At 48.0% G+C, this 57,671-nt stretch carries 51 protein-coding genes (1 of these 51 running past the window's edge); 7 read left to right on the forward strand and 44 right to left on the reverse strand.

Features of this window, described 5'->3' with window-relative positions:
• Positions 1–475: 475 nt before the first annotated feature.
• The 12 genes from lysS to pth form a co-directional block, all read right to left on the reverse strand.
• Positions 476–1,966: a lysine--tRNA ligase gene (gene lysS / locus DCM90_RS09280; protein ID WP_109251151.1), complete on the reverse strand. Its 1,491-nt coding sequence runs from the start codon at positions 1,964–1,966 to the stop codon at positions 476–478.
• A gap of 110 nt (positions 1,967–2,076) precedes the next feature.
• On the reverse strand, positions 2,077–3,084 hold the full coding sequence (gene dusB, locus DCM90_RS09285; RefSeq protein WP_109251098.1) for a tRNA dihydrouridine synthase DusB: 1,008 nt from the start codon (positions 3,082–3,084) through the stop codon (positions 2,077–2,079).
• Positions 3,077–3,979: an Hsp33 family molecular chaperone HslO gene (gene hslO / locus DCM90_RS09290; protein ID WP_109251099.1), complete on the reverse strand. Its 903-nt coding sequence runs from the start codon at positions 3,977–3,979 to the stop codon at positions 3,077–3,079. Before hslO ends, dusB begins: the two co-directional genes overlap by 8 nt.
• A gap of 87 nt (positions 3,980–4,066) precedes the next feature.
• A complete protein-coding gene (gene ftsH, locus DCM90_RS09295) occupies positions 4,067–6,256 on the reverse strand; it encodes an ATP-dependent zinc metalloprotease FtsH (protein WP_109251100.1) in 2,190 nt (729 codons plus the stop codon).
• 116 nt (positions 6,257–6,372) lie between these two features.
• Positions 6,373–6,915, reverse strand: a complete 543-nt coding sequence (gene hpt, locus DCM90_RS09300) for a hypoxanthine phosphoribosyltransferase (protein ID WP_109251101.1) — start codon at positions 6,913–6,915, stop codon at positions 6,373–6,375.
• A 1-nt stretch (position 6,916) separates the two neighbouring features.
• Positions 6,917–8,305, reverse strand: coding sequence for a tRNA lysidine(34) synthetase TilS (gene tilS, locus DCM90_RS09305; protein WP_165815266.1), 1,389 nt, complete (start codon positions 8,303–8,305; stop codon positions 6,917–6,919).
• Between the two features lie 218 nt (positions 8,306–8,523).
• Complete coding sequence (locus DCM90_RS09310) at positions 8,524–9,087, reverse strand: S1 domain-containing RNA-binding protein (protein WP_109251103.1); 564 nt, start codon at positions 9,085–9,087, stop codon at positions 8,524–8,526.
• 167 nt (positions 9,088–9,254) lie between these two features.
• Positions 9,255–9,656, reverse strand: a complete 402-nt coding sequence (locus tag DCM90_RS09315; RefSeq protein WP_109251104.1) for an FtsB family cell division protein — start codon at positions 9,654–9,656, stop codon at positions 9,255–9,257.
• Between the two features lie 105 nt (positions 9,657–9,761).
• Entirely contained in the window at positions 9,762–10,028 is a 267-nt protein-coding gene (locus DCM90_RS09320) for an RNA-binding S4 domain-containing protein (RefSeq protein ID WP_109251105.1), read from the reverse strand.
• Positions 10,029–11,612, reverse strand: a complete 1,584-nt coding sequence (locus tag DCM90_RS09325) for a putative polysaccharide biosynthesis protein (RefSeq protein ID WP_109251106.1) — start codon at positions 11,610–11,612, stop codon at positions 10,029–10,031.
• A 16-nt stretch (positions 11,613–11,628) separates the two neighbouring features.
• Positions 11,629–15,159: a transcription-repair coupling factor gene (gene mfd, locus DCM90_RS09330; protein ID WP_109251107.1), complete on the reverse strand. Its 3,531-nt coding sequence runs from the start codon at positions 15,157–15,159 to the stop codon at positions 11,629–11,631.
• Positions 15,160–15,175: 16 nt separating this feature from the next.
• Entirely contained in the window at positions 15,176–15,736 is a 561-nt protein-coding gene (pth, locus tag DCM90_RS09335; RefSeq protein ID WP_109251108.1) for an aminoacyl-tRNA hydrolase, read from the reverse strand.
• Positions 15,737–16,020: 284 nt separating this feature from the next.
• On the opposite strand from pth, the gene DCM90_RS09340 reads away from it, so the two are divergent.
• The 3 genes from DCM90_RS09340 (at position 16,021) to cbpA (ending at position 19,406) form a co-directional block, all read left to right on the forward strand.
• Positions 16,021–16,980, forward strand: a complete 960-nt coding sequence (locus tag DCM90_RS09340; protein ID WP_225366023.1) for an L-lactate dehydrogenase — start codon at positions 16,021–16,023, stop codon at positions 16,978–16,980.
• A 164-nt stretch (positions 16,981–17,144) separates the two neighbouring features.
• On the forward strand, positions 17,145–18,530 hold the full coding sequence (locus tag DCM90_RS09345; protein ID WP_109251110.1) for a L,D-transpeptidase family protein: 1,386 nt from the start codon (positions 17,145–17,147) through the stop codon (positions 18,528–18,530).
• A 231-nt stretch (positions 18,531–18,761) separates the two neighbouring features.
• Positions 18,762–19,406: a cyclic di-AMP binding protein CbpA gene (cbpA, locus tag DCM90_RS09350; RefSeq protein ID WP_109251111.1), complete on the forward strand. Its 645-nt coding sequence runs from the start codon at positions 18,762–18,764 to the stop codon at positions 19,404–19,406.
• 127 nt (positions 19,407–19,533) lie between these two features.
• Here the strand turns inward: cbpA and DCM90_RS09355 are convergent, their stop codons facing one another.
• From DCM90_RS09355 to DCM90_RS09380, 6 genes are all read right to left on the reverse strand, one after another.
• Positions 19,534–19,926 carry a type II toxin-antitoxin system PemK/MazF family toxin gene (locus DCM90_RS09355; protein WP_109251112.1) on the reverse strand — a complete coding sequence of 131 codons (393 nt, stop codon included), beginning with the start codon at positions 19,924–19,926 and terminating at the stop codon, positions 19,534–19,536.
• Between the two features lie 154 nt (positions 19,927–20,080).
• A complete protein-coding gene (gene alr / locus DCM90_RS09360) occupies positions 20,081–21,202 on the reverse strand; it encodes an alanine racemase (RefSeq protein WP_109251113.1) in 1,122 nt (373 codons plus the stop codon).
• Positions 21,195–21,563 (reverse strand): holo-ACP synthase, encoded by a 369-nt coding sequence (gene acpS / locus DCM90_RS09365; RefSeq protein WP_109251114.1) that lies wholly within the window; start codon positions 21,561–21,563, stop codon positions 21,195–21,197. Before acpS ends, alr begins: the two co-directional genes overlap by 8 nt.
• Before the next feature lie 126 nt (positions 21,564–21,689).
• On the reverse strand, positions 21,690–23,240 hold the full coding sequence (gene cshA / locus DCM90_RS09370) for a degradosome RNA helicase CshA (RefSeq protein ID WP_109251115.1): 1,551 nt from the start codon (positions 23,238–23,240) through the stop codon (positions 21,690–21,692).
• Between the two features lie 200 nt (positions 23,241–23,440).
• On the reverse strand, positions 23,441–24,817 hold the full coding sequence (locus DCM90_RS09375) for a UDP-N-acetylmuramoyl-tripeptide--D-alanyl-D-alanine ligase (protein WP_109251116.1): 1,377 nt from the start codon (positions 24,815–24,817) through the stop codon (positions 23,441–23,443).
• A 30-nt stretch (positions 24,818–24,847) separates the two neighbouring features.
• Positions 24,848–25,633 carry a hypothetical protein gene (locus DCM90_RS09380; protein ID WP_109251117.1) on the reverse strand — a complete coding sequence of 262 codons (786 nt, stop codon included), beginning with the start codon at positions 25,631–25,633 and terminating at the stop codon, positions 24,848–24,850.
• Positions 25,634–25,781: 148 nt separating this feature from the next.
• Between DCM90_RS09380 and DCM90_RS09385 the strand changes: the two genes are divergently transcribed.
• A complete protein-coding gene (locus tag DCM90_RS09385) occupies positions 25,782–26,252 on the forward strand; it encodes a low molecular weight protein-tyrosine-phosphatase (RefSeq protein ID WP_109251118.1) in 471 nt (156 codons plus the stop codon).
• Positions 26,253–26,333: 81 nt separating this feature from the next.
• Here the strand turns inward: DCM90_RS09385 and DCM90_RS09390 are convergent, their stop codons facing one another.
• Positions 26,334–27,053: a class A sortase gene (locus tag DCM90_RS09390; protein ID WP_109251119.1), complete on the reverse strand. Its 720-nt coding sequence runs from the start codon at positions 27,051–27,053 to the stop codon at positions 26,334–26,336.
• 135 nt (positions 27,054–27,188) lie between these two features.
• Between DCM90_RS09390 and DCM90_RS09395 the strand changes: the two genes are divergently transcribed.
• A complete protein-coding gene (locus tag DCM90_RS09395) occupies positions 27,189–28,439 on the forward strand; it encodes a multidrug efflux MFS transporter (RefSeq protein ID WP_370738413.1) in 1,251 nt (416 codons plus the stop codon).
• 63 nt (positions 28,440–28,502) lie between these two features.
• On the opposite strand, the gene DCM90_RS09400 is transcribed toward DCM90_RS09395, so the two are convergent.
• The 5 genes from DCM90_RS09400 to DCM90_RS09420 all read right to left on the reverse strand — a co-directional run bounded on the left by DCM90_RS09400 (position 28,503) and on the right by DCM90_RS09420 (position 33,530).
• Entirely contained in the window at positions 28,503–28,745 is a 243-nt protein-coding gene (locus DCM90_RS09400) for a type B 50S ribosomal protein L31 (protein ID WP_109251120.1), read from the reverse strand.
• Between the two features lie 96 nt (positions 28,746–28,841).
• Positions 28,842–30,128 carry a UDP-N-acetylglucosamine 1-carboxyvinyltransferase gene (gene murA, locus DCM90_RS09405; protein ID WP_109251121.1) on the reverse strand — a complete coding sequence of 429 codons (1,287 nt, stop codon included), beginning with the start codon at positions 30,126–30,128 and terminating at the stop codon, positions 28,842–28,844.
• A 484-nt stretch (positions 30,129–30,612) separates the two neighbouring features.
• A complete protein-coding gene (gene pyrG / locus DCM90_RS09410; protein ID WP_109251122.1) occupies positions 30,613–32,229 on the reverse strand; it encodes a CTP synthase in 1,617 nt (538 codons plus the stop codon).
• 164 nt (positions 32,230–32,393) lie between these two features.
• Positions 32,394–33,038, reverse strand: a complete 645-nt coding sequence (rpoE, locus tag DCM90_RS09415; protein ID WP_109251123.1) for a DNA-directed RNA polymerase subunit delta — start codon at positions 33,036–33,038, stop codon at positions 32,394–32,396.
• Between the two features lie 48 nt (positions 33,039–33,086).
• The gene (locus tag DCM90_RS09420; RefSeq protein WP_109251124.1) at positions 33,087–33,530 is read right to left on the reverse strand and encodes a YwiB family protein; all 444 of its coding nucleotides are present in this window, start codon (positions 33,528–33,530) and stop codon (positions 33,087–33,089) included.
• A gap of 181 nt (positions 33,531–33,711) precedes the next feature.
• On the opposite strand from DCM90_RS09420, the gene DCM90_RS09425 reads away from it, so the two are divergent.
• Entirely contained in the window at positions 33,712–35,073 is a 1,362-nt protein-coding gene (locus DCM90_RS09425) for an HD domain-containing protein (RefSeq protein ID WP_109251125.1), read from the forward strand.
• A gap of 4 nt (positions 35,074–35,077) precedes the next feature.
• Complete coding sequence (gene yidA / locus DCM90_RS09430) at positions 35,078–35,890, forward strand: sugar-phosphatase (protein ID WP_109251126.1); 813 nt, start codon at positions 35,078–35,080, stop codon at positions 35,888–35,890.
• A gap of 364 nt (positions 35,891–36,254) precedes the next feature.
• On the opposite strand, the gene DCM90_RS09435 is transcribed toward yidA, so the two are convergent.
• From DCM90_RS09435 to DCM90_RS09530, 20 genes are all read right to left on the reverse strand, one after another.
• A complete protein-coding gene (locus DCM90_RS09435; protein ID WP_109251127.1) occupies positions 36,255–36,611 on the reverse strand; it encodes a DUF3899 domain-containing protein in 357 nt (118 codons plus the stop codon).
• 95 nt (positions 36,612–36,706) lie between these two features.
• Positions 36,707–37,687, reverse strand: a complete 981-nt coding sequence (locus tag DCM90_RS09440; protein WP_109251128.1) for a ribose-phosphate diphosphokinase — start codon at positions 37,685–37,687, stop codon at positions 36,707–36,709.
• Positions 37,688–37,777: 90 nt separating this feature from the next.
• Positions 37,778–39,157, reverse strand: a complete 1,380-nt coding sequence (gene glmU / locus DCM90_RS09445) for a bifunctional UDP-N-acetylglucosamine diphosphorylase/glucosamine-1-phosphate N-acetyltransferase GlmU (RefSeq protein WP_109251129.1) — start codon at positions 39,155–39,157, stop codon at positions 37,778–37,780.
• A gap of 3 nt (positions 39,158–39,160) precedes the next feature.
• Positions 39,161–40,012, reverse strand: a complete 852-nt coding sequence (gene purR / locus DCM90_RS09450) for a pur operon repressor (RefSeq protein ID WP_109251130.1) — start codon at positions 40,010–40,012, stop codon at positions 39,161–39,163.
• Positions 40,013–40,180: 168 nt separating this feature from the next.
• Positions 40,181–40,972, reverse strand: coding sequence for a metal ABC transporter permease (locus DCM90_RS09455; protein WP_109251131.1), 792 nt, complete (start codon positions 40,970–40,972; stop codon positions 40,181–40,183).
• A complete protein-coding gene (locus DCM90_RS09460) occupies positions 40,965–41,660 on the reverse strand; it encodes a metal ABC transporter ATP-binding protein (RefSeq protein ID WP_109251132.1) in 696 nt (231 codons plus the stop codon). Before DCM90_RS09460 ends, DCM90_RS09455 begins: the two co-directional genes overlap by 8 nt.
• The gene (locus DCM90_RS09465) at positions 41,660–42,583 is read right to left on the reverse strand and encodes a metal ABC transporter solute-binding protein, Zn/Mn family (protein WP_165815267.1); all 924 of its coding nucleotides are present in this window, start codon (positions 42,581–42,583) and stop codon (positions 41,660–41,662) included. Before DCM90_RS09465 ends, DCM90_RS09460 begins: the two co-directional genes overlap by 1 nt.
• Before the next feature lie 89 nt (positions 42,584–42,672).
• Positions 42,673–43,629: an alpha/beta hydrolase gene (locus tag DCM90_RS09470; protein ID WP_109251134.1), complete on the reverse strand. Its 957-nt coding sequence runs from the start codon at positions 43,627–43,629 to the stop codon at positions 42,673–42,675.
• A gap of 13 nt (positions 43,630–43,642) precedes the next feature.
• Positions 43,643–44,497: a 4-(cytidine 5'-diphospho)-2-C-methyl-D-erythritol kinase gene (ispE, locus tag DCM90_RS09475; RefSeq protein ID WP_109251135.1), complete on the reverse strand. Its 855-nt coding sequence runs from the start codon at positions 44,495–44,497 to the stop codon at positions 43,643–43,645.
• Between the two features lie 145 nt (positions 44,498–44,642).
• The gene (locus tag DCM90_RS09480; RefSeq protein WP_109251136.1) at positions 44,643–47,429 is read right to left on the reverse strand and encodes a cation-translocating P-type ATPase; all 2,787 of its coding nucleotides are present in this window, start codon (positions 47,427–47,429) and stop codon (positions 44,643–44,645) included.
• A 133-nt stretch (positions 47,430–47,562) separates the two neighbouring features.
• A complete protein-coding gene (locus DCM90_RS09485; RefSeq protein ID WP_225366025.1) occupies positions 47,563–49,521 on the reverse strand; it encodes an acyltransferase family protein in 1,959 nt (652 codons plus the stop codon).
• A 172-nt stretch (positions 49,522–49,693) separates the two neighbouring features.
• A complete protein-coding gene (locus DCM90_RS09490; RefSeq protein WP_109251137.1) occupies positions 49,694–49,948 on the reverse strand; it encodes a Veg family protein in 255 nt (84 codons plus the stop codon).
• A 135-nt stretch (positions 49,949–50,083) separates the two neighbouring features.
• Positions 50,084–50,971 (reverse strand): 16S rRNA (adenine(1518)-N(6)/adenine(1519)-N(6))-dimethyltransferase RsmA, encoded by an 888-nt coding sequence (gene rsmA, locus DCM90_RS09495; RefSeq protein WP_109251138.1) that lies wholly within the window; start codon positions 50,969–50,971, stop codon positions 50,084–50,086.
• 1 nt (position 50,972) lies between these two features.
• Complete coding sequence (gene rnmV / locus DCM90_RS09500) at positions 50,973–51,533, reverse strand: ribonuclease M5 (protein WP_109251139.1); 561 nt, start codon at positions 51,531–51,533, stop codon at positions 50,973–50,975.
• A complete protein-coding gene (locus DCM90_RS09505; protein ID WP_109251140.1) occupies positions 51,520–52,302 on the reverse strand; it encodes a TatD family hydrolase in 783 nt (260 codons plus the stop codon). The genes rnmV and DCM90_RS09505 overlap by 14 nt, the downstream gene beginning before the upstream one ends.
• 83 nt (positions 52,303–52,385) lie before the next feature.
• Positions 52,386–54,452 carry a methionine--tRNA ligase gene (gene metG / locus DCM90_RS09510; RefSeq protein ID WP_109251141.1) on the reverse strand — a complete coding sequence of 689 codons (2,067 nt, stop codon included), beginning with the start codon at positions 54,450–54,452 and terminating at the stop codon, positions 52,386–52,388.
• 121 nt (positions 54,453–54,573) lie between these two features.
• Positions 54,574–55,419 carry a DUF72 domain-containing protein gene (locus tag DCM90_RS09515; RefSeq protein ID WP_109251142.1) on the reverse strand — a complete coding sequence of 282 codons (846 nt, stop codon included), beginning with the start codon at positions 55,417–55,419 and terminating at the stop codon, positions 54,574–54,576.
• A gap of 16 nt (positions 55,420–55,435) precedes the next feature.
• Complete coding sequence (locus DCM90_RS09520) at positions 55,436–56,134, reverse strand: NAD-dependent protein deacylase (protein WP_109251143.1); 699 nt, start codon at positions 56,132–56,134, stop codon at positions 55,436–55,438.
• 19 nt (positions 56,135–56,153) lie between these two features.
• A complete protein-coding gene (locus DCM90_RS09525; RefSeq protein WP_109251144.1) occupies positions 56,154–57,119 on the reverse strand; it encodes an IpaB/EvcA family protein in 966 nt (321 codons plus the stop codon).
• Between the two features lie 10 nt (positions 57,120–57,129).
• Positions 57,130–57,671, reverse strand: partial view of a hydroxymethylglutaryl-CoA reductase, degradative gene (locus tag DCM90_RS09530; protein WP_225366026.1) — the 3' portion only. 709 nt of this gene lie beyond the right edge of the window; the window shows 542 of its 1,251 coding nt (coding positions 710–1,251); the start codon falls outside the window, past its right edge — the gene reads right to left on this strand; the stop codon is at positions 57,130–57,132.

Consider the following 57,671-nt stretch of genomic DNA (forward strand, 5'->3'; position numbering starts at 1 on the left):
GGATCAAACTCTCATCTTAAAAATGATGCTTGAATAGCTCATCGATTGTTGTTACTTTAAAGCGAATTGACTTCGCAATTATTCATTTGGAATCAAGTAAACTTGATTCGCCCTACACAATAATTGGTTTGTCGAAACAATGTTCAGTTTTCAAAGGTCTACCTTGTCGTTAGCGGTTTAACCACTTCGTGACAACTTTTAAAGTATATCATGTCGTCAACTAGATGTCAACAACTTTTTTATTTGTTTGATTTAGAAAGCGGTCATTCGTTTTCCGTCTCAAGCAACGTTTATTAATATACCAAGATCTTGCTACCCCGTCAATAACTTTCTGCAATTTTATTCAAAAAAATTCAAATCAGTTTGTAAATCTTATCCTCATGCCTCCTCATTCCCTGTTTGTTTATGCAAAAAAAGGGACCAATACAAGGCAATGTCGTTATCATCCACCTGCATTAGTCCCCAATTTAATTGGTTACTCTGGGTTATTAGTATTATCTTCTGGACGCATTGTTGGGAATAAAATGACATCCCGAATCGATGGGGCATCCGTTAATAACATGACCAACCGATCAATTCCCATCCCAAGACCACCTGTTGGCGGCATACCGTATTCCAACGCCTCTAAGAAGTCTTCATCAAGCGTCTGAGCTTCATCGTTTCCTTCTTGGCGTTCGGCCATTTGGGCTTCAAACCGTTGACGCTGATCAACGGGATCATTTAATTCCGTAAAGGCATTCCCGTATTCTTCGCCAATAATGTAAAGTTCAAATCGATCAGTAAACCGAGGATCGTCATCGTTTTTCTTAGCCAATGGCGAAATTTCCAGGGGATGGCCGTACACAAACGTCGGTTGAACCAACTGATCCTGGACAAGATCCTCAAAGAAAGCGTTGATAATATGGCCAACCTTCCACCATGATTCATAGTGAACGCCATGTTCATCCGCCAGCTTTTTAGCATCGGCGTCACTCATCGCTGGCCAAAAATCAACTCCGGTATATTCCTTGACTAAATCAACCATGTGGGCCCGCTTAAAGGGTTGACCTAGGTCAACGTCCGTTCCCTGGTAAGTGATTTTACCGTCCTCGCTAACTGCACTTGCAGCTGCTCGAACAATCCCTTCAGTTTCATCCATTACATCATGGAAGTCAAAGTAAGCCACGTAGGACTCAAGCTCGGTAAATTCTGGGTTATGGTGGGGGTCCATGCCTTCATTTCTAAAGACCCGCCCAATTTCATAAACTTTTTCCATGCCACCAACGATTAACCGCTTCAAGTGGAGTTCTAGGGCAATTCGCAGGTATAAGTCAATATCAAGCGCATTATGGTGGGTAATAAATGGCCGGGCACTTGCTCCCCCCGCTTCATTATGAAGGACAGGGGTTTCTACTTCCGTGAATCCCTTACCATCTAAGAAACTGCGGATTGCGGTGATAATTCGGCTCCGCTTTTGAAACCGTTCAAAGCTTTCCGGATTCGAAATTAAGTCGAGGTACCGCTGACGGTAAATCTGTTCCTTATTTTGTAGGCCGTGGTACTTATCAGGCAGTGGCCGTAACGCCTTACTTAAGAAGGTAAACTGGGATGCTCGAACGGTCAGTTCCCCCATATCAGTCTTAATCACGTCACCAGTAATCCCGATGAAATCACCAATATCACTGTGTTTAAAGACGTCGTAAGGCTCATCGCCCAGGATATCCTTTCGAACGTAAATCTGCATCCGGCCGGTCCGATCCTGCAAGTCAGCAAAGGTTACCTTACCCTTACCCCGCTTTGCCACAATTCGACCAGCGATGGTCACCTGCTTGCCTAAATCGTTTAATTCATCTTTATCCATCTTGCCAAATTCATCGCGAATTTGCTGATTTAAATAAGTCCGCTGAAACCGGTGACCAAATGGATCAATCCCACGTTCCCGCAAGGTGTCCATTTTTTCGCGACGGACCTTCATCTGGTCGTTCATATCGCTCTCGTTTCGTTTAGCCACTCTGAACCCTCCAATTTATTCTTGTCTACCCATTATTGTGACAATGAACTTCCATAATTTCAAGTCCATTTCACAAATATTCTGTTTTAATCCCGCACTTCATTTCGTTCGTGCATTTTAACCAGAAACTCATCAAAGATGGTTAACATTTCCGGCAGGGTTTCGGCATTCACTAGTTTAGCCCGCGTGCGGGCGGAATGTGAAATTCCCTTTAGGTAGTAGGTTACCTGGGGACGAAACTGAATAATCCCCTCGTGCTCGCCCTTCGTCTCAACCATTCTTTGCAGATGCTCCCTAGCCAACTGAATCTTATCATCCACACTAGGTTCAGGCAACAATTCACCCGTTTCTAAATAGTGAATGGTTCGCGTTAGGAGCCAAGGATTACCCATTACCCCACGTCCGATCATCGCTGCGTCGGCGCCAACTTCGTCCAGCATTCGCTTAGCCTGTTCTGGCGTCCGGATATCTCCGTTACCCATAAACGGAATACGGAGCTGACCGGCAACTTCGCTTAGAATTTGCCAATCAGCCTGACCACTATACCGTTGCTTTCGGGTGCGCCCGTGCATGGCAACGGCACTAGCACCAGCCTTTTCTGCAGCCAAGGCATTTTCAACGGCGTAAACGTGTTGGTCATCCCATCCCGTTCGCATCTTGACCGTGACGGGTTTTTCAACCGCATCCACAACGTATGACACCATCTCATAAATCTTAGCTGGATCTAGCAGCCATTTCGCCCCCGCCTCCGTATTCGTTACCTTGTTGACGGGGCACCCCATGTTAATATCAATAATATCCGCTTGCGTTTGCTGGTCCACAAATTGGGCCGCCTGAACGAGCGTTTCCTTAGTCGCACCATAAATCTGAATGCTCATTGGGTGCTCTTCTTCTGACACTTCCATCATTCGCAACGTTTTTTGATTTCGGTACATAATTCCCTTATCGGAAATCATCTCGCAGGTCACTAAACCCGCGCCGAACCGTTTACAAATAATTCGAAACGCCTCATTGGTCACTCCCGCCATCGGGGCGACCACTACCCGGTTAGAAATCTCAACGTTGCCAATGGCCCACGTGCCGGTCTTAGTCATTTGAATCTTCCTGACTAGTTGCCGTTTTCAAAATCTCTTTTAAATCGGCCTCGCTAAACTGATATCGGTTGCCACAAAACCGGCAAACCGCTTCAGCACCATGGTCTTCATCAATCATCGCTTGAAGTTCAGCGGGTGCAACGGACGCGAGGTCCTTAGCGAACTGATCCTTTGAACAATCACACTTGAAAGCCACCGGCATTTTTTGCAGAATTTGGACGTCCTCCGTATTAAAAAGCAGGTCCAGAATTTCTTCGGGGGCCTGGCCCTCTAAAAGGAGTTCAGACACCCGAGGGACAGCCTTCAGCCGGGTTTCAAGCCGGGCAATTGCGTCCTCTGATGCACCAGGCATGACCTGAATCATAAATCCGCCCGCGACTTTGACCGTGTTGTCGGGTTCCACAAACACAGACACACCTACCGCTCCGTTAATCTGTTCTGATTGGGCCATGTAGTACGTGAAATCGTCCCCGATTTCGCCCGAAACCAATTGGGTAGTCCCCGTGTAGGGGTCCCCCAGACCTTGATCCTTCGTTACCTGCATAAAACCGTCCTGTCCCACGGCCTTACCAACGTCAATCTTATGTTTTTCATTTAACGGCAAGCTAACGTGAGGGTTTTGAATGTACCCCTTAACCGTTCCGTTAGCATTGCCATCAACTACAATTCCGCCAACGGGTCCACCTCCGTTAATCTTTACCGTCATCTTTTCGTTGCCCTTTAACTGCGCTGAAGCCAGAAGCAATGTCGCTACCAAACTACGTCCAAGAGCTGCTGTGGCAGCACTCCAGGTATCATGTCGTTGCTGCGCCTCAGCAACCGTCTCCGTGGCGTCTACGACGTAGGCCCGAAACATTCCATCATCAATTAAACTTTTAACCAAGTAATCAGCCATTACGTTCTCCTTAATCCTTAATATCTTTCCCCGATTTTACCCATAAAAAAACGTGAGTGCAAGAAACCACTCACGCCTTTTTATTGATTAACGAGGATTATCCGACGAATCGGAAGCGGCAGAGGATTCGGAAGAAGCTGCTGAACTCGCTTCAGCTTCGCTAGCTGCTGATTTAGCTTGAGAGTCGCTCTCAAGGTCAGCGTTAGGGAACTCGCTATCTTCGGAATCATATCCCTTATCATCCTGTTTCATTGTCTTTTCGTTCTGTTCCAGACGTTCCTTTTCACGGCGTTCCAATTCCTTCTTCGATTCCTCGAAGGTTGAAGCACCTGCACCAGGGAAGTCTTCATCAGAAGTTTTAGCTGGCATCTTACCCGTATTCCATAAACTTAGGATCTGTTTTTCATCCAAAGTTTCGTAACGGAGTAAGGCTTCCGCAATGAGCTTATGCTTGTCACGGTTGCTTTCAATGATTTCCTTAGCCTTATCATGGGCCTCAGACGTAATTCGACGAACTTCATCATCAATGGTTGAAGCAGTCTTTTCGGAGTAGGCGGTCCCGCCGTTATACATTGCGGTTGCCCCTTCGTTCGGTTGACCAGAACTATTTTCTAGTGCCACCGTCCCGATTCGATCACTCATTCCGTACTGGGTAACCATTGACCGGGCAATCTGAGTCGCCTGTTCAAAGTCGTTGGAAGCCCCGGATGAAATTTGGTCAAAGACAACTTCTTCAGCTGCCCGACCACCCATCATTCCGGCGATTTGTTCCATGGCATCCTTCTTAGACATTAGGTTTTGATCTTCCTTAGGCAGCACAATGGCGTAACCGCCAGCTCGGCCACGGGGGACGATCGTTACCTTATGAACCACGCGCGCATCGTTAAGCACTAAGCCGACAACCGTATGCCCAGCTTCGTGGTAAGCCACCGTTTCACGTTCCTTAGGACTGATAACCTTATTTCGTTTAGCGGGACCCGCAATAACCCGATCTTCGGCTTCATCAACGTCTAAGGCGTCAATCGCCGTCTTATTCCGCCGCGCAGCCAACAAAGCGGCTTCGTTCAGAAGGTTTTCCAAATCAGCACCCACAAATCCTGGGGTTTGTTTAGCTAATTCCTTCAGATCAACGTCGGGAGCTAACGGCTTGTTCTTGGCGTGAACCTTTAGGATGGCTTCACGACCCCGAACATCTGGCCGACCAACGAGGATCTTCCGGTCAAACCGGCCTGGCCGAAGTAAGGCGGGATCTAAAACGTCTGAACGGTTAGTTGCGGCCATCACAATTACGCCTTCGTTACCCGTGAACCCATCCATTTCAACCAGTAACTGGTTTAAGGTTTGTTCACGTTCATCATGTCCGCCACCCATACCGGCGCCACGCTTTCGACCAACGGCGTCGATTTCATCAATAAAGATAATGGATGGAGCGGCCTTCTTAGCTTGTTCGAATAAATCACGAACCCGAGAAGCACCAACCCCGACAAACATTTCGACAAAGTCTGATCCAGAGATGGAGAAGAATGGAACACCAGCTTCACCAGCAACGGCCTTAGCCAGTAAGGTTTTACCGGTACCAGGAGGGCCCTCTAAGAGCACCCCAGATGGTATCCGGGCACCTAATGAGAGGAACTTGCGTGGGTTCTTTAAGAACTCAACCACTTCAACTAGTTCCTGCTTTTCTTCCTCTTCGCCAGCAACGTCAGAGAAACGAACTTTATTTTCTTTGCTATCCGCAGGCTTAGCCTTCGTCTTGCCAAAGTTCATCACCCGGCCATTGCCACCGCCACCTTGTCCGGCACGACCCATCATCAAGTAGAAGAAGAAGAAAAAGAGGATTAGCGGAGCAACGTAGACCAGGAAGTTAACCCAGAATCCGCTTGACTCCTCCTGCTTCGTATTCATCTTGACGTTGTGCTTTTCTGCCGCACTATCGATTTGTTCGATCGTTGAGTTATTCGTCAACACCGAAGTCGTAAACGATGTTACAGCAGAACTGCTAGTCGATCCCGTTAAGTTGAAAGTAGAATTTGTGTTATTGCGCTTTTGGGCTTCCCGATACTCCCCTGTGATTTTATAGACGCCACCACTGGGTTGAATTGAGAAGTCTTTGATCTTGTTAGCCTTTAAATCCTTTACGAATTCACTAGATTGGATTTCTTGGGATTGTGAGCTGGTATTGTTGCCATTAAATAGGTAAATGACCCCAATGATCAATAAAAAGATCACAATGTAAAATAGACTGTTTCTGAATAGTCCATTTCGGCGATTATTCATTACGTGCCTCCTCACTCACAGTTCCCGATTATTTTTGTTAGGAACCTAAATTTGATAGGGCTTTAAGCCCTTCATTGACAACACAAATATTATCACACTTGTGTTTTATTGACTAATTATTTATCTAGGTAAACGGACGGTTTCAGGATTCCAATGTACGGCAGATTTCGGTACTGCCCCTGATAATCCAGTCCATACCCGACCAGAAACTCATTGGGAACTTCAAAACCAACGTAATCCGCCTTAGCTTCAACCACTCGGCCACTGGGCTTATCCAGCAGCGTACAAACTGAAATGCTATTTGCGCCCCGGTCCTTTAGGAGATCAATTAGGTAGGCTAATGTCCGCCCCGTATCGATGATATCTTCGACCAGCACAATATCGCGTCCCTGAACATCTGAGCTTAGGTCTGTCACCAGCTCAACCTGTCCGGATGACTCCGTGCCCCCGTTATAGCTAGAAACATCCACAAAATCAATCGTTGAGTAGACGGGCATTTCTCGGATCACATCCGCCATAAACAACACGGCACCCTTTAAGACACAAACCATCATGGGATTCTTATCCCGGTAATCGTCCGCTAACTGCTTGCCTAATCGCGATGCCGCCTCGTGAATATCATCCACGCTGTATAAGATCTTTTCAATGTCGTTGTTCATGTTAATCCCCCTTCGGATAATGTTGACGCAAAACTAAATAGTATGGTTGACTCCCAGTTTGCCGCTGATCCGCTGCATTCTGGGTCGCCCGACGAAAATGAATCACTTGAAGAATGGTCCCATCATGGGTTGAAACAACGTTAACGCTATTTCGTTGACTCTGTGGCACCTTATCATTGACCATTAGTCGAGCCACGGCCTGATGATGACCGTTAGCGAGCCGGTATTTATCCCCTGGTTGCCAAGGTCTGACCCCCACTGGAAACGCAGAGGGGGTTAACCACACCTGTTGAACATCCCCCGTATTCGGTTGACTCGTCATCAACCCAACCTCTTCAAATTTCGATAGCCGATACCAATGATTCAATTTTAACATAAAATCGGGCGATGATTGTTCTGATTTTACGTCCGGTTTTACCTTTTCTGCTCCAAATTGATCGTATTCTCGAAAAAAGCGCCACCCATGGCCTAAGTCGATGGTTCCCTGGGTTCGGTACTGATTGGTGATCAACCGTTGAATGGCTGCCACCTGACTAGTTTGAACGGATAATTCGGGATTTAACTGTTTTAGGATTGCCTGAATCACCAGTCGTTGCTGCGCATCCGTACACCCAGAAAGAACCACCACCGAACCCACCAAGGGATGAGCACTAGTTAAAATTATGGCCAGTAGCCGCTCAATCTGTAGGTTAGCGACCTCCAAAAGATCCGTTAGCTGACCGGCATAATCTTCAACGTGAGCTAAAAACTGGGGATTCTCCACTTTTAACCGGGGAATTACCTGTTGTCTCATCCGATTTCTCGTCATTTCCTGGCTCTGATTGGTTGCATCTTCAAACCAGGTTAGGCCCTGATTCATCGCGTAGTCCCGGAGATCCGCCTTGCTAAAGGATAATAAGGGCCGAATCAGCTCACCCGAGCCAAACGATTGAACGGGTAAAATCCCCCGCAATTGAGCAATTTCACCACCCCGGACCCACTTCATCAGGATCGTCTCCGCCTGATCATCCGCGTGGTGCGCCGTGGCAACCCAATCAGCCTGGACGTCTTCCATGACTCCGCCATACTGTTGATACCGAAAATGACGGGCAGCCGCCTCAATCCCCGACTTAGGGTGCACCTCGGGGGCCCAGTCACGAATAATTAATTGAAAATGCTGGCGGACGCTCAGAGCTTTTAGTGCGGTGGCCTCCTGATCGCTAGCTGCTCGTAAGTGATGATGAATATGTACCGCACTAATTTGCGGGCGTTCATCCTCGGGGAGTGTTAAAAACAGGTGGAGCAGCACCATGGAATCAACCCCACCAGAGAGTGCAATCAGGACACGTTTATTTGGGTTGGTCCACCCCATTTCTCGGGCGTGGATCAAAAATTTTCCTTGTAAGTTCACCATTAACCTCCGACATTATTTACCAGGTTCTTAAACTGACTATTCGAGAGGATGAAAACAGCCCTAGCTAACGACAACTAAATAAAAAAGAGGCTGACCAAGTCCGATCAAATTACAATCGAACCGGGTTATCCTCCTTTTTGACATGGTCTGCACGTCGTCCGTCCCAGCCTCATCATTGCAATCGGTTGCCGTAGCCACGCACTTGCAAGTCCTAATTAGCTACGTCGACCGCCACGGCCGCCACGTTTGCCCTCGGTATTCTTTTTTAGCGTTGATAAACGCGATTCGCTGTCCTTAAGGAAACCTGACATCAGGTCGTCAAAACTTTCTTTATGGTTTGAGGACCGACTATTTGAGAAATGACCCCGACTTCCACCATTGCTGTGATTATTGGTGCTATGGTGGTTATCGCGGTGATTGCTAGCCCCCTGATGGGAATCACGGTCACCACTGTGGTGATAATTACTGTGGCCGTTACTGCTATGACCGCCTTCATTATGATCACTATGGTAATGACTTGGTTTGTGTTCAGAATGTGCCGGTTTATCGGAATCCTCCCGCATCGTTAAGCCAATTTTACCATCGTCGCCAATCGTTAATACTTTAACTGTAACGGTATCCCCAACGGATAAGACATCGTGAATATCTTTAATGTACTGATCAGAAATTTGGCTAATGTGGACTAAGCCGGTTTTGTGATCACCTAAGTCTACAAATGCACCAAAATTGGTAATACCCGTTACTTTGCCTGAAACTTTCGCTCCAACCTCGATTGCCATAAAAAAGTTGTTCCTCCTTAAAATATGTAACGCTAGTATACCACAAGAAAATTAATTCCGACTACCTAAAAGTTTTCGGGCTCGCATGGAGGCACCCGTGATTCCGGTAACCAAAAACGCCCCTCAGACTTTCGGTTGAAAGTCTGAGGGGCATCATAAAGCCATCGTTATTTTGAAACCACGTCGGAGGATCGGTCACTTGGTAGACTGTACACGGTCTCACCCGACTTTGTATAGTAATATTTTGACCGAATCAACTTTGCTAAATAGTCATCATCGTTCAGGTCCTTAATTTGCCCCTTTAAATCGGCATTAGTTTTCCGTTCATCGGCTAATTTAACCTTGGTCGTCTTAACTTGCTGCTGGACGTGATGGTAACTGGCGTTAGTACGAACTAACTGAATGGTAAAAAATAGGGCGGCCACGGCAAATACCGCAAGGATCTTTAAGGCCCGGCGCCGACGTCGGGTCATTAAAGCCTGCCGTTTACGCTGTTCCATAACTTGATCGGCTACGTGTCGAGTATAGTCATTATTTAACTGCTCAATTTGTCCCGGTTTCTTATCCATTCCGCCTAGTCCCTTCACCCAATACTTGTTACTAACAAGTTGAGTATATCAAGTAACTGAAACAGCGTCTAGCGCCTCGAATCAAATTTAACCCAATTGAAATAGTTAATCGGCCTTTGGGGCGTAATCCTCACTCACAATGGTGTACATTTTATCAGCATCGTCCTTCTTCGTTGTCTCCAAAAGCTGGTCAACTTTAAGCGTCAAGACTTTATTGCCAAATTTAATAACCAGGGTATCGTTAGTCGCCACGTTACTGGATGACTTTGCGACCCGACCGTTAATGGTAATCCGGCCCTGGTCCGCAATTTCCTTCGCAACGCTGCGCCGTTTAATAATTCGTGACACCTTTAAAAACTTATCTAATCGCATTTATTTGCCTACTTTCTTTAATCGCTGGCCCAGACGAACCAGATGATCGCCTAGGGGAAGCGTTAACCACTCTCGAATTGTCAGTAAATTTAATCGATTGGCCCCCATTAAGAACAGGGCCGCCCCAATTGGGACCATGATGCCAAGGATCAGCGCGGACGCCAACCGGGGAAAACCAGGCGCAAGAACCTGATAAAAAACCAGGACGCCCAACCGGACACCAATTCCCATCCCGCCACAAATCAGGGTTAACTTCCAGCCAAACCCGTTTTGCCATACCGCTGCTCTGTACCGGCGATCGGAACCGAACCAAATGACACCCAGAATAACGAGTAAGCTAGCGACCGTCATCCAGCTTGCACCAACAATGCCAAAGGTTCGGACGGCCCATGCATTTCCCGCTGCCTTAACCAGCAGGCCACAGCATAGGCCAATCAAGGTTAGCCGAAACTGATTTAAGCTCTGCAGCACACTATTATAGGTGGTAATCAGGGCAGAAAGCAAAATACTTAAAACGTAAACGGCTAAAACGGAATCCCCCTCACCGTTGCTAAACAGCATGGTATTGATTTGCGGCATGAGCACAACCATTCCCGTCGTTGCGGCTGCGGATAACGTTAAGCTTACCCGAAGAAGCGTCGTTGAGACCCTCACAAAGGTCTGAACGTGATGCTGATGGTAAGCCTGCGCCAAAGCGGGAAGCAGGGAAGCCGAAAACGAGGTGGCAATCACTAACCCTAGCTGAACTAAGGGTTGGCCCCGATCATAAATCCCCTTTTGAGCCTTTGCGGCCGCATCCGGTAAGCCGTTAGCAACCAAGCCTGTCTTAACGGTAAAGGAATCAACCAGTTGAAGCAGCACCATCATCGCAGAAAACAAGCAGATAATGCCGCCTTCCACTAATAATCGTTTACCGAGGGTATACCAATCGACTCGTCCCTGGTAGGGCTGCCGCAGGACCCGAAAAAAGCGCCAAAGGGTGATCGATGCTGCGGCCGCGGCAATCGCGGCACTACTCATTGCCATGGCTCCCATAACATACGGTGACCAATGCATCCGGGTTGCCAAAACAGCCACCCCTAAAATAATGACCACCCGGACTACCTGTTCAACCAACTGCGACACCGCCGTTGGAACCATGTTAAACTGCCCCTGATAATAGCCCCGTGCGACCGACAGAAACGGCATAAATAAAAACATCCAGGCCACACTCATAATAATCGGGGCTAACGCTGTATCCCCCATTTCACGTGCGATTCCGTTGGCTCCAAAGTACAAGGCTAAAAAAACGGCCACGGAAAAGATTTCCAGTTGCAATAGAGCCTGATGAACAATTTGATGGCGCTCGTTATCATCCTTAGCCTCGGCAATTAACTTAGAGATCAGCACCGGCAAACCGTTCAAAGCAAAGGTCATCCCAATTCCATAAATGGGATAAATCTGTTGGTAAACGTAAAACCCGGTATTCCCAACCATATTTTGAAAGGGCACCCGGTAAACTGCACTTAAAACTTTGGCAAACAGGGCGGCCACGGATAAAATCATGGCTCCCCGCATGACCGTTCGGACGCTATTTTTTTGCACCGTTGTCACCCCTACCCTATTGATTGGCTTTCTTCTGGGGCTGGATGACCTGGCTCATGGCATCCGTAAACTTGGTTAGCTGGTTCAGCCAAGTGGCTTCCGTCATGTTGGGCTGAATAACCAATTTAATCTGCATCTTGGATTCCACCACTCCGACCGTCGCCTTAAGGTTGGTATCGGATAAAGCTTTAAATACCGCCTTAGTCTCTAGCTGGGCCGTCCCCTGCTTACTGAGGGTGACGTAAATAATATCATCGACCCGCCTGATTTTTTCCATTAGAGCTCGATCAGCCGACATCTTTAACCGACTAATGCTCAGTAGGTTGGTGACCGCACCCGGGTACTCGCCAAACCGATCAATCAAGTCATCTTGAAGTTCGGTGTATACCTCGGCACTATCCATCTGGCGAATCCGTTTATATAATTCGATCTTTTGCTGTTCATCCGTAATATAATCCGCGGGCAGGTACGCTTCAACGTTTAATTCAACGGTCGTATCCGTCTTCGGCTGGGCCTTCTTCCCCTGCTTCTTAGCAACGGCTTCACTCAGCATCTGGGTGTATAAATCATACCCCACGGAATCAATGAATCCGTGCTGCTGCTTGCCTAACAGGTTCCCCGCTCCCCGAATGGAGAGGTCCCGCATAGCAATTTTAAAACCGGACCCCAGTTCGGTAAAGTCCTTAATGGCCTCTAACCGCTTTTCACTCACTTCCGTCAGAACCTTATTCGGCTGGTACATGAAGTAAGCGTAGGCCACCCGGTTTGAACGGCCAATTCGGCCCCGCAGCTGATAGAGCTGTGAAAGTCCCATTCGGTCAGCATTTTCCACAAACAGTGTGTTGACGTTGCCGATATCAATCCCGGTTTCAATAATGGTTGTGGTTACCAACACATCGTAGTCCCCGTCTAAAAAGTCAACGAGCACTGACTCAAGCTGATTTTCCGTCATTTTACCGTGGATGTAAGCCACCCGGGCTTCTGGAACGAGCATTTCAATCTGCTTAACCGTATTTTCAATGTCATCTACCCGGTTATGCAGGTAAAAGACCTGGCCGCCCCGTTGCAGTTCCCGCCGAATGCCATCTTGAATGGCCCCGGCGTTCGTTTCCATGACGTAAGTCTGAATGGGGAACCGGTTTGCGGGTGGCGTTTCAATGACGGATAAGTCCCTGACCCCAAGCATTGACATATGCAGCGTCCGGGGGATTGGGGTGGCCGTCATCGTTAGGACGTCAACGGAGGCCTTTAACCGCTTTAACCGCTCCTTGTGCTTCACTCCAAAGCGTTGTTCTTCATCCACTAACACCAGACCTAAGTTCCCAAACTTCACGTCTTCGGATAAAATCCGGTGGGTCCCAACGACGATGTCCAAACTGCCGTCCGTTAGTTCGGCAACCGTTTCCTTCATCTGCTTATTGGTCCGAAAACGGGAAAGCATCCCCACGGTTACCGGAAAATCGGCAAACCGGCTAATCATGGTGTCGTAGTGCTGCTGAGCTAAAATTGTGGTAGGAACCAAGAAGGCCACTTGCTTGCCCGCTTCAACCGCTTTAAACGCAGCCCGGAGTGCCACTTCCGTTTTTCCGTAGCCAACGTCGCCCACTAACAGCCGGTCCATGGGCCGGGGCTGTTCCATATCGTGCTTAACCTCTTCAATACTGCGGAGCTGATCGGGAGTCGGCTGATACGGAAAGGCCGCCTCAAAATCGCGTTGAAGATCGTCATCTTTCGGGAAGGCGAACCCCTTTTCCGCCGATCGTTTCGCATAGAGTTCAATTAAATCATCGGCAATATCCTCAATTTTGGCGGCGACCCGACTCTTCGTCTTCGCCCATTCCGTTCCGCCTAACTTATTGATGTGGGGAGTCTTATCCTCAGCTGAAACATACTTTTGAATCATATTGAGCTGGGTGACCGGGATAAATAGTTGAGCGTTATCCTGATAGTCAATGGTCATGTAGTCCTGGTGGACCCCATCAACTTCCAGGGTTTTCATCCCCATAAACTTCCCGATCCCGTGGTTAACGTGAACCACGTAGTCCCCCGGTTTTAGGTCGGTATAGCTCTTCAGCCGTTCCGCATTGTCCATATTTTGATTACGTCGCGGCCGCCGTTTAGTGACCTGCTGAAACATTTCTGCTTCGGTCAGAACCACCAGGTTAGCATCGGCCAATTCAAACCCGACGTTTAACCGTGCGGGAACCACCTGGACTTCGCCCGGCTGAATGTTTTCGGGTTTCGTCACAATTGCGTTAATGCCAAAATCCGTCAGGGTTTGGTCGACCTTAGTGAGGCGATCTTCATCCGCAATCATGACCGTCACCGTCTGCTTTTGTTTGTGCCACCGATCCATCTCAGTTTTCAAGACGGGCATTTGCCCAAAAAACTGTTGCATGGCCCGCGAGCGAATGTTGTGCAGGCCGTCTAACCGCAAGTTGCCCAGGCCCTTTTGAAACAGAGCCAACAAAAGCTGGGCATGCTGATCTTGGTTAATCAGCTGGCGGAAGTCATGTCCGTACGCTTGATCGGCTAACAGCCTATGGTGGGCTAACTGATCGGTTACCCAGTTTGCTTCATCCTCCTTCAGCTGCCGTTCCGAATCCTGCAGCCGACTGAAATCATCAAACATAGCAATCCCTTCGGCGGGCAGGTAATCGAGCAGGCTCGCATGGTTCGGGTAAATGAGATCCCCAAACTCCATTAGGGTTGGATCAACCGATCCTTTCTTCAAGTCGTCAATCAAAGGGGACAGGATATTCGCCAGTTCGGTACTTGCCTCGTCATCCACTAAGCGGTTTTGTTCCCGCTTGAGGGCTGTTGCCAAGGCTTTCGCCCCTGCTTCACGTTCGTCAGGGGTCAACACAAAGTCCGTTGCCGGTAAAACCGTGACTTCTTCAATGTTTTCCACGCTGCGTTGGGAGGCCGGATCAAAGTACCGTAATGAATCCACTTCGGTATCAAAAAAGTCTAACCGAATGGGATAATCTTGATCCAACGGATAAATATCGACAATGGATCCCCGAATGGCGAAATCGCCGGGTGCGGCAACCAGTTTTTGGTGCACATACCCCATTTGAAACAGCTGATTTTGTAATTGGTCTAAGGCAATATCATCCCCGACCTTCACGTGAAAGTGGGCCTGCTGGAAATGATCTGGGTCCGGCAAGTAGCGGCGCACGCCAGATAGCGAGGTGACGATAATTAGCGGCCGTCCTTCCTGAAGCGCGGTTAAAGCGGCTACCCGCTGGCCCCGGTAAGCGGGGGAACTGGTGGCCACCTCAGCGGCAATCAATTCTTCAACCGGAAATTCATAGAGCTGATTCTCCGGTAAAATATTACTCAAATCCTCAGTTAACTGACTCGCATGAAATAATGTATCCGTGACAAACACCATCGGCTGATTTAAATCATGTACTAGACTCGCCATAAATAACGTCCGTGACGAACCGTTTAGGCCCGTTATCAGCTGGCGTTTTTTTGGGGCGATATCCTCACGAATTTCACCGTAAACGGGCATCTGTGTTACAAACTCTTCTAATTCCATTTTTGCCCCCTAAGCTTTAGTTATACTTATTTTCCAACTCGGTCATACTCATGCCGCCCACCCAGTTATTTAGGGCGTGCACTGCCTGCTGACTTGCGGCCTGAAAGTCTGGAATATCATCGGGTGAAAACTTACTGAGAACGTAATCGACCACGCTCTGATGGTTCTTTGGCCGGCCGGTTCCAACCTTAATGCGGTTAAATTCCTTCGTCGATAGGTGAGAGATGAGACTTTTTATCCCGTTATGCCCCCCTGCCGAACCTTTATCACGCAATCTAACTCGGCCGACGGGTAAGTCCATGTCATCGTAAACGATAATTAGATCATCAATATCCACGTTAAAGTATTCCATGAGTGGGTGCACTGCCCGGCCGGATTCATTCATGAACGTCGTGGGTTCAACCACCATCACCTTTTCACCTTCAACCATTCCGGTACCGTAGTGGGCTTCCATTTTTCGGGTGTCCAGTTTAATTCCGTGTTCCTTCGCAAACTCCTCAACCACAATGAACCCCGTATTATGCCGTGTTCCGTGGTACTGGGGCCCAATGTTTCCTAATCCAACAATCATTTTCATTTTTTATTTAACTCCCATTCAGACAGACAAAAATGCCGGCCGGGATTTCCCACCCGGTTTCCGGCTTAATAAGCAAAAATAACCGCTTAGACTGCGGTAGATTGGGAATAGTATATCATATTCCCCCGGACCTTTCACTTATGAACCGTTTCCATATTGCTCACCGGCTAACGCTTTTTAGAAAACGCTTTTTTAATCAAATTTCAAACCCTTTACTGACAGTCTCCGCGTCACCATGCTATACTGGACTCGTAAATAGTTTTTTTCACGAAAGGATGATAGATATGACTGCAACACACACTAAAGTTGTTTTAGTCGGTGATGGTGCCGTTGGTTCATCATACGCATTTGCCATGATGCAACAAGGAATCGCCGAAGAATTCGTAATTGTTGACGTTGTTAAGGATAAAATTGAAGGTGACGCTTTAGATCTTGAGGATGCTGAAGCCTTTACCGCCCCTAAGAACGTTTACGCAGGTACATACGCAGATGCCAAAGACGCTGACGTCGTTGTCATCACAGCCGGTGCCCCACAAAAGCCAGGTGAAACTCGGCTTGACCTTGTGAACAAGAACTTAAACATCTTAAGCACGATTGTGCCACCAATCGTTGACGCTGGTTTTGACGGGATCTTCCTTGTCGCTGCTAACCCAGTTGACGTCTTAACTTACGGAACTTGGAAGATGTCCGGCTTCCCTAAGAACAAGGTGATTGGTTCAGGGACTTCCCTAGATACCGCCCGTCTTCGTGTGGCTTTAGGTAAGGAATTCAAGATCGACCCACGTGACGTTAACGCCTACATCATGGGTGAACACGGTGACTCAGAATTCGCCGCATTCGACGAAGCTAACGTTGCCGGTAAGCCAGTTCGCGATATCGCCGCTGACTTAGGGATCAACGCCGACGACCTTGATAAGGTTGAAGACGACGTTCGTAACAAAGCTTACGAAATCATCAACAAGAAGGGTGCAACTTACTACGGTGTTGCCACTTCACTGATGCGGATTACTAAGGCGATCTTACGTGACGAAAACGCCGTATTACCAATCAGTGCTTCACTCGATGGCGAATACGGTTTGAACGACATCTTTATCGGTACTCCAGCCGTTGTTAACGCTAACGGTTTAGCCAAGGTAGTTGAATTACCACTTTCAGCTAGCGAAATGGATAAGATGAAGAAGTCAGCTGATACCCTCCGTAAGGTAACTTCAGATGGTTTAGCTAACCTCGAAAACAACAAGTAAATCAATCTTTGGTTGATGATTAAAGGATTCGCCCACTCCGGCGGATCCTTTTTTATTTCCCTTTTCAAGTGAAACATACGTTTGTTTTTCATGTTGTCAAAACTAGTCATTAGCGGTATCCTTGAACGGTGTTATTGGCAGTCAAAATGAAATGAGGCAACCCTATGAAAACATCGCGATCCATTAGAATTGGCCTTTTAGCGCTAATTCTTCTCGCTGGTGGTGTCTACGCTGGTAAGGCCATGGCCTATCAGCATTCAAAAACCTTCTTTAAGAATACCGTCATTGCCGGTGTAAACGTCGGCGGTCAAACTGCGCAGGCAGCGACGCAATCCGTCAACCGGGCGATAGCTAACCGGCAGTATACCATTCAGGAGAACGGTCAGTCCCTAGCCCGTTTTTCAGCTAGGAAGGCGGGCTTAAAGTTAGACGTTACCACTACTAATCAGCTGTTGGCGAACCAAAATGCTTGGGCTTGGCCGGCACATCTGACCGCTAAAGCGGCGGGAAATGACAACCAACTAACGTTAGATAACCACGTCACCAACCGGATTACCCGTCAAATTGTTCAGACCACTAATCAAAGTCCGAACCGGACCGCCGCAGTGAATGCCACCCTAGTTTATCACAAGGGTCACTATCAGATTCGACCCGCTAAAAACGGCACTCGCTTAGACGAAACCGCCGTGCAGAATAGTATCCAGCGGGCGGTAGCAAATGGTCAAACCACAATCAATGTTGATCACGACTACGTTCGACCAGCCGTTACCAGTAACTCTAAGACCTTAAAACAACTGAAACAAAAGGCAGAAAAGATCACCAACGCGACCTATACGTACAAAATCGAACAGCATCGAGTCACCATTCCCCAACAGACGGTTGCCAGCTGGTTAACAACGTCCGGTAAAAAATTAACGGTGAATCAAGCGGCCGTCCAGACTTACCTCACATCATTAAATAATAAATATGCGACAAACACTAAGACGAGAACCTTTAAGTCAACCACCCACGGGACCGTTACCGTAAAGGCCGGCCTTTACGGGTGGCACATTCCCATTATTTCTGAAGCTCAGGCTCTGACACCGATTCTTTTAAAGGGCCAGTCAACGGTCCGAAAGCCCTTAATCACGGGCTCAGGCTACCACGCTGACGGAACGGACATTGGCAACTCCTACGTGGAGGTGAGCCTTGCTTCTCAGCATATGTGGGTCTATAAGGACGGCAAACAGGTGGTTTCAACCGATGTTGTGACGGGCCTGCCTAAAAATGACCATTCCACTCCCACTGGGGTTTGGGTAGTCTGGTCCAAACAATCACCGTCCATCTTAAAGGGAAAGAACGATAACGGTAGTAATTATTCCAGTAAGGTCCAATATTGGATGCCCGTGGATGACACAGGCGTTGGAATCCATGATTCGTCTTGGCAGCCCAAATACGGCGGTGATTGGTATCTTACCCACGGGTCACATGGCTGTGTTAACACTCCCCCATCCGTCATGGGCAAGGTTTACCAAAACGTAGCGGTGGGCACTCCCGTTATTATTTTCTAATAAATTACTCATTTCCGGTTAAGCGGCTAAAACCTTCTGGCAGCTAGACGGATAAACAGGGAGCGGCGTTGGATTCAGATGAATCTAGTGCCGCTCCCTATTTAGTTATCACGGCTAAATTTCTACCACTCGGTTTTTAATCGAAGTCAATCTATTTTCCCGTTCCCCGATAATGTGTGGTATGATGAGAACTATATTATTAGAAAATTCTCATTTTAGGAGGCTGACGCCATGTTATTAAAATCCCTAGTGAAACCAAAGGAACGGTTAACGACCGTCCGAGAGGATGTCACCCTTGAAGAAGCCCTAAAAGTCCTAGAAGATTCCGGATACCGCTGTATTCCCATTGTTGATGAAACGGGAAAAATCTTCCGTGGCAACATTTATAAAATGCATATTTACCGCCATAAATCTCGGGGTGGCGATATGTCATTACCCGTGACCACCCTACTCAAAAACGCCACTAAGTTTATTTCGGTTGACGCCGCCTTCTTCAACGTTTTTTTCTCCATTAAGGACCTCCCCTACATTGCCGTTCTAAACACCAATAACGATTTTTACGGGATTTTGACACATACACGCTTATTAGACATGTTATCCCAATCGTGGAACGTTAACATCGGGAGCTATGTCATTACCGTTGTGTCAGCGGATGAACGGGGCGATCTTGCTACGATGGCCAAGGTCATTACTAAGTACACGTCAATTGCGAGCGTGATCAGCCTGGATACCCAGGAAGGTGACCTAGTCCACCGGATTATGTTTACCCTCCCCGCCGAGGTTGATAAGGCTCGGTTAGATCGAATTGTAAAGGCCTTAGAGCGTAAACATTTCCGGGTCCCTGAAATTGAAGATTTAAAGAGTGAACACGTCTAATGACCCGAAAAAGAAACCGTCCCATAACCCGCTAAGGGGTTTTAGGACGGTTTCTTTTGTTGAAGTCTAAAAATCAATTGATTAATAACGGGTGTTTTACCCGCTACCCGACTGATAGCTGACTCTCTTAATTATGTATAGACTTCTGTTGCGAATGTGCCGATTTTTTGGCCAAGCCAAGGCTCGTTTCAAGGGCTGCATCAACCTTCGACATCACGGTTGGTCCGAGATGGGTGACCCAATCCTTCAACCGTTGTTTATCGATTGTTCGGACCTGTTCACAAAGAATAATTGAGTCGCGCTCGATCCCCGTCTTTTCAGCAGTAATAACTATGTGCGTAGGCATCTTAGTTTTCGTCATTCTTGCTGTAATTGCCGCTACAATTACCGTTGGGCTATAGTGGTTTCCGACGTTGTTTTGAACGATGAGAACGGGACGCGTCCCGCCCTGTTCTGAACCAATGACTGGCGATAAGTCAGCAAAAAATATGTCACCGCGTTTGATTTCTGCGGAACTCACTGGCTTTCATCCCCTTATCCAGGTTTTAATTGAAATTGAATTAACACCCGAACGGACGTCGATTAATCTGTTAATTCATTCCTAAAATTAAGTGTAACACGAAAGTAAGACAGACGGTTAATTTGTCATCTAATTCACTGAAGTAAACCCCTTGTTAATTTTGGTAAACCCGGGGAACCCGCGCCGTAAAGCCACAGGCAATTTCGTAGTGAATCGTTTCACAGTACGTTGCCACGTCCTGCATCGTAATGGTTTGATTCCCATCTGAACCGATTAAGGTCACGGGGGTACCCGGTTCGTACGCCTTCGGTAACCGAATCATGAGTTGATCCATGCAAATCCGGCCCACAATTTCACACCGCTGACCATCGACTAAAACGTCAAAGCCCTGCAGCCGACGTTCATAACCATCCGCATAGCCAATTGGAACCGTTCCAATCCACTCCGGCTGACTGGTCGTGTAGGTGGCACCGTATCCAATACTTCGTCCTGCTTCAACGTACTTTGAAAAGGTCAGCTGACTGACTAACCCCATAGCGGGTTCTAGTTCGTAGGGCGGTTGAATGGCGCCCCCAGACGGATTTAACCCGTAGCCAGCCACACCAAACCGAATTAAATTGCCGTTGCAAGCGGCGTGCCATAAGCTAGTAGCCGAGTTCGAGACATGAACATACCTCGGGCGATGGGATAATTGGGCCATGAACCCTTCCCAGCGCTGATACTGCGTTTTAAAGTAGGTGTCATCAGGATCATCGGCCGTTGCAAAGTGGGTAAAGATCCCCTCAAAATTGAATTGCTGTTCATGTTCGTCAAGGTAATCGACGGCCGTCCTTAACTCAGCGGGCGTTTGAAACCCAATTCGGCCCATTCCGGTATCAAGCCCAAAGTGGACGTTTAACCGCCCTAATTGAGCTGTTTGAAGGTAGGTCATTGCCGCCGTCAGCCATTCGGTCGATCCCACCGTTGCTGAGATGTTTCGTTGGGCCATCAACGGGGCGTATTCAGGGGTGGTAATTCCCAGTACTAAAATGGGTTGGGTAAATCCGGCATCCCGTAACTCCAACGCCTCATCCAAAACGGCAACGCAAAATCCGGTGGCCCCTGCTTCCAGTGCCGCTCTAGCGACTTGAGTTGCCCCGTGCCCATAACCGTTAGCTTTAACAACCATCCATAGTTCACTATGGTCGTCCAACCGTTTGACTTCATGGTTAATATTATGCCGAATTGCCCGTTGATCGACGGTTAATACCGTTGGTCGATGCTTTCCACTAATCATTACCGTTCCCCTTTTCTAAAATGACCTGGGTCATCACCATGGTCGCCGTATGTGAAATCGAAATAAACGCTGCCCCGTCAAACGGATGGCGGTTAAAATATGGCCGCCCCGCCTGATCATCTAAAATTTCCAAGTCTTGAAAACCAACGGCTCGACCAATCCCGGTTCCCATCGCTTTACTGAACGATTCCTTGGCTGACCACCGGCCACCAATAAATTCAACGGCCCGGGAACCCGACATTGTTTGGTAAATCGCAACTTCTGCCGGTGTCAACACCTTGGTCAAGAATACCGGTTGGGCTTCAACGGCGTGTGCCACCCGGTCTAAATCCGTGATATCAATACCCGTTCCGTAGATCATTGGCGGCTCCCTTCGATTCTTTAATAGTTTAATTTTACCAGATCTTTCCCCCTAGCGACAGAAAAGTCCGTACGAAAAACGGGAAATCCTCAGGCATGTTCCTGAAGATTTCCCGTTTTGATTAAGTTACTTTTCGTGAATGGTAAAATTACGCTTGCCCTTACCATGTGAGCCCTTGTTATCCCGGTAGTTGGAGTGGTTGCTTCCGTTAGAGGAATGACCACCGCCATTTCCCTTCCGGTCGTAACGTCGACTACCATTACCGTGGCCCCGGTAGTTGCCGTTACCATTGCTGCGACGGTGGCTGTCATGACCGCCACGGTAACCCCCGCGCTTGTTGCCACCGCCACCACCATGACGAGGTAATGGCCGTTCCGGTGTAATCTTAACGGGCGCCTGGTTATCGTCACCAGTCATCTCGTTTAAGAGTGCGGCAACTAAATCCTCAGCATCGTATTCCTGAAGGAGTGCTTCCGCTGTTGGCGCATACTTTTCGGTATCCGTCCGTTGAACTAAGTCGCTGATTTCCTTCTTAGCGGCCGTTAATTGACCCGTCAAAGCTTCTTCAGCCGAAGGTGGCTTTAATGGTAACATCCGCACCTTAGTCAGCTTTTCAATTTCACGAAGGTAGCCCATTTCGTTTGGGGTTACAAACGTCAGGGAGACCCCATGCTTTCCGGCCCGGCCCGTCCGGCCAACCCGGTGAACGTAACTGTCTGGATCAGATGGAATATCAAAGTTATAAACGTGGGTAACGTTGTTAATATCGATTCCCCGGGCTGCCACATCCGTCGCAACCAGAATATCCAGGTCACCCTTCTTAAACTGGCTCATGATTTGACTCCGCCGTTTCTGAGTCAAATCACCGTGAATTCCAGCCGCGTTGTATCCCCGAATTTGTAATCCATGGGAAACTTCGTCTACCCGACGCTTTGTCCGGGTAAAGACGATCGCTAAGTCCGGCGTTTGAACGTCTAAGAACCGCGTCATCGTATCAAACTTTTCGTAATCCTTTGATCGAACGTAGTACTGGTCGATTAAGTCCGTCGTTAATTCCTTCGCCTTAATCTTGATGTGGTGAGGGTCGTTCATAAACTGTACCCCAACCCGCTTAATTTCAGGTGGCATCGTTGCGGAGAATAACAGCGTCTGCCGCACTTCTGGTAATTCCTTAATGATGGCTTCAATGTCATCTAAGAATCCCATGTTAAGCATTTCATCGGCTTCATCTAACACCAACGTCTTAACGTGGTCTAGCTTTAGCGTGTGCCGTCGAATGTGGTCTAATACCCGGCCTGGAGTTCCCACAACAATTTGCGGGTGCTTCTTCAGGGAACTAATTTGGCGCCGAATATCGGCTCCCCCATAGACGACTTGAACCCGAGCATGTTCATTTCGCCCAAGCTTGTACATTTCCTCTTGAGTCTGGATGGCTAATTCCCGGGTTGGGGAAATCACCAGAGCCTGAACTTCTGGGTTATTAAAATCAATATTTTGTAAGATTGGCAGCGAAAAGGCAGCGGTCTTACCCGTTCCTGTTTGCGCTTGACCAATGACATCTTTACCTTCGAGAACCAACGGAATCGTTTCCTGCTGAATCGGGGTTGGTTCCTCATAGCCGTTATCTGTAACGGCCTTCAAAAGGGCATCTGATAAGCCCAAATCACTAAACTTCAATTAATTTCCTCCTAAGGCGGTAGTTGTCCAACCAATAACACCACCTACTGCTCAGAAAAAATCCGTTTTCTTTGACACGCAGTAACTTTGGCTATTAGCGTATTTATTGTCTCAAATTTAAAAAATTGTAACTAGGCAACTATACACCGATTGCCCTAAATAAGCAACTCTCTTCTAGTTGTTCTTGCTTATAATTATAATTATTTTTTTGCTTCTAGTGCAGCTAAGACTTTTTCTAAGTGAATCCCATGGCTGCCCTTTAAAAGGAGCTGGTCATCAGCGGTAATTTGTTCAGCCACGTCTGTTGTCAGCTGGTCCAGTTGATCAGCCGCGTACCACCGCAAATTATCCGCTGAATAACGGGATGTTAGCGTGCCCTGCAGTGCCTTCATGTGATCCCCAACCAAGTAAACGGTTGAAATCGTCTGGGGATCCAGGTACTCGGCCAGCGCAGCGTGCATGTCATCCGCCTGGTCACCCAGCTCCAACATATCCCCTAAAACAACGATATGGCGTCCCTGAACGGGCGTTTGAGCAAATGCCGACAGAACTTCCTTCACTGCGGTTGGGTTGGAATTGTAGACGTCACTCAAAATCATTTCACCCTGATCACCCCGAATCCATTCCGTCCGGTTCTCGGTTAACGAGACGTTAGCCAGCCCGCGCTTGGCATTTTCGGGGCGAATTTGGTAGATATCGGCAACTAGCAGTGCAGCGAGCGCATTATTGACGTTATATTCCCCCATCATCGGAATTGTATAGGTTAAGTCAGACCGGTTGGTTTTAAAACTAATTTGGTGGTCGGTGGCTTCGACTTCGAGTGCGTACAAGTCGTCATCCGTTTGCCGGCCAAAGGTTGCTTGACGTTCCGAAACGCTTTCCGCCCGGTCACGCAAAAGGGGTTCATCACCATCGTACACAAAAATTCCGTCGTCGCTTAGGCCGTGCGTAATCTCCAGTTTGGCATCCGCAATTCGGTCCCGGGTCCCAAAAAATTCAATGTGGGCTTCCCCAATCATGGTAATAATGGCAATGTCGGGCGTAACCAGTTTGCTCAAGAAGTCTAACTGGCCCGGCCGATCCATCCCCATCTCCACCACTAGAATTTCCGTGTTGGGCTCCATGGTTAAAATCGTGATGGGAACCCCAATGTTGTTGTTAAAGTTGGCGTAGGTCTTAGTGACGTTAAACTGAGTGGCTAAAACGGCGGCAACCATATCCTTGGTGGTCGTCTTTCCGTTGGAACCCGTTACCGCCACCACCCGGGGATTGATTTTATTTAAGTAGTACCGGGCCAGATCTTGCAAAGCTGCGAGTGTGTCATCCACTACTAAAATGGGAAAATCAGTGGGTTGGTTAACGTGGTCGGCGGCCCATAACGAAGCAACTGCCCCCGCCTTTCTGGCGTTATTCAGGTAGTCGTGACCATCGTTTTCGCCAAGTAACGGGATAAATAATGCACCGGGCGTTAACTTTCGGCTGTCGAACTGCACACTCGTCACTTCAATTGACTCCCATTGACTAATGTCGTTCTTGGCCCCAACCGCATTCGCAATTTCTGAAAGTTGCATCTTCATGTATTAAAAACTCCTATTCAACAGCTCTGGTTATAGTAATCGATTAACATCTGTAAAAACGTCCTCAGCAATCACATCTAATTTCCAAGCTCGGGTGATCTGATTATAGTTAAGGTTCGCAATTAACTTAGCTCCCGAATAAACATCTTCTTGGGTGTGCCATGAGGTTTCCCGTTCTGGATTCGGCACCATTAATACGGGAATTTGATACTCATGGTTGCGCTCCAGCATCCGGTCAAAGGCAATAATAATGCCGTCCGAAAACACCCGGGTCAGCTGCAAAATAATGGGGTCCGGAACATCCGCAACCGCAAGCGGCCGGCCAAAGCGCCACCGTGAATTATGAATGGTTCGCAGGTGACGCTTAATGCTGACGTCTAGCACGTGATTAAAGTAGGAGAGGTGCCGGAAATAAACCTTTAAAAAGCCGTCATGCAGCGACAAATAGACGTATTCGTTCTGCAGCTTAGCGTAAAACGGGGTCCGAATATGCGAATCCATGTGCGCAATATACAAGAGTTCCGCGATTTCATCCGGCATCAAAAAGGTTAAGTCATCCGAACCCGAATAGTCAATCCACTTGGGCATCACGTTTTGTCTGCCAATTAAAAAGGCCCGGACTTGAGGTTGGCCTTCCACCGTCTCAAATCGGGTATGCGGATCCATCGCGTTACTCTCCCGGTGATCCCCACGTAAAAGAACCACCCGATCCGGGACGGTTGGAATACCGTTTAAAAAATCAGCCGGACTGATCCCAAACGAAAAAATCATATTTGAAATTGGTTCTAAATTAATGTAAATAAAATTATCACGCATGACCCCGCACACTCTTCCCTTAGATTCCATTCATTATTGTACTACGATTGCTACGTTCAGCCTACGTAAAAACACATTAATTTTAATTTACTTTTAGGTAACCGGATTGATACACTATGACTAATAAATTCAATAGGGAGGGACCGAAATGGAACACGTTTTATTTGTCTGCCTAGGTAATATTTGCCGGTCACCCATGGCAGAAGCCATGTTTAAACAAATGGTGGCGGATAGGCACTTAACCGATCAAATTCAAGTCGAGTCAAGGGCCACCAGTACCGAGGAGGAAGGTAATCCACCCCATCCGGGTGCGCAAAAAACCATGCGCAGCCACGGTTTAGACCCAAGCGGAATGGTTTCACAACCTATCACTGCCGCTGACTTTGACTGGGCGGACGTGATCATTACGATGGATCAATCCAACCTGCGCAACCTAAACCGATTGGCACCTACTCGAGCCGATCAAGAAAAGGTGCATTTAGCGTTAGAGACGGTGCCCGGGTTTGCCGGCCAAGAAATTCCTGATCCCTGGTACTCCCACCGGTTTGAAGATACCTACCAATCCCTCAACGCCGCGTTACCGGGATGGTTAGACCGGGTAACCCAAGCGGATCAGTAAGTTTGCTAAGCAGCAAAAAATAGAGAGAATTACTAGCTCCGGTTGAAGAGATAATCGGGCTTGGTAATTCTCTCTATTTACTTATTCATCGGCTTCGGTATATCGGTTATTGAACTTAGCCGCGAATTCCTTTTTCACCTGGCTGGGGGCGTTCTTGTACGCCATCTTTCGAACGTAGCTCCCCCGAATCATTAACCGGTTTGCTCCCGTCGCATCACAGGTAATCAGGGTGATCATCGGTTTTTTCGTTTGATCGACCACCTGCACATCCGTGGCCGGAATAAACTTGCGGACCGTCATTTTATATTCGTAAACGTTATGCTGGTCCGAAAGGTAAATGGTCTGACCCACCCGGGCCTTCCAGTAAAGTGGACTAAAAAGGATCGTTTTAGACGTCATATGGTGCCCAGCTAACGCATAATTGCCCGTCCCCATTTGTTGGTTGGACCGCATAGTTCCCGCAGCTAATGCCAATGTATCGTTAGAAACTCCCTGGCCAATGGGGAGGTGGACGTCATCATCCGGAATCAAGAGTTCCCCAACAATTGCCAGGTGGTTCGAGTTCCACCTGGCCTTAGCCACGGTGGAAAAGTCCAAGGACTTAACCGCCTTAAAATCATAGTCTGCGGGCTGCTGATGTCCTTGCTTCACACTGGCCTGAGTTACCTTAGGCTGGTAAGACGTAATCATCCAGTCCTTAATCTGTTCGTTAAAGATTAATCCTAGCGATATGAGGATGACTAGGCCCAACCCAATCTGTGTCAGAAGTCGTCGAACCCGATGCGTTTTTTTCTGCGCCATAGCTGTGCTCCCTTTGTCGTTACCCACTGAAAGTGGTATGCTTAATTTTATATTTACATCGATTTGTTTGAAATCGGCATTTAATCCTGTGCTTATTTTAAACCATAAAATCTGAATAAGAAAGAAGATTGATTAATCTTGGATGATGTGTCCGGAAAACCGCACACCCCCAAAACGCCGCTGTGGAAGCGAAATCTCATCATTCTTTGGTTTGGCACCTTTATGGCCAGCGTCGGTTTTAGCGAGGTCATGCCCTTTCTGTCGTTATACGTTGCCACCCTGGGCCATTTTTCCCGCGGGGAGCTAAGTATTTACAGTGGGGTGACTTTTGCTGCCACCTACCTCGTTGCTGGAATTGTATCCCCAATGTGGGGCAGTCTGGCTGACCGCCTAGGCCGAAAACCAATGCTTCTCCGGGCCTCCCTGGGAATGGCGCTCGTCATGGGCTGCATGGGACTCGTCAGTAACGTTTGGGAATTAATTGTGCTGCGGCTCATTCAAGGCATTTTTTCGGGGTACATTGGGAATGCCAATACCCTAATTGCAACGCAGGCCCCTAAGGAAAACAGTGGACGGGCCTTAGGAACGTTAGCAACTGGTAGTGTGAGCGGATCATTATTAGGTCCTCTGCTTGGCGGGGTGCTCGCCCAATTCTTCGGTTACCGGCCGACCTTTTTTATTACGGGCGTGCTGCTTCTCTCCGCCTTTGTTTTGACCCTGATTTTCGTTAAGGAAGATTTCGAACCCGTGACCAAGGAGGAGACTAACAGTCCAAAGGAAGTGGTTGCCTCCTTAAAGCACCCCCGGCTGGTGTTCGCCCTTTTCTTTACCACCTTAATTATTCAGGCCTCTAACACCTCAATTTCCCCCATTATCTCACTATACGTTAAACAGATTATGCACGGTTCCAATGCCGTCAGCTTATTTGCCGGGATTGTTTCTTCGGTGCCGGGGATTGCCACTATTTTAGCTGCACCACGCCTTGGTGAACTAGGAGATCGTGTCGGCACCGAACTTGTGCTGACGTTCGGATTCGTCTTTGCGATCCTCATTTACATCCCCATGGCGTTTGTCACAAACGTTTGGCAGCTAATTGGGCTTCGGTTTCTTATCGGGGTATCGAACGCCTCGATGCTGCCATCGGTTCAGACCCTGCTGTCTAAAAATAGTCCAACCGAGGTCACCGGCCGGGTATTTTCCTGGAACCAATCCTTCCAGTACCTGGGGATGGTTGTGGGTCCCGTCATCGGTTCGCTTGTGTCGGGAGCCTTCAACTACCAAATGGTCTTTATTTCAACGTCCGTCTTGGTTGCCATTAACTTCCTGTGGGTTTGGAATAATACCCGCTCCCTCAGAAAAAAGCACCTTGATCAGCTCCACAGATAATAAAGTAATAAAGAGCCGTCATCAACATGCTGTTGATGACGGCTCTTTACGTTAGATCTTAACTTACTTAAGACCGTACTTCTTGTTGAACTTGTCAACGGCTCCGTCGGCCTTCATGAACTTCTGCTTACCAGTGTAGAATGGGTGAGAGTCAGAAGTAACTTCGACACGAATTAATGGATAAGTCTTACCGTCGATTTCGACAGTTTCGTCAGAAGTTGCAGTTGATCCAGAGATAAATTGCTTACCTGTACTGGAATCTTGGAAGACAACTTCATGGTAATCTGGGTGAATTCCCTGTTGCATGATGTATACGCTCCTTTTGCCCTGAACCTTTCCGATTCAGAGATTGATTTTTCGTCAACTCGCAAATTATAACATTAAACGAGCTAGCCGACAAGACTAGTCTTGTTCTTCAACAATTGAGGGTTCCTCTTCGGTAATCTCAATATCAGCGTTTAAAGCCGTGAGTTTATCAACAATCCGGTCATAACCCCGTAAAATGTTTTCGGCGTGGTGGATTCGGGTTTCACCCTTTGCCATCAGTCCGGTAATCATTAATGCGGCACCGGCCCGAATTTCACCCGCGTCAACGTCCATTCCGTGCAATTCATCACTCGGGTCAACGATGATCATTCCGTCTTCGGACCGAATATTGCCCCCCATCTTTTGCAGTTGGGGAACATGCTTGAGCCGTTTGGGATAAATCGTATCGATAATGGTACTCGTATCAACCGCTTTAAACATTAGTGGCGTAATTGGCTGCTGTAAATCCGTTGCAAAACCGGGGAATGGCATTGTCTTCACCTGAATCCCCCTGAGGTTTTCTGAGTGAGGGACATAGATACTGTCCTCATTCACGACCAGATCAACCCCCATTTCCAATAACTTAGCGGTAAAGGATTCCAAGTGCTCAGGAATGATATTATGAATCATAATCCCGTCTCCCGCTGCAGCAGCTAACGCTAGGTAGGTTCCCGCTTCAATGCGATCGGGAATGATCGTGTGGGTGTTGGTAGCGTTGAGTGACGCCACTCCTTCAATACGGATGACATCCGTTCCGGCACCCCGGATGTGGGCGCCCATATTGTTCAGGAAAGTGGCCATATCGATAATTTCAGGTTCCTTAGCGGCATTTTCAATTACCGTCGTCCCAACCGCTTTAACGGCTGCGAGGATGGTGTTAATGGTTGCACCAACGGAAACCACATCTAAAAAGATCGTGGTTCCCCGGAGACCATTCGGTGCCACCATGGTGACGGTACCACTGTTTTCTTCAACCTCGGCACCGAGCGCCCGAAACGCCTTGATGTGTTGATCAATGGGGCGCGGACCAATGTTATCGCCGCCGGGGAAACTCACCGTGGCCCGGTTAAACCGGCCGAGCAAGGCCCCCATAAAGTAATATGAGGCTCGTAAACTTTTAATGGCTCGACTTGGTAGGGGCCCCTCTTGAATTTGAGTGGGGTCAATCATTAATACCCCGTCCCCAAATGTTGAGTGGACGTTCATCGAATTCAAAATGGTCATTAAGTTATGCACATCCAGAATGTCCGGGACCATGTCAAAGCGCACGGGGGTATCCGCCAGAATTGCGGCGGGGATTAAGGCTACAGTACTATTTTTAGCTCCGCCAATGGTGACCTCACCTGTAAGGCGCCGACCACCGCGGATATTCATTTTCTTCATTGTGACGAGTTCCTCACTTATTTAATCATGCGGTACCATGTATTTCGTACAGTCAAGCTTAATAATAATTAAATGACAGCAAAAACACAACACTTTCACGTCATTTCCTTCTAATTGTAACATTTACCACTGGGCTTAAGGAAACTTTAAAAATAACTTCCGTACTGTTATCTCATAATCGAACGGTAACGTCCACGAAAAACACCTTAATAGTAAACTTCTATGTAAAGAAAGGGGGCTGTACTATAAGTCCGCTTCGCTCAGAAAACACAAATCTGCTGCCTGACACGAAGCCCAACATCCAAAGTACGGATGACTTCGCACCAGTAGTGACGTGACATTAGTCAAGCCAAATCAAAATAAGGATCCTCCCAAAACACGAACAAAGAACGTTCGTATTACGGGAGGATCCTTATTTTGCCAGGCTTAAACGACTAATGTCACAGCCTCTCATGTTACCCGTTACTGGATAATCAAATTCATTTTACGCATTCTTTTCGTCATGAACGTCGTTAGCCGCTGCTACAAAGGCCCGGAAAAGTCCTTCGGGCCGGTTTGGCCGTGACAGGAATTCTGGGTGGTATTGGGAAGCCACGAAGAATTTCTTGTTTGGAATTTCAATGACTTCAACTAACCGATCGTCAGGTGAAGTACCGGCAAAAACCAGGCCCTTATCCTTCATTTCCTGACGGTATTGGTTGTTAAATTCATAACGGTGCCGGTGACGTTCTTGGATTAACTCTTGGTTATCGTAAGCCGCTGCCGTAACGGATCCTGGAACCAACTTAGCCGGATAGAGACCCAGTCGTTGAGTGCCACCCATATCATTAACGCCCTCTTGATCCGCCATCAAATCAATAATCTTATGGTCTGTCGTTGGATCCATTTCGCTTGAGTTGGCGTCGGCGTAGCCTAAGACATCACGGGCAAATTCAACGGCTGCCATTTGCATCCCTAAGCAGATTCCGAGGAACGGAACGTCGTTTTCTCTGGCGTACTTAATGGCTTGAATCATGCCTTCGATACCACGATCCCCAAATCCACCGGGAACGATGATACCGTCTTGATCCTTTAACATATCCGAAACGTTTTCCGGAGTAATCTTTTCTGAATCCACCATCGTTAGGTTGATATCAGCATCCACCGGATAACCCGCGTGTTTCAGCGCTTCAGCAACGGAAATGTAGGCATCGTGAAGTGCCACGTATTTCCCAACGAGAGCGATGTTAATGGTCTTCTTCAAGTTCTTAACGTGTTCAACCATTTCGGACCACTTTGTCATGTCTGCCTTAGGTGCTTCAACGTGTAAGTCGTCTAGCACGATTTGGTCCATGTTTTGGGCCTGCAGCATTAACGGAACATCATAGATAGAATCAACATCTCTGGATTCAATTACTGCTTCTGGTTTAACGTCACAGAAGCCGGCAATCTTCTTGCGGGCGCTATCGGTCAACGGTACCTCGGTTCTAACAACCAAGAGGTTTGGTTGAATTCCCAAGCCCCGAAGTTCCCGAACACTGTGTTGCGTTGGCTTCGTCTTTTGCTCGCCGGCCGCCCGGAGGTAAGGAATCAACGTAGTATGAATGTAGACGACGTTGTCTTCACCAACATCCGCCTTCATTTGCCGAATGGCTTCAAGGAATGGTTGTGATTCAATATCACCCACCGTTCCCCCAATTTCCGTAATCACAATATCGGCGCCGAGCGTCTTCCCTGCCCGTTCAATCTTCTCTTTAATCATGCCAGTAATGTGTGGAATCACTTGAACGGTTGCGCCAAGATAGTCTCCGCGCCGTTCCTTTTCTAACACTTCAGAATAAATCTTCCCCGTTGTCACGTTGGAGTACTTATTTAAGTTGTTATCAATAAAACGTTCGTAATGGCCTAAATCCAAATCGGTTTCAGTCCCATCATCCGTCACGAATACTTCACCATGTTGATAGGGACTCATCGTTCCGGGATCAACGTTAATGTAGGGATCAAATTTTTGAATGGTAACGTTTAGGCCCCGGTTTTTTAATAGCCGACCCAACGAGGCTGCTACGATTCCTTTACCTAATGATGACACAACGCCGCCAGTCACAAAAATATATTTGGTCATGTGATAACTCCTTAAATTTTTTATATTTGGGGATGAACCATGAAAAAAGCTCCCTATTCATTGGAATAGGGAGCTTGGTTATCATCAGTGTGATTGTCTTTACGTACCCGTAAAGAGCCCAAAAAAGATAATACCCGAAATTTATTGATGCGTCAAGTTAAAAATTAATTTTCTTCATCGTCGAGATGATCATCATCAGGATCAAGTTCAGAAAGCTGCCCTTCGATTCCATCTGGTAAATCGTCGTCTTCTTCGTCATCCGCACTCTGTTGGGCGTCGATGTCTTCAAGATCATGTTGGTACTTGCCTAGGTCTGCTTCGTGATCTTCCGCAACCCCTTGATCATCAACGTAGGTTTCGTCCGCTGTGTCATCTTCGGTGTTGTCGTTATCTTCTTCATCGACTAACTCCTGATCTTCTGGATCATCGTCATCGTAGTCAATAACATCATCATCGTCACTTGCATCATCCAAGAAGGCGTTCACTTTCTTACGCTTCTTGCGTTTAGGCATATCCTCTTCTTCGTCCATGTGGACAGTTGCTTCATCAATGGATTCGTACGGATACCAAGTCCGTAAGCCCCAAAGGTTATCACCCAGAGAAATGAAACTTCCATCGATATTTAAGTCCGTGTAGAATTGCGAGAGCCGATCCCGGATTTCTCCGTCGCTTGTTCCCATGTACTGTTGCACTTGGTTAACAAGGTCAGCAAATGGCATGACATCTCCCTTGTTAGACAAAATGGCATGAGCAACTTCGATCATTGATAATTCATTTTTGTTCTGGCCTTCAAAGACTTTTAATTCCAAACTGGTGCACGTCCTTTCCACAGTCTAAGCAATAGATATCATACTCGCTTAAGCCGTAAATTGCAATCGAATCTTGTAATCTCCCACTAATTCACCGTTAGCGTATAGATTGTAATCAATTTTGACGTTACCACCAAATGGCCGGTCCCGAAAACTTACGTCTAATAACGGGGTGACCGTTTCGACAGGAATTGAACCAAACGGGGTTTGATACTGGGCCCGAATTCGTTTGCCCGCTTTAAACAGTAAGCGCAGCCGGTTCTCCGCCGAACGTGTTAACTGCACATCACCATTAGCCGATAACTTCATCGTTACCGGTACCGGTTGGTAATCAGATTCTGGATCCTGTTCAACGTACCGAATGTAAATCGTTTGGCCCATCTGAACTAGCCGCCCCTGCACATCTAATTTATAGCTGGTGATGTCGTCATCCTGTTTAATCTCCGTTTGCAAGTGAATGGCAATTGGTGTTCCCGCTTTTTGTTCGTCCACGTTGACACTTCCTCTCAAGGTATTCATTACCCCCATTATAATCTATTCTGGGGTCTAGAGCTAAGAATTGACCAACCCTGATCTCGAATTTAGCTTTTGCTTGAATTCCTGTATAATGGAACTATTATACAGGACGACGTTTCCATTCTGACGTGACCTCGTCGACTTAGGAGGGTAATACTTGTCATACGCTAACGAACGACTTCCACGGGAAAAGGTTTTCCGTGACCCAGTCCATAACTATATTTACGTTGAGAATCAGGTTATTTTAGACCTCATTAACACCCGGGAATTCCAACGTCTGCGTCGCATCAAACAGCTCGGCACCACTTCCTTCACCTTTCATGGGGCTGAACATACGCGGTTCGGCCACTCATTAGGGGTTTACGAAGTGGCCCGGGAGATTTGCGATCATTTCCAGCGCAACTACCCGACAAAGGCCGCGGGAGACGGGCTCTGGGATGATTCGGAACGGTTGGTGGCTCTTTGTGCGGCCCTGCTTCATGACATTGGCCACGGCCCTTACTCCCACACGTTTGAACATATTTTCCAAACCAATCACGAGGCCATTACGGTGGAAATTCTGACGTCCGAGGAAACCGAAGTGAACCGCGTTCTGCGTTCCGTCAGTCCAGAATTTCCGGAAAAAGTGGCCAGCGTCATCCAAAAAACCTACGCTAATAAGCAGGTGGTGCAGATGATCTCCAGTCAGTTGGATGCTGATCGAATGGACTACCTCCTCCGGGATGCCTACTATACTGGCGTTAAATACGGAACCTTTGATTTACAGCGGGTACTGCGGTCCATGAAGCCCTACCAAGACGGGATTGCCTTTGATATTAGCGGTAAACATGCGGTTGAAGACTTCATTGTCAGTCGGTTTCAAATGTACCAACAGGTTTACTTCCACCCCGTTTCTCGTTCAATGGAGGTCATTTTAGATCACTTGCTGCAGCGGGCTAAGGAAATTTATGAAGCCGGCAACGGTGACGAAGATTTCGTGCCCACCCTCCTAATTCCCTTTTTTGAGCATCGGTTCAGCCTAGAGGACTACCTCAACTTAGATGACGGGGTCTTTGGGACCTACTTTATTAACTGGCGAACGGCGAACGACCAAATATTAGCCGACCTCTCCCACCGTTTCCTCGACCGCAAGCCCCTAAAGAGTGTTGAATTTGACTCTGAAACGGCCACCTTGATTCCCCACTTACGGGCACTCATCAGCGACGCCGGTTATGACAGCCATGCGTACACCGCCATTAATAATAGCTATGACCTGCCCTATGATGACGCCTACGACCCCAAGATGAAGAAGCCCCTGACTCAGATTGAACTCATGCGTTCCGATGGCAGCCTCGTTGAACTCTCCCAGGAATCAGCGATCGTGAACGCCATTAGCGGGAAACTCTCGGGTGACCAGCGGTTCTTCTTCCCGAAGGAAATGCTCATTCCGGAAGATGGCGGCATTAACCTCTTCCAAGATATATTTAACGACTTCGGCCGTTACATTCACAATAACCAACTCACCATTCCAAAGGAGTAAAATCATGAGTATTAAATTAATTGCAATTGATATCGATGGGACCTTATTGAATCCGGATCACGAACTCACTAGCGCCACCAAGGCTGCCATCCAATCGGCTATGAGTCGAGGAATTAAAGTGGTGCTCTGTACAGGGCGCCCCCTATCCGGTGCCAACCCCTACCTAGATGAATTAGGAATCAGCGGTGATGATAATTACGTCATCACGTTTAACGGTGCCATGGCCCAAACGGTTTCGGGCAACGTTCTCGTTAACCACCAGCTTACCTTAGATGATTATATTGACCTTGAGGCACTATCCCGCAAACTGAACAGCCACTTTCACACGGAAACGGCCGACTATATCTATACGGCCAACCGGGACATCAGCGGATATTCGATTGCTGAAAGCTACCTAGTTCGCATGTTAATTAAGTACCGGACGGTAAACGAAATGTCCGATCAGCTGAAAATTTCCAAGTGTATGTTCGTTGATGACCCCACCGTTATTAGCCGAGTAAACACTCAAATTCCCGAAAGCTACCGGGAAAAGTACTACGTTGTTCAAAGTGAACCGTACTTTATTGAGGTCATGAACAAAAAGGCCAGCAAGGGCAACACACTAAGCGAGCTCGTAGACAAACTCGGTTTGACCGCCGATGACGTTATGGCTATTGGGGACCAGGGCAACGACTTAACCATGATCCAGTATGCTGGAACCGGGGTTGCCATGGGCAATGGCATCGCCGAAGACAAGCAGGCCGCTCAATTTGTGACCAAGACTAACGCCGAAGATGGCGTCGCCTACGCCATTAATCAGGTCTTGGCTAAGAATTAATCAATTAGATCTTTGGGCCATAAAAAAGGAAGTTAGGACATTAGGCCCGCTTCGCTTAAAAATGTGACTCTTGCAACATGATCCGAAAGCATCCTTGACAGGATGCTTTCGGATCAGTAGTTACGGAACAGGGTGTGGAGATTCTCGCTTACTTTTGAGGATTAACGGAGCTCATAAAAAATACTGGGTTTTAGTATTATTTGTGAGCTTGGTTAACCGCAAAAAAGTTGAGAAGTGGAACCCGACTAAAAACAGACCACAACCAAATAGGGCAGAGGACCAAATCCGATCAAAATACAATCGAACCTGGTCCTCTGCCCTATTTGGCATGGCCTGAACGTCTTATGTTCCTGCCTCTTAAGTTTTACACCGTTAAAAAAATTCCTAAAATAATGAGGACGCCCCCGTTGATTAAACAGAACCGGGCGTACTGATTTACCACGATTGGCCCGTTTTTCACGCTGCCAACGGACCGGACATCAATCTTTTGGGGTTTGTCATCCGTTTGACCGCCCCGCTTGTTAAACCGCCGCCAGCCAGCTAATAAATGGCCCCGTTCAATAATAAAAAAGGCGGCCAACGCTAGGAAAGCTAGACCAATCATAAAAAAGGCGTTGGCCACGGTGATGACCGACGTTCCAAACGGAATAAACAACACGCCCACCAAAATAATGAGAATGGCGGTTGCAAACGCCCAGCTAATATCCCCCATTAATTTCATTTCTTCACCCACCTTACAACTAACGGCCACTAACCTTACTGATCATCACCAGTACCGTTAGTGACCGTTGTTTTTAGCAGTCCTAAATCACTTGTTTACTTGCTTTCCACGTGGAACCGGTTGTGGAATAACGGACTTAACGGCTTATTTTCGTTAATCCGTTTGATCGCCGTCCCAATTAATGGGGCGACCGAAATTTGGACAATCTTATCGATCTTTTTGCTTTCTGGAAGTTGAATGGAATCCGTCACCACAATCTCCTTTAGCGGAGAATTTTCTAGTCGCTCAATGGCGGGACCTGATAATACCGGGTGGGTTGCACAAGCATAAACGTCGGACGCACCTGCGTCAATTAGGGCCTGTGATCCTAACGTTAAGGTTCCAGCGGTATCAATCATATCATCAATCATGATGCATCGCTTACCCTTAACATCACCGATAATGTTCATAATTTCTGCCACGTTAGCCTTAGGCCGCCGTTTGTCAATAATGGCAATGGGGGTCTTCAGGAACTCAGCCATGGCCCGGGCCCGGGTAACGCCACCGTGATCAGGTGAAACCACAACGGCATTTTCGTCCAGGTGATTATTTAAAAAGTAATCAGCGAGTAACGGGGCGCCCATCATATGGTCAACCGGAACGTCAAAGAAGCCTTGAATCTGGGCTGCGTGAAGATCCAGCGCAATCACCCGGCTAATGCCAGCCGTCTCTAGCATGTCCGCAACCAGCTTAGCGGTAATGGGTTCGCGGGACCGTTGCTTTCTGTCCTGACGCGCATAACCGTAGTACGGAATGACCACGTTAATGGTTGCAGCGCTCGCACGGCGCAAAGCATCCACCATGATCAATAATTCCATTAAATTATCGTTTACGGGAGCTGAGGTTGATTGGATGACATAAACGTTATCGCCCCGGATGCTTTCTTCGATGTTAATCCGAATTTCTCCGTCACTAAACCGATCAACCGCGAGCTTTCCTAAATCAACTCCGACAACCTTGGCAATCTTTTCAGCCAGAGGTCGGTTAGAGTTCAAGGCAAAAATCTTTAACTTTGGATCAAAATATTGTTCAGCCATAAAATCCTCCAGTGGCAAGTTATCTGCAAAATTTTTCTACACCACATTTTATGCCAGATAATTGCAAAATACAAGCCGTCATCAAGACGTTTATTCTTCACCCGAGTACGGCAGCTTCTTGTAGTAGCCGGATTTATTGGTCTGGCGGGCCCGGGCAATGGCCATATCAAACTGGTTAACGTCATCCGTAATGGTTGATCCGGCAGCAATAAAGGAATGATCAGCGACTGTGATTGGGGCAATTAAGTTGGCGTTTGACCCGATAAAGGAGTCATCGCCCACCGTTGTTTCGTGCTTGTGTTTTCCATCGTAGTTGGCAAAGATAACGCCGCAACCAACGTTAATATTCTTACCCAGCTTAGCGTTACCCACGTAAGTTAAGTGGCCCACTTTGGTCCCTTCGCCAATGGTGGCCGACTTCACTTCCACGAAGTTGCCGAGGTGAACTTTCGGCCCGATCTTAGCGTCAGGTCGCAGGTGACTATAAGGACCAATGTTGCTTTCGTCAAACATTTCGGATTTTTCAACCAGGGAGGACGTGACGGTAACGCCATCGTGGATAACGGAATCCCGAACCTCAGCGTTCGACCCAATGAAGCAGTCACTGCCGATAACCGTCGTCCCCTTTAGATAAACCCCGGGTTCAAGAATTGTATCGTTACCAATTTGAACGTCAACGTCAATGTAGGTCCGTTCTGGGTCCACCATTGAGACCCCATTTTTCATGTGGGTTTCGTTAATTCGCTTCTGCATAATGCGCGTAGCCTTAGCGAGCGCAATTCGGTCGTTGACCCCCATGGACTCCTCAAAGTTGGCCATGGTATAAGCACCAACCGTTTGTCCCTGCCGTTTCAATACTTCGATGGCGTCCGTCAGGTAATATTCCCCCTGCGCATTATCGTTATTAATTTGATGGAGGGCCTCAAATAATTGCCGGTTATCAAACGCGTAAACCCCCGTGTTAATTTCCTGGATGGCCTGTTCCTGTTCAGTGGCGTCCTTTTGTTCCACAATCTTTTCCACCATTCCCAGGTCGTTTCTGACAATTCGACCGTATCCCGTAGGATCTGGGGCAACGGAGGACAATACCGTAGCCGCTGCATTTTGAGCCCGGTGGTAGGCTAATAGTTTGTCAAAGGTTTCCGACTGAAAGAGGGGTGTATCCCCACTCACAATCAGAGTGGTTCCGTCCAGGTCGCCTAGGAGCGGTTCTGCCCTTAGTACGGCATCTCCGGTCCCCAGCTGTTCATCTTGAACGACGTACTGAGTCCGATCGCCTAACTCCCGTTCGACCGCTTCGGCACCGTAACCCACAACCGTTACGATGTTATCCATGGCCGTCTTTTCCACCTGGGTTAAAACGTGATCGGCCATCGTCCTGCCACACACCTGATGAAGAACCTTATACACTTTAGATTTCATCCGGGTACCCTTACCCGCAGCTAAAATAATTGTATTTCGTGTACTCATTGCTTATTTCTCCTTGCCCTTTACGGTTAGATTTTGATCACCAAAAATTTGGTCGAGATAGTTCCCTGGTTGAACGTCAATCTGTTTGTTCGCAGTATCAACGTGGAGGAGTGAGGTGTAACGGTTAATCAGTCGTTCCCCCGAGTAAGCCCCCTCCGCAAATACGGAGACGCCGACTAGCTGGGAATCAAACTCATCCACCAGCGACCGCATCCCGCTAATGGTTCCGCCACCCTTCATGTAGTCATCCACAATCAGGATCCGTGAGTTAGGGGCAATGCTTCGTTTGGATAACGCCATCCGTTCAATTCGTTCCGTGGAAGCGGAGACGTAGTTAACACTCACCGTTGAGCCCTCCGTAATTTGCGCGTTATGCCGGGCAATTACGAACGGGACCCCCAGGTAAAAGGCCACGCTTTGGGCAATTGGAACTCCCTTCGTGGCCACCGTCATGACCACATCAATCGGATCATTCAAATACTGGGTGGCCATAATCCGCCCAATTTCGTTAAGAATTCGGGGCTGTCCAAGCACATCTGACATGTAGACATAGCCCCCGGGCAAATACCGGTCCTCTTCACTCAGGTCCGTACACATCTGGTTCACAAACTGTTCGGCATTTTCCCGCAGAATGTAGGGAATAAATCGAGTCCCGCCGGCTGCTCCCGGTACCGTCTCTAAAATTCCGGTCCCCCGGTTCTGAAAGGTCCGTTTTAGAATGGTTAAATCTTCACTAATGGAAGACTTGGCTGAGTCATACCGCTTGGTAAAGTACGACAGGGAAATCAGCTGATGGGGACGCTCTAATAAGTATCTCGTCATGTCGACGAGTCGGTCACTTCTTCTTGTCTTCAACCTAGTCCACCTCATTTTTTAAAGTCGTTTACGCTACATTTTACCATACCCGCTCGGTTTAATGTTCGGATTTTACGCTAAGAATTTCAGAAACCAAAAACCACCCCGCGGAGAACCTGAATTCAACCTGAATCCAGGATCCCACCGGGGTGGCCATCATCCATATGCCTATTTTTTAAACCGTTCAATCAGGAGGGCACAAAAGTAAAACCCGGCTTCAATCGCCGCAATGAAGAAACTAACCGGCCAATTCGTCACGTAACCAAGGTATAACCCACCCCAAACGCCAATTAAGGCGAGAAAAACGGCAATTGTCATCATGCCCACCACCGAGTGAGAAAAGTACTTGGCCGCCGAAGCGGGTAGCGTGAGGAGAATAAAAATCAGGAGGGACCCCACGACCTGGGCCGCTACACTGACACTAAACGCTAGAATTACTAGAAATACGATAGAAATAACGTTGGTCCATAAACCATGGACGGACGCGCCCACTGGATCAAAGGAATCAAACGTTAAGAACCGGTACATAACAAAAATGACGGCTAAGACAGCCACTGACAGCCAAATTAATTGATGAACCGCCGCCGCATCAATGCCAATGACGCTCCCGAATAAAATGTTGGTGGCGTAACTGGCATTTTTGTTAGACAGGGAAATAAATAAAATTCCCAACCCGATAAATAACGCGGAAATTGCGGAAATTGACGACTCCCGCCGAGAAGTTTTTGCACTGAGCTGCCCCACTAGAACGGAGCTAACCGTTGTAAACAACAGCATCCCACCCAGGGCGCTCCACCCCGCAAATAAGCCGAACGCCGCCCCAGCAAACCCAATTTCTGACAGGGTATGGGTCAGAAAGGACATGTTTCGGGCAATGACGAAGACCCCGACAATCCCACAAATAATGGCAATAATCGTACTAGCTAAGTACGCATTCTGCATAAAAACGTAGCTAAACATGGTCCGACCTCCAAACCTGTTGGTCACTTAAATCTTGAATTCTGCCACTTTCCGTCCCTCCCTTGGACATCATGAGGTAGCGGTTCGAATACCGTCTCGCCATGGGAATGTCGTGGGTGACAAAGAGGACGGTTAACCCCGACGTTTCGTTTAATCGTTTCACCAGATCCAGTAATTCTGTCTTGGTGACGGGGTCCAGACTGGCGGTTGATTCATCCAAAATAAGAAGATCCGGTTTCTCAACTAGCGCCTGAGCTAAGTAGGCCTTCTGCTTTTCACCGCCGGAAGCTTCCCCCAACGGCCGGTGTTCGATCTGGGTCAGACCCGTTTGCTGAATGATCGCATTGGTTGTGAGCCGTTCGTTTCTAGACAGCCAGGGAAGCCGAAACCCGGGGAAGTTTAATTCGATAAAGTTGCGAATGGACAACGGGTATTCCGGGTCAATGTTGCGAAACTGGGGGACGTACCCCACCGTAACTTCCCGCCGACTGGGATAGTAAACAACCCGCCCGCTGGTTGGCTTCAGCTGGTGCAAAATGGTCCGCATCAAAGTGGTTTTTCCAACCCCGTTGGGTCCTAAAATACTTAAGAAGTCCCCCCGGTTAACCGTTAAGTTCAGGTCAGAAAAAACGGGGTGACCCGGAAAACTGACCGTTAAATGATCTAGGGCAATTATTGGTTCCGTCATTAATGTGCTCCCCCCTGCTGTTGTATCTTTTGAATTTGCCGGTACATTCCCAGCATCCACGTTTCGTAAGTCTTTCCCTTTGGCAACGTCTCGGTCACCCGGAGCACCGGTGTCTTCGACCGGTTAGCCAACTGGACTAACTGGGTGACTGAGGCCCCCGTATTTTGAGTATTATTAACAAAAAATTGAATTTGATGGGTTGAGATCAGTCCCCGAACCTGCTTAATATCAGCGGGTGTGGGGTCGGCCCCCTCTTCAATGGCCTTTTCGTAGTGGGGATCGACAATTTGATAGCCCAGTGCCGTCAAAGCGTAATTGGCTACCGGTTCACTGGTGGCAATCCTTTGATTGGCCGCCTTCGCCCTCAGGGATTTTTGCAGCGTCGTCACGGGGGTCAGCTTCGCTAAGTAGGCGTTCCCCTGGCGCCTAAAGGCCGCAGCGTGTTGGGGATCCAGTTGGCTATACTGCTTAACCAACTGGTTCACTAACTTGGGCATCATCTCAGGGGCATACCAAATATGGGGGTTATCACCCGTATGGTGACCGAGCAGCGAACCAACGGTAATCACGTCGTCTTCTGGTTTATCATTGGCTTTTACCAGCCGGTTCATCCAGCTATCATATCCGAGCCCATTTTGTACAATCACGTTGGCCTTGGCAACCGTCTTCGCGGATTGCGTATCCGGTTCGTAACTATCGGGATCAACGGAGGGACTATTGATAATACTCGTCACATCTCCGTACGGTCCCACCACCGCCTTGGCTGCCTCCCCATAAAAGTCTAGGGAGGTCGCAACGTGAATTTTCTTACCATTGGTAACGGTTGGCGCCGCCTGTTGACACCCGGTTAAAACCGCGCCTAAAAAAATGACCGTGAGCACAACGGCTGAAACGGTCAAAAAGTGTAATTGACGTTTTCTCATTCCCCATTCAGTCCAATCTCTCATTCTCAGTAAACGGTAATAGTTACCATTTACAGTATACGGAATTTTGAAAACGTGTCAATCGTAAATTAAATTTTTTTATCTAAAACATCATCGTACACGTACGGTGCCAAAAAATCGGAGACTAATTCTTGGTACCGCGCGGGGTTCCGTGCGTAGGTCATCACGTGGGCCGCTTCGGGGTCAACGTATAACCGTTTGGGGGTCTTGAGGGCATTATAAAGGGTGTAAACATTCTCAACGGGCACGGTCTGATCCTTTTCCCCATGAATAAGGAGGGTTGGCAATTTAGATTGTGACGCCAACTCATCAATTGCGCTCGTCTTCATCCAATAACCTGCATCTAACCGGTTAATTTGTTCAATCATCGGCATGAGCGGCATTACCGGCACGTGATACTTATGCCAAAGCCGAAAGTTGCCCTCCTCCCGCACATTTGCGTAGCCAGAATCTTCAATCACGGCCTTAACGTTTTGGGGGAGCGTTTCCCCGCTAACGGCCATGACCGTGGCGGCTCCCATACTAATCCCCAAGAGAACAATTTGGGCGTCTTGAACCTGTTGAATCACTTGGTCAATCCAAGCCAGGTAATCCTGCCGGTCAAGCCATCCGTAACCAATCGTGGTTCCTTCGCTGTCGCCGTGAGCCCGGGCGTCCGGCATTAACACGTTATAGCCGAGGTCCTGAAACATCCGGGCGTAGGGAATCATTTGTTCCCTGGAATGTCCTAATCCGTGAGCGAGAATAACCGTTCGACTGGTCGATACCGGTGCTGATATGTAGGTTGCCCGCAACGTTAGACCATCGTTTGATTGGACGTGCCACTCTGCCAGTGACTGCTTTAAATACCACGCATTATTTGCCTGGCTATTTTCAGCAATGGATAGCTGCCGATTTTTCTGGTGGCTGCGGCTGTAGCTCTTCGTTGCTAAATGGTAGGCGGCTAAGGCACTTACCACTAAAGTTCCCGTGGCCGCCGCAGCGGTAATTCCCGCCACTTTGAGTGCTTTCCGAATTGATTTCATTAATTGATCCTCCTTAACTGAGGGGGCGAACGAGGTAAACCTCGTGGCAAAAACCCCGAATACTGTTGACCATTCGTTGGGCCCGTGACTGCTTATCGCAGACGGCAAACAGTGTGGGGCCCGTTCCGCTCATTTGGGCCGCACTCGCCCCAAAATTCAACATCTTAGTTTTGATATGACTAATCTCCGGGAATCGATTCGCGGTAATGGGCTCTAACGCATTCCCCATGGTTGCAAAAACTTGGGGTAAATCCTGATCCCGAATTCCGGTTAAAAGGCCCGCAATATCTGGATGCTCCAACGTTTGGTAATCCACCCGTCTTAAAATCCCGGGAGTGGAGACCGAAATTTTGGGCTTGGCTAAGACAATCCACATCGGGGGTAACTTAGGTAGCGGCGTAATAATTTCTCCCCTACCCTGGACGTGGGCAATGCAGCCGTATACGCAGTATGGGACATCCGAATCAATTTCCAACCCGATCACGGCTAACTCCGCTAGACTCAAGCCTAACTGCCAAAGGTTATTAAGCCCCCGGAGAACGGCCGCAGCATCCGATGAGCCCCCGCCTAATCCAGCCGCTACGGGAACCCGTTTTTGAATCCGGATGGTTACCCCCTCATGAATATGAAACCGGGTTTGCAGGACTCGGGCCGCCTGGTAGGCTAAATTTCGCTGGTCGTTCGGTAAAAAACCACTGTCCGTAAACACCCGGATCCGCGGATGTTTGGGTTCGGTTGCGATTTCGACGTAATCGGCTAAATCAACCGAAGTCATGACCATATTCCATTCTAACGTGCCATCTCGATGATGGTAAGGGGTATCAAGCCCAAGGTTAATCTTTGCTGGTGCTTTCTCGACGACTTTCATGAGTTCACCTGACTTCATGCTGATATTTTTTTTATTATACTATGAAATCAGCATGAGTTGGAACCCTTTCCACGTAAATGGATCTCACTGAGGGACTGAAAAACAACCCGTTGTCGTTCTGATTCCGGGTTGTTTCATTCCGTTTTTACTTCACCGCTGCCGGACTTTTCCCCTCCCGGCTCAAATGGCGACGAACCATAAACTTACGTAGTTCCTCAACTAAAAAGACGGGAATTGGAATTGTGGCTAGAACTACCCAGTCTAGCGTCGTTAATCCGGTGGTGTTAAAAATGCCCTGCAGAATCGGAACATAAATAATGAGTGCCAGCAAACAGACCTCGAAAATAATTCCAAAGTTAATTCGATGGTTACTGAATAATCCAATTTTAAACACCGAAACCAGCTTGGTCCGGCAATTTTCGGCCATGGCAATCTGACAGAAAACGATGGCGGCTAGGGTCATTGTCGTTGCTTGGAGGTAAACCGATCCCGATGAAGCCAAGGCTTGGTGAGGCCACCCTCCGTATCGGTAGTTCACAAGGAAGTAGGCGGCCGTCGAAATAACGGAAGAAATCAAGCCGTACCAGGCAAACGCCTTCAAGATAATTCGTCGGTTCAGCAAGTGGGCGTTTCTTGGGCGGGGCGGTTGATCCATAATTCCCGGCTCGCTCTTTTCCGATCCGAGACCTAGTGCCGGCATCATGTCCGTCCCAAGGTCCACCGTTAAAATCTGCATCACGGTTAACGGAAGTGGAATTAAGCCACCCGAAAAGAGGTAGAGAATGGAAGGGACCGCTTCGGGAACGTTACTATTTAAAATATACAGAAGAAATTTTTGAATGTCCGCGTAAACCGTCCGGCCTTCTTGAATGGCAGCCACGATGGACGCAAAGTTGTCATCCGTTAAAATCATGTCGGCAGCTTCCTTTGCAACATCCGTGCCAGTTTGGCCCATGGCAATCCCGATATCAGCCTGTTTGAGGGCCGGGGCATCGTTAACACCGTCACCAGTTGATGCGACAATCTCCCCGTTTGCTTTATTGGCCTTCACAATGCGGTACTTTTGTTCAGGCGCAACCCGGGCAAATAAGACGTCACCCTTGACCGCTGTTTCTAAGTCCGAGTCACTCATCTGGGCCAGCTCGTCGCCCGTAATAATCCGGACATTTTCCCCGTTAATGCCAATCTTCACCGCCACACTTTTGGCCGTAGTTGGCCCATCCCCGGTAACCATAATGATCCGAATGTCCGCAGTATGACAACGTTTAACGGCTTCATATACTTCCGGCCTGGGTGGATCGGACATGACAGTCAGACCAATAAAGGTCAGGTGATGTTCCAGTTGATCGGCGGTCTGATTTAAATCCTCGGAATCAGTTACTGACCGATATGCTACCGCTAGGGACCTTAATCCCTGGGTCGCAAAAGCCTGGTTAGCCTGCTCAATCTGGGTTTTATCCTGATCCGTCATGGGACGAACCCGCCCCTGAACTAGAATGGTATCACAGAGTGCTAGGATGCCATCCAAAGCCCCCTTAGTGTACAGCGTTTTTGTCCCGTCAGTGGCCTGGTTGACCGTGGACATTCGTTTCCGGTTGGAATCAAAGCCAAATTCCTTTACACGGGGATTGGTGGACTGAATCTCGTGTGTTTTCATCCCGGCTTTAGCAACCAATATCTGCAGGGCGGCCTCCGTCGGCGAACCCATAATTTTTGGTCCGTGTTGAGCGTCCTTTGGGGCTTCGACCTGGGTGTCGTTATCTAAAAAACTGGCACGTAATAGCAAATCTAAGTCGGCGTTCTGGCCAAAAGCAACTGGTTGATTTCCCCGTTTAATCTGCCCGTTATTTTCGTACCCCTCGCCCGTAACATCATATTGCTGACCAGGCAGCCAAATATGCTCAATCGTCATTTGATTCTGGGTTAGGGTCCCCGTCTTATCTGAACAGATGACCGTCGTCTCCCCCAGTGTTTCCACACTGTTTAATTCCTTAACTAAGGCATGATGCTTCGACATTCCCTGAACTCCATTAGCCAAAGATAGGGTAACGGTTGGCAACAACCCCTCCGGAATAAACGCGACGATCATTCCAAGGGCAAAGATAAACGCCTTTGCTACCGGGGTGTGGACAACTAAAATGGCCGCAATGAAGAAGGCCACCCCAATTAACATCCCAATCACCGAAATCTCCCGGGTAAGTCGATTTAACTCGATTTCCAGTGGCGAAGCAACCTTCTTTTCACCTTCAGTCAGTGCCGCAATCTGCCCAAACTCCGTCTTCATCCCCGTTTGAATGGCCACCGCAACGGCATTGCCCTGTGCAGCGATGGTCCCAGCGTACACTAAATTGGCCTCATCGTATTTACCGGACCCCTTATGATAGGCGACCTGCTTTGAAACAAGTTGGGATTCCCCGCTTAGCGCAGATTCATCAACCTGTAAGGATTCACACTGGACAATCCGGGCGTCCGCCGAAATTCGGTTCCCCGTTTGAATATTAAACACGTCACCCGGCACCAGGTCGTTAGCGTTAATTTGAACGGTCTTACCATCTCTCACCACTGTTGTATAAGTAGGTAAGAGCTCTTTTAAGGCATCCGTCGCCTTCTTAGCCGCATGTTCCTGCCAAAAACTAAAGACCCCGTTAATCACGTTGACCGCCCAAATGGCAATCCCTAGTTCCAGCATCCCGGCTAAGATCGCAATGATACCACTTACCCACAGCAAAATGGCCATTAGACTCGTGAAATTTTTAATAAACGCTTTAAAGTTCGATGTCCGTTTCCCCTGCTGAATGGTGTTAGGGCCGTCAGTCGTCAAGCGCTGATCCGCTTCAGTGGTGGGCAGGCCAGCCGGGCTTGATCCCATTTGTTGGTAGAACTGGTCAACCGGCATCTGTGCCAACTGATCGTTTGTGGCGTACTGTGTCATTTTAACCCCTCCCAAACTTATTCTTCCTCATCATAATTCTTCTGGAATGGAAATTCGAAGGAAATGCTTCTCAAACTAAAAAACGTTTCCGCAACTAAGTCCTTACCCTTAGTTCCGAAAACGTTGATTGATTTTATTTTTCTTTATCCTTAGCAATACTAGTTGCCACTAAACTGGCAAATTGCTTAACTCCCGTATTGTTCGGGTGGATTCCATCTGAAGTGAACCATTCAGGGTGCTGCTTAGCTGCCCCATACCAATCAATCAAATGAACGTTTGAATGCTTCTTGGCCTCGGCCTTCAGGGTATTGTTCACCTGATTCTGCCAGCTCCGGTTAGGAACGTAGGCGGTCGTCCAGTAAACGTCCCGGTTAGGACCAATGTCAGTCAACACATCCTCCACCTGATCCTTCGTTACAGTTCCATTAGTCCCAATGTTAAAGAAAACATTTTGGCTTAGCTGACCGCTATCCGCCATTGACTTGACGATGGGACCCACTTCGTCCATTTGCCGACCAACTTTACCATCGACAACGGCCCCAGGAAACAGGTCTTGCAAGCCCCCGGAAACGTCCAGCATCACCGAATCACCAATTGCGGTCATTGGCGTATGCTGTAACGTCACCATATTTTGAGCGGAAAGCTTATATTCCTTCATGGTCTTCTTTTGTTTGGTCGTTAAGTTTTTAACGGCATCCTTTTCTAACTTTTGGTTATGAGAAAAAGCTGCCACTTCCTTTTCCTGCTTTTTTTGAAGCTTAATTGCCCGGGCATTCTTCTTCTGTGCTTCGACACTCCGAGCTGTAATCGTCTTCTTGAGCGCCGATTCCTGCGGGTGGCTAGGCTGAAGCTGCATGCCGATCACGGTTAACACAATAAAGGAAACCGCGATGGTACCGCTAATAATTCGACCGGGATGGAGACTAAGGTTATGCAGATCGCTACCCAAGTTCCGCCATTGATAGTGAATTAATGGTTGTTCAACAAATCGGTAGCTCAGTTCACTGATAATTAAAATAATTGCGACCTGAATGATAGCATTGATAATCGGATGGTTCCCGATACTCTTAACTTGGTTTTCGTAAAAGACCATCACCGGGAATTGGTAGACGTAAATCCCGTAACTCCGTTTACCAATGTATGTAAACACGGGATTCGTCAGCCACTTATTCCAAGAACTACCTGGGTGAACCACAACGGCAACTAACAGGGTGGCCAAAACGGAAAAGATAAACATCCCACCATCGTACGCAAAATCATCAGATCCAGACATTGTGACGTAGAAGTAACCCATACCAATCACAGCAGCCAAACCAATGGTGTTCAGAAGATGGTGGTTAAGCCGACCAACGTTTTCTGACAACTTGTCCATGGGCCAGATAAATGCTAACGAAGCCCCGATTAAAAGGGCAAACGCCCGGGTATCGGTCCCATAGTATACCCGATTAACCGTCTCTGGGTTATAGAGCATGGCCATTTCAACGGCCGAGGCAACGGCACCAACCATCAGAACAGCGGCTGCCTGCCATTTCTTTTTGAACTTCAACAAAATAATGATGACAAGTGGCCAGATCAAGTAGAACTGTCCCTCTAAAGATAACGTCCATAAGTGGGTAAAGGGTGACTCCCCCATTGCCCGGTCAAAGTAGGACTGCCCGTGACCGATTTCAAACCAGTTATAGATAAACGCCATGTTGGTTCCAAGGGTTGCCCGAATATTCGTCAACAACGACCGTTGAAACAACGTAATGTACGCTGTAGTTGCAACTAACACCGCGACTAAAGTGGGGTATAGCCGAAAAATCCGGCGCTTTAAAAATGATCCAATATGTAAAGACCGATCCCGATTCCAATCCCGTAACATGAAGTAAGTCACTAAGTAACCCGCTAAGACTAAAAAGATCGGAACCCCCAAGAATCCACCTGGAAGCGAAGACGGAGCGAGGTGAAAGACAATGACCCCAATAACCGCTAACGTTCTCATTCCATCAATCCCAGTAATATACCGACGTTTTTTTGGCGTCTGCTGCCCTTGCATTGCTTGCCACTGAGCTCGACTCATTGTGGCCTGTTCCCCATCCGTTCGCTTCATACTTTCACTCCTACATTATGTAAATAACTGAAACTAATCATAGCAGGGTCGATCTCAGAATAACAGTTAAACGCATTATTTTTTCAAATTGTAATATTTACAGGTAAAATAAACATTTCCCCCGATTGACCCGCTATATAAATAAAAGAGCCTATAAAAATAGGCTCCCACATTAGGCTTCTTTTTCTAATTCTTCCACAAAGTTAACTTCAATATTCTTAGTTAAAATATCCGTATAACTGTAGGAAACCCGTTCAAAGGAATTTTCCGCCTGATCTAAGTCAACGACAAAGACCGCCGGGTAGGTTTCATGAATAATCCCATGACGTTCGGTCGTTTTCTTTCGACCCGCCTGTGCAATCACCATTACATGGGATCCAATGCGCCCATCTAACTTCTTCTTAATATCTGCTAACGTTGTTGGCATGCCCTTCACCTCAGGATACAGTATAGCAGGATTTATGCAAAATTGCAATAGTATACCATAAGAGTTTTTGGATTTCAAGAAAAAGTTACGCTGATTTCACATTTCGAAAACATCACCCATAACAACGTTTATACCCTATAACAGTCCGTTATTGTGAAATGCATTTGTTAGTTCAATAAAATTTTCAACCGTTAACTTTTCGGGCCGAATTTGAGCTGAAATTCCAAGCTCATCCAAAACCTGTGCAATTCGTTCCTTCACTTCAGGCTGCTTTCCAAAAATTCCCTGAAGATTATTCCATAAACTCTTACGCCGGTGAGCAAAACAGCCCTTTACAAATCCCATCATGGTATGCGCATCGTACGGCATTACCGGATACGGTTCCCGATGTGTTAATTTAACGATGGCTGAATCGACCTTTGGCTGGGGAATAAAGGCCGTGTGGGGAACGTCAAACGCAATCTCGGTATTGGCCACAAACTGGACAGCAACGGACAAAGAACCATAAGCTTTAATACCGGGCTTTGCCGTCAAACGATCAGCCACTTCCTTTTGCATCATAACAACGATAACTTCAAAGTCCACCTGACTGCCTAAAATATTCATCAGAATGGGCGTGGTAATGTAATAGGGCAAGTTTGCCACTAGCTTGAGCGGATGCCCTGGTTCAAACGTCTGCTTGATGACCTGAGGCAAGTTCGCCTGCAGGATATCTTCATTGACGATCGTGACATTATCGTAGGGGCTAAGGGTATCTTCTAATACCGGCAGCAAGTTTTCATCAATTTCGAAAGCCACAACCCGACGTGCCCGCTTAGCTAATTGCTCGGTTAAGCTGCCAATCCCGGGGCCAATTTCAATAACATTATCGTTCTCAGTAACGTCAGCGGCCTGCACAATCTTATTTAAAACGTTCAAATCCGTCAAAAAATTCTGGCCCAAACTCTTCTTGGCCGATAACCGGTACCGGTTTAGGATCGCCTGGGTTCGTGCTGGCGTACCAATTTCTGGAATCTGACTCATCCTATTCTGCCTCCTTATTAATCAATGCCACCGCAGCGTTAAAGTCTACCAAACTAATTTCAAACATCCGCAGTCGCTTTGCCAGTTGTTTACCATTGACGTACCCGATTCCCAGTTCTTCCCCCAGTAATTTCCGGCGGTGTTTTGCACTGGGACCGGCAATCAAACCAGCGGCAAGTAAATCATGCTGACTGATGACTTCTGGTGCATCCTCCACCTCCGTGTAAAGATGGTCCAGAGCCCGGCGAATACTGTCGGGGGTGGCATGTTCGACTCCTAAGGACCCCCCTTTTTTATCGGGCCGGCCTTCATCCCTGGGAAGAAAGGCGTGTTTGGCGTTTGGAACCACCTCGGCCACAATCTTTCGAATCTTTTCACCGGAAAAATCAGGGTCCGTAAAAATAATAATCCCCCGATTCTCCGCTAATTCCTCAATGAGCTGCAGGGTATCATCGTCAATGGCTGATCCACGAGTCTCAATCGTATCCGCATTGACCGCCCGGCTAATTGCTTTTGTATCATCTTTGCCTTCCACAACGAGGACTTCTTTAATTTTCTTCATCGTTCACTCCATAAAAAGTCAGGGTATTTCGATAGGTTGCCGCCGCAATTTCATCCGGGTTAACGTTGCGTAACCGGGCAATGGCCTCTACTGTATACAGGGTATTGGCCGGCTCGTTTTGCTTGCCCCGGTAAGGCACCGGCGCCAAATATGGCGCATCCGTCTCCACCATCATCCGATCTAAAGGCGTCTGAATGGTACTTGCGTGCACATCATGGGCGCTATTGTAACTAACTACGCCGGAATAGGAGATCATCATCCCGAGATCCAAAAACTTCGCTAACCATTCTGGGTCGCCGTTAAAACTGTGCATGACCCCACCGAACGTTTCAACGTGGGCCGCCTTTAAAATTTTGTAGGTCTCTTCAAACGCATCCCGGCAGTGAATGGCAACGGGTTTATGCAGGTTTCTCGCAAGTGCCAATTGGCGTTCAAAGACCGTTTTTTGGATTTTATGCGGCGCAACATTTTGGTGGTAATCCATCCCAATCTCACCGAGGGCAACCACCGAGGGATCCGCCAGCTGATTTTCCAGTTCTGCCTCCGTGGAATCGTGGTAGTCCTTGGCGTTCTCGGGGTGCCACCCAACCACGGCTACCATTTCAGGGTACTGGTGCGCTAACGCAATGGCCCCGGCATTTAACCGGGTATCCGACCCCACGTTTGCCAGTCGAACGACCCCCAACCGTTTAGCCTGTGCCAGATAGCCGGGGATATCCGCCTGAAACTCGTCACTATTTAAGTGCGTGTGAGAATCAAAAATTTTCATATCGGCTCTCCCTTCAAATTATGAAAGGGGACCGGGTCAAATTTACTTTGCCGCGGTCCCCCAAGTTCTTTCACTGTATCTAATTAAGCAATAATCGATCCGTTTACCAGGTTGTCAGGCACCGTAATCAGTGTCACTTGGCCATCGTGTTCAGCGGACAATAACATCCCCTGGCTAACGTTTCCCCGCATTTTACGGGGTTTGAGGTTGGCAACAATAATGACCTTTTTCCCGACTAATTCCGTCGGGTTTGGGTACCACTCGGCAATGCCGGATAGAATTTGGCGGTTACCTTGATCACCAGCATCAAGCCGGAATTGGAGCAGCTTGTCAGCGCCCTCAACCTTTTTAACGGCTAGCACCTCGGCAACCTTCAGTTCGATTTTTTCAAAGGCCTCAAACCGAATTTCCTTATGCTCTTCACCTAACACTAAGTCCGTCTGTTCGGGATCAAAATTGGTCCAGTCATCAACGGTTTGAGCTTTGGTGGCTTCGGCCTCAGCCTTGGCAGCCCGCCCTTTCACCTTCGTCGACTTTGTCATTTGACCCGCAATAAAATCAATTTCTTCTTCAGCATCAAGCCGGGGGAAGATTGGCGTTCCCTTCGCGACAGTATGGACCCCGTTCGGAAAATCAGCAAGCTTTAGGTCAGCAAGCGAAATCGTTGCCGCATCCAACCCCAACTGATTAAAGATTTGGATGGGGGCGTTTGGCATTACCGGACTGATGAGCGTGGCAATAACCCGTAAACTAGCTGCCAAATGGCTCATTACGGCGTCCAGTAATTGTTGGTCCGCCAAAACGTCACTCTTGGCAAGCCGCCAAGGTTCGGTTTCATCGATATATTTATTTGTCCGGCTCACTAACTTCCAAATTTCCGCTAGGGCATCGGAAAAATGCAGGGTATCCATTAAGTGGTCAAAGTTAGTGATCGTTTCTGCAGCGGTATTTTCTAGGTCCGCATCAAAATTAGTTACCCCAGAAACGAAACTTGGCACTTCGCCACCCTCATACTTGTTAATCATGGCAATTGTCCGGTTTAATAAGTTACCCAGATCATTCGCCAGATCATAGTTAATCCGGTCCACAAAGTCTTCGGGCGTGAAGACCCCATCGTTACCGTAAGGAATCGCCTTCGTTAGGTAGTAACGAACGGCATCCAGTCCGTAACGATCGACCAAGGTTTCGGGGTAAATAACGTTACCGCGGGACTTCGACATCTTCCCGTTCTTCATTAGCAGCCAGCCGTGACCAAAGACGGTCTTCGGGAGTGGTAAATCAAGGGCGTGCAGCATGATTGGCCAGTAAATGGTATGGAACCGGACGATTTCCTTCCCCACTAACTGAACGTCAGCCGGCCAGAACTTTTGGTAATCTTCATCATGGTCCGTTGCGTAACCCAACGCCGTAATGTAGTTGCTTAAGGCATCGATCCAAACGTAAACAACGTGCTTAGGATCAGAATCGACCGGCACACCCCAGCTGTAAGACGTCCGGGAAATGGCTAGGTCTTCCAGCCCAGGTTTAATAAAGTTATTAATCATTTCGTTCATCCGGGTGTTCGGTTGGATAAAGTTAGGGTGACTGTGGTAATAATCCAGTAACCAGTCCGCGTACCGACTCATCTTGAAGAAGTAGCTTTCTTCCTTAACCAATTCAACCTCATGACCCGAGGGGGCTTTTCCACCCACCATATTGCCAGCTTCATCGTGGTAGACCTCAGCTAGCTGGGATTCGGTAAAGTATTCCTCATCATCAACAGAATACCAGCCTTCGTATTCGCCCAGATAGATGTCGCCCTTATCCAATAGCTTTTGGAAGATTTTCTGAACGGATTTCACGTGGTCGGCATCGGTTGTCCGAATGAACTTGTCATACGTGATTGCCATCGTTTTCCAGAGGTCTTTAATTTGATCCGCCATGCCATCAACGTATTCCTTCGGGGTCTGGCCTAGGGATTCCGCTTTTTTCTCAATCTTTTCTCCGTGTTCATCGGTTCCAGTAAGGAAGAAAACATCGGCCCCCATACTGCGCTTGTAGCGCGCCATCGCATCTGCAATCACCGTAGTATAGGTATTTCCGATGTGAAGCCGCCCGGATGGGTAGTAAATCGGCGTTGTAATGTAAAAGGTCGATTTTGTGTCTGACATATGCGAATCCCCTCTTGTTAATTAATTTATTGTTGTTCGTATCATTTTCGATAAATTCTCTCTCAGTATAGCATAAACCGGAGTTCGGCAAAATGCGTTTTCGCCCTAACTCCGGTTCTTTTCAAAACAAATTTAGTTGCTGGGGAGCCAAATCATCCCAGTGTAAATGAAGGAGATCCTTCAACTTTAACGCATTCGGCGCCGCATCGTGACCAGAGTTGTTATTGAAGATAATGCAGACCTCTTTTGCCTGCTTCGCTAACTCGGTCGCCACCTGGGCAAAGTGTTCCAGTTCTTGATCACTATACCGGTACAGGGTGCGGGTCTTGCGCCAATTCTTATCTTGGTTGAACCAGCCCTTTTGATTTTGACCGTGCAGCCGTAGGAGTGCAAGGTCGGGCGTGGTGACAACCGGTTTAAACGGAACTCCGTCGTTAAGGTTATGGGGTTCATCCACGACCGCCATCGTCATGTTTAGCGACGTCAGATAGGCCGTCAAATCCAGTTTCAGATTTTCGTCATACCAGGAAGGGTTGCGAAACTCAACGGTAATCGGGTAATCCCCCATCTCTTGGCGAACAAGTTGTAGGTACTGAATATTAGCCGTATTGCGGGTAAAGAACGGTGGAAATTGAAAGAGCACCGTCTTCAGCTTCCCTGCCCGTTGCATTGGCCGCATCGTTTTGACGTAGTCCCTAAACGCCCGTTGCCGATCATCTTCTGAAACCGGGTCCTTCCTCACGTCGTGCTTCGTCATCACCTGGTTTGCTTTCATGACAAACTGGAACCCCTCCGGAACATCGCCTAACCACTTATCAATGGTCGTTTCTCTGGGAATTCCATAAAACGGGGTGTCGACTTCCACCGTTGGAAAATAACCCGCATACTCCTGCAAGCTGACCTTGCGATCCTCATTTTCAATCAAGGCCGGATGGTCACTCCACGTTGTTAATCCAATCGTTATCACAAAAACTCCCCCTTTATTAAACGGTTAAGTCATCAAAGAATTCTTCTGCATTCGTCTGAACCATTGTATAGGGAACCGGCAGATCCAGCCGCTCTTGATTAACCACGATAATTTTGGCCGCAGGTGACCGGTAATCTAATAATCCCGCAAACGGGTAGACCCGCATCGAAGTCCCCACGATCACAATTAAATCGGCCTTCGCCACCGCTTGAACGCCCCGATTAACGGTTTCGGGATCTAATCCTTCCCCGTAGAGGACAATGTTGGGTCTTAACCAGCCATGATCCATGGCATGACGCGGATCCACCAGGTAATCCTGCCACGGAAATCTTTGGTGGCAGGCCGCACAGTAAACGTCATATAAATTACCGTGAAACTCGACGAGGTGGGTCGCTCCCGCAACGTGATACAAATTATCAATATTCTGCGTGACGATAGCGGCCCGCCCCTGATTGGTCAACGCCGCCTGTTTATCATGAATGACGTTTGGCCGAGCCTCAGGGTAATACAGATTTGTCTTCATGTAATCGTAGAATACGTCGGGTTCCCGCGTAAAACACGTCTGGCTTAGGTAGTATTCCGCGTTTTGATGCCCCGTATACAAGCCGGCCTTAGACCGGTAATCAGGAATCCCAGAGGGGGTTGAAACCCCCGCCCCGGTTAGAAATACCATGTGCTGGGCCCGATCAAATGCCGTTTGAATCGCCGAATCCATACTATCACGCCTCCCGATGCTAACGTAAGATGTAAGGCATTTCCAACTGCTTGAAGAGTTCTTCAACCGTTAATTCATAAATTCCCTTGTAATAGTCTGGTGTGTCATCCCCGGGCTTCGGTGCTGAAATGACAAAGGAATTTTGGTTGTCCCCCTTATTAAAGCCAACGTACGCCCGACGACCGGTTTTTTGATCGTGAAGATCCGAGTGGAAAAGCTCAAAGACCTGTCGGACCTTCAACCGAAGCTGCCGCTCGCTTAACACGGAAGTAATCGTGGTAAATTCCGGATTATGAAGTGCCGGTAAATGCCACTCCGTCAGCTGATCATCAAACGCCTTGAAAAGCTTCACCACGTTACGCCGGAGGGTAAACGGTGAATCAATCTTCTTTTCTGAAATTAGCTGATACAGTTTTTCCGCAGCGGCTAATGCCACCGGATAATCCCGTTCGAGCTCCGGTTTTACTTCGTCAAATCGGTCGCCGTAGAAAACCATGGCATCTAACAGGGTCAGCAGCCGAAGCGTCATTTCATCATCCAGCGGTTCGGGTTCCGGTTTAATCGTATGCTTGATTCCCTTAAGGTACATCGCTTCTACTTCGTCGTTAATCAGGCCGTGCTTACGCTGTTCATCCACCACCACAAAATGACACACAATGTCATACAGTTCCGTTCCCATGAACATGAGCTGCTGGTCCAGCTGTTCATTGCCGGTAGTGAGGGAAAAGAAGACCTGAGGAAAGCCCCGCAACACCATCAATAAATGAAGCAATTCATGGGAAGCCGTATAATTGGGTGCCGAGAGATCCGCAATCTGAACCATTAAATCCTTCCCCGACTGTACCTGTTGGGACTGATCGTGCCGCACGTAGCCGGACTGCAGCTGACCGATAAACTGTACGCTAACGTTCCCCGGAAATAAGTCGTTAACCGCGTTCAACAGGGACTGAGTGGCCTCGTTTAATTCAATTTCATCATTTGTCATGTTTTTTCACCTATTCTTGTCTTAATTCTTGTAAGAGTTCTTGTGCCGTAGCCAGATCTGCGTGCGAGACGGCCGTTAGTTTGGCCACTAAAGTGGGAACCTCATCGGTCGTTGCTCCAGCCGTGACAGCCAGTGATTTGTACTGCAGCCGCATGTGCCCCTGCTGAATCCCATCGGAAACCAAAGCTCTTAAGGCCGATAAATTTTGGGCCAGTCCCACGCTGACTGCTAGCATCATGAGCTCGCGTGCGGTTTCAACCCCCGCAATCTGCTGATTTAACCGACTCAATGGTAGCATGTTTATGGCGCCACCGACAAATCCGACGGCTAAGGGGAGGGTCAGTTCCCCGGATAGCATCTCATTTTCAACCCGCCACGTGCTCAGGCCTTCGTACTGCCCGTTTCGCGCCGCATACGCGTGAATCCCGCTTTCCGCCGCCCGCCAATCGTTTCCCATCGCAATGAGAACGGCATCCACTCCGTTCATGATACCCTTATTATGGGTGGCCGCCCGGTAAGAATCAACCTTGGCAAACTGGCTGGCAGCCGCAA

Origin of the sequence: Levilactobacillus bambusae (genome assembly GCF_003124125.1) — a bacterium.
Classification (GTDB): Bacteria; Bacillota; Bacilli; order Lactobacillales; family Lactobacillaceae; genus Levilactobacillus; species Levilactobacillus bambusae.

Excerpts from the sequence above, each read along its gene's own strand:
- DCM90_RS09465 (WP_165815267.1), bottom strand. The coding sequence starts at position 42,583 with ATGAGAAAACGTCAATTACACTTTTTGACCGTTTCAGCCGTTGTGCTC.
- cbpA (WP_109251111.1), top strand. The coding sequence starts at position 18,762 with ATGTTATTAAAATCCCTAGTGAAACCAAAGGAACGGTTAACGACCGTC.
- DCM90_RS09400 (WP_109251120.1), bottom strand. The coding sequence starts at position 28,745 with ATGCAACAGGGAATTCACCCAGATTACCATGAAGTTGTCTTCCAAGAT.
- pth (WP_109251108.1), bottom strand. The coding sequence starts at position 15,736 with ATGAAAATGATTGTTGGATTAGGAAACATTGGGCCCCAGTACCACGGA.
- DCM90_RS09320 (WP_109251105.1), bottom strand. The coding sequence starts at position 10,028 with ATGCGATTAGATAAGTTTTTAAAGGTGTCACGAATTATTAAACGGCGC.
- DCM90_RS09310 (WP_109251103.1), bottom strand. The coding sequence starts at position 9,087 with ATGGCAATCGAGGTTGGAGCGAAAGTTTCAGGCAAAGTAACGGGTATT.
- ftsH (WP_109251100.1), bottom strand. The coding sequence starts at position 6,256 with ATGAATAATCGCCGAAATGGACTATTCAGAAACAGTCTATTTTACATT.
- yidA (WP_109251126.1), top strand. The coding sequence starts at position 35,078 with ATGAGTATTAAATTAATTGCAATTGATATCGATGGGACCTTATTGAAT.
- DCM90_RS09440 (WP_109251128.1), bottom strand. The coding sequence starts at position 37,687 with ATGGCTGAACAATATTTTGATCCAAAGTTAAAGATTTTTGCCTTGAAC.
- rnmV (WP_109251139.1), bottom strand. The coding sequence starts at position 51,533 with ATGAAGAAAATTAAAGAAGTCCTCGTTGTGGAAGGCAAAGATGATACA.
- acpS (WP_109251114.1), bottom strand. The coding sequence starts at position 21,563 with ATGATCTACGGAACGGGTATTGATATCACGGATTTAGACCGGGTGGCA.
- hpt (WP_109251101.1), bottom strand. The coding sequence starts at position 6,915 with ATGAACAACGACATTGAAAAGATCTTATACAGCGTGGATGATATTCAC.
- DCM90_RS09455 (WP_109251131.1), bottom strand. The coding sequence starts at position 40,972 with ATGTTTAGCTACGTTTTTATGCAGAATGCGTACTTAGCTAGTACGATT.
- metG (WP_109251141.1), bottom strand. The coding sequence starts at position 54,452 with ATGTCAGACACAAAATCGACCTTTTACATTACAACGCCGATTTACTAC.
- DCM90_RS09375 (WP_109251116.1), bottom strand. The coding sequence starts at position 24,817 with ATGAAGATGCAACTTTCAGAAATTGCGAATGCGGTTGGGGCCAAGAAC.
- DCM90_RS09505 (WP_109251140.1), bottom strand. The coding sequence starts at position 52,302 with ATGAAAATTTTTGATTCTCACACGCACTTAAATAGTGACGAGTTTCAG.
- alr (WP_109251113.1), bottom strand. The coding sequence starts at position 21,202 with ATGATTAGTGGAAAGCATCGACCAACGGTATTAACCGTCGATCAACGG.
- pyrG (WP_109251122.1), bottom strand. The coding sequence starts at position 32,229 with ATGACCAAATATATTTTTGTGACTGGCGGCGTTGTGTCATCATTAGGT.
- DCM90_RS09345 (WP_109251110.1), top strand. The coding sequence starts at position 17,145 with ATGAAAACATCGCGATCCATTAGAATTGGCCTTTTAGCGCTAATTCTT.
- DCM90_RS09490 (WP_109251137.1), bottom strand. The coding sequence starts at position 49,948 with ATGCCAACAACGTTAGCAGATATTAAGAAGAAGTTAGATGGGCGCATT.
- DCM90_RS09340 (WP_225366023.1), top strand. The coding sequence starts at position 16,021 with ATGACTGCAACACACACTAAAGTTGTTTTAGTCGGTGATGGTGCCGTT.
- ispE (WP_109251135.1), bottom strand. The coding sequence starts at position 44,497 with ATGAAAGTCGTCGAGAAAGCACCAGCAAAGATTAACCTTGGGCTTGAT.
- DCM90_RS09480 (WP_109251136.1), bottom strand. The coding sequence starts at position 47,429 with ATGACACAGTACGCCACAAACGATCAGTTGGCACAGATGCCGGTTGAC.
- lysS (WP_109251151.1), bottom strand. The coding sequence starts at position 1,966 with ATGAACGACCAGATGAAGGTCCGTCGCGAAAAAATGGACACCTTGCGG.
- murA (WP_109251121.1), bottom strand. The coding sequence starts at position 30,128 with ATGAAGAAAATGAATATCCGCGGTGGTCGGCGCCTTACAGGTGAGGTC.
- glmU (WP_109251129.1), bottom strand. The coding sequence starts at position 39,157 with ATGAGTACACGAAATACAATTATTTTAGCTGCGGGTAAGGGTACCCGG.
- DCM90_RS09380 (WP_109251117.1), bottom strand. The coding sequence starts at position 25,633 with ATGCGTGATAATTTTATTTACATTAATTTAGAACCAATTTCAAATATG.
- DCM90_RS09520 (WP_109251143.1), bottom strand. The coding sequence starts at position 56,134 with ATGGATTCGGCGATTCAAACGGCATTTGATCGGGCCCAGCACATGGTA.
- DCM90_RS09390 (WP_109251119.1), bottom strand. The coding sequence starts at position 27,053 with ATGGCGCAGAAAAAAACGCATCGGGTTCGACGACTTCTGACACAGATT.
- DCM90_RS09460 (WP_109251132.1), bottom strand. The coding sequence starts at position 41,660 with ATGACGGAACCAATAATTGCCCTAGATCATTTAACGGTCAGTTTTCCG.
- DCM90_RS09315 (WP_109251104.1), bottom strand. The coding sequence starts at position 9,656 with ATGGATAAGAAACCGGGACAAATTGAGCAGTTAAATAATGACTATACT.
- DCM90_RS09525 (WP_109251144.1), bottom strand. The coding sequence starts at position 57,119 with ATGACAAATGATGAAATTGAATTAAACGAGGCCACTCAGTCCCTGTTG.
- DCM90_RS09470 (WP_109251134.1), bottom strand. The coding sequence starts at position 43,629 with ATGAAATCAATTCGGAAAGCACTCAAAGTGGCGGGAATTACCGCTGCG.
- hslO (WP_109251099.1), bottom strand. The coding sequence starts at position 3,979 with ATGGCTGATTACTTGGTTAAAAGTTTAATTGATGATGGAATGTTTCGG.
- dusB (WP_109251098.1), bottom strand. The coding sequence starts at position 3,084 with ATGACTAAGACCGGCACGTGGGCCATTGGCAACGTTGAGATTTCTAAC.
- DCM90_RS09485 (WP_225366025.1), bottom strand. The coding sequence starts at position 49,521 with ATGAAGCGAACGGATGGGGAACAGGCCACAATGAGTCGAGCTCAGTGG.
- DCM90_RS09435 (WP_109251127.1), bottom strand. The coding sequence starts at position 36,611 with ATGAAATTAATGGGGGATATTAGCTGGGCGTTTGCAACCGCCATTCTC.
- DCM90_RS09385 (WP_109251118.1), top strand. The coding sequence starts at position 25,782 with ATGGAACACGTTTTATTTGTCTGCCTAGGTAATATTTGCCGGTCACCC.
- mfd (WP_109251107.1), bottom strand. The coding sequence starts at position 15,159 with ATGGAATTAGAAGAGTTTGTAACACAGATGCCCGTTTACGGTGAAATT.
- rsmA (WP_109251138.1), bottom strand. The coding sequence starts at position 50,971 with ATGAGTCAGATTCCAGAAATTGGTACGCCAGCACGAACCCAGGCGATC.